Annotated in this window: 58 protein-coding genes, 5 tRNA genes and 1 pseudogene (1 of these 64 running past the window's edge); 26 read left to right on the forward strand and 38 right to left on the reverse strand. The window is 35.4% G+C overall.

Translation table 11 applies throughout. The features are described from left to right. Positions 1-651: pseudogene (locus RM706_RS14970) on the reverse strand (hypothetical protein); the annotation flags it as partial. A gap of 386 nt (positions 652-1037) precedes the next feature. Between RM706_RS14970 and RM706_RS14975 the strand changes: the two are divergent. Beyond that, positions 1038-2624: a peptide chain release factor 3 gene (locus tag RM706_RS14975; RefSeq protein WP_311353020.1), complete on the forward strand. Its 1587-nt coding sequence runs from the start codon at positions 1038-1040 to the stop codon at positions 2622-2624. A 104-nt stretch (positions 2625-2728) separates the two neighbouring features. Next, positions 2729-3166, forward strand: coding sequence for a hypothetical protein (locus RM706_RS14980; RefSeq protein ID WP_311353022.1), 438 nt, complete (start codon positions 2729-2731; stop codon positions 3164-3166). Between the two features lie 48 nt (positions 3167-3214). Here the strand turns inward: RM706_RS14980 and RM706_RS14985 are convergent, their stop codons facing one another. From RM706_RS14985 to RM706_RS15120, 28 genes are all read right to left on the reverse strand, one after another. Continuing rightward, positions 3215-3526 carry a DUF3467 domain-containing protein gene (locus RM706_RS14985; RefSeq protein WP_311353024.1) on the reverse strand — a complete coding sequence of 104 codons (312 nt, stop codon included), beginning with the start codon at positions 3524-3526 and terminating at the stop codon, positions 3215-3217. 56 nt (positions 3527-3582) lie between these two features. Next, positions 3583-7881, reverse strand: coding sequence for a DNA-directed RNA polymerase subunit beta' (gene rpoC, locus RM706_RS14990; protein ID WP_311353026.1), 4299 nt, complete (start codon positions 7879-7881; stop codon positions 3583-3585). Between the two features lie 61 nt (positions 7882-7942). Next, positions 7943-11752, reverse strand: a complete 3810-nt coding sequence (gene rpoB, locus RM706_RS14995) for a DNA-directed RNA polymerase subunit beta (protein WP_311353028.1) — start codon at positions 11750-11752, stop codon at positions 7943-7945. Positions 11753-11881: 129 nt separating this feature from the next. Beyond that, entirely contained in the window at positions 11882-12265 is a 384-nt protein-coding gene (gene rplL / locus RM706_RS15000) for a 50S ribosomal protein L7/L12 (protein ID WP_311353029.1), read from the reverse strand. 54 nt (positions 12266-12319) lie between these two features. Beyond that, the gene (gene rplJ / locus RM706_RS15005; RefSeq protein ID WP_311353031.1) at positions 12320-12835 is read right to left on the reverse strand and encodes a 50S ribosomal protein L10; all 516 of its coding nucleotides are present in this window, start codon (positions 12833-12835) and stop codon (positions 12320-12322) included. 26 nt (positions 12836-12861) lie between these two features. Continuing rightward, positions 12862-13551, reverse strand: a complete 690-nt coding sequence (gene rplA / locus RM706_RS15010; protein WP_311353033.1) for a 50S ribosomal protein L1 — start codon at positions 13549-13551, stop codon at positions 12862-12864. A gap of 19 nt (positions 13552-13570) precedes the next feature. Then, positions 13571-14008: a 50S ribosomal protein L11 gene (gene rplK, locus RM706_RS15015; RefSeq protein WP_311353034.1), complete on the reverse strand. Its 438-nt coding sequence runs from the start codon at positions 14006-14008 to the stop codon at positions 13571-13573. 68 nt (positions 14009-14076) lie between these two features. After that, positions 14077-14628, reverse strand: a complete 552-nt coding sequence (nusG, locus tag RM706_RS15020; protein ID WP_311353036.1) for a transcription termination/antitermination protein NusG — start codon at positions 14626-14628, stop codon at positions 14077-14079. A gap of 4 nt (positions 14629-14632) precedes the next feature. Next, on the reverse strand, positions 14633-14821 hold the full coding sequence (gene secE / locus RM706_RS15025; RefSeq protein WP_311353038.1) for a preprotein translocase subunit SecE: 189 nt from the start codon (positions 14819-14821) through the stop codon (positions 14633-14635). A gap of 20 nt (positions 14822-14841) precedes the next feature. Beyond that, positions 14842-14914: transfer RNA gene (locus RM706_RS15030), tRNA-Trp, on the reverse strand. A 118-nt stretch (positions 14915-15032) separates the two neighbouring features. Then, positions 15033-16220 carry an elongation factor Tu gene (tuf, locus tag RM706_RS15035; RefSeq protein ID WP_311353040.1) on the reverse strand — a complete coding sequence of 396 codons (1188 nt, stop codon included), beginning with the start codon at positions 16218-16220 and terminating at the stop codon, positions 15033-15035. Between the two features lie 47 nt (positions 16221-16267). Further along, positions 16268-16339 (reverse strand) — tRNA-Thr (locus RM706_RS15040). A gap of 80 nt (positions 16340-16419) precedes the next feature. Further along, positions 16420-16492, reverse strand: a tRNA-Gly gene (locus RM706_RS15045). 98 nt (positions 16493-16590) lie between these two features. Beyond that, positions 16591-16672: transfer RNA gene (locus tag RM706_RS15050), tRNA-Tyr, on the reverse strand. A 24-nt stretch (positions 16673-16696) separates the two neighbouring features. Then, positions 16697-16770, reverse strand: a tRNA-Thr gene (locus RM706_RS15055). 101 nt (positions 16771-16871) lie between these two features. Continuing rightward, positions 16872-17174 carry a ribosome hibernation-promoting factor, HPF/YfiA family gene (gene hpf / locus RM706_RS15060; protein ID WP_311353042.1) on the reverse strand — a complete coding sequence of 101 codons (303 nt, stop codon included), beginning with the start codon at positions 17172-17174 and terminating at the stop codon, positions 16872-16874. 54 nt (positions 17175-17228) lie between these two features. Then, positions 17229-18119 carry a tyrosine-type recombinase/integrase gene (locus RM706_RS15065; protein WP_311353044.1) on the reverse strand — a complete coding sequence of 297 codons (891 nt, stop codon included), beginning with the start codon at positions 18117-18119 and terminating at the stop codon, positions 17229-17231. Between the two features lie 126 nt (positions 18120-18245). Continuing rightward, positions 18246-18440 (reverse strand): 30S ribosomal protein S21, encoded by a 195-nt coding sequence (gene rpsU / locus RM706_RS15070; RefSeq protein ID WP_311353046.1) that lies wholly within the window; start codon positions 18438-18440, stop codon positions 18246-18248. Positions 18441-18544: 104 nt separating this feature from the next. Then, positions 18545-19714 carry an acyl-CoA dehydrogenase family protein gene (locus RM706_RS15075; RefSeq protein ID WP_311353048.1) on the reverse strand — a complete coding sequence of 390 codons (1170 nt, stop codon included), beginning with the start codon at positions 19712-19714 and terminating at the stop codon, positions 18545-18547. Between the two features lie 9 nt (positions 19715-19723). Then, positions 19724-20599, reverse strand: coding sequence for a ComEA family DNA-binding protein (locus RM706_RS15080; protein WP_311353050.1), 876 nt, complete (start codon positions 20597-20599; stop codon positions 19724-19726). A gap of 13 nt (positions 20600-20612) precedes the next feature. Continuing rightward, positions 20613-22220, reverse strand: a complete 1608-nt coding sequence (locus tag RM706_RS15085) for an alanine/glycine:cation symporter family protein (RefSeq protein ID WP_311353052.1) — start codon at positions 22218-22220, stop codon at positions 20613-20615. Between the two features lie 87 nt (positions 22221-22307). Next, positions 22308-23315, reverse strand: a complete 1008-nt coding sequence (locus RM706_RS15090; RefSeq protein ID WP_311353054.1) for a potassium channel family protein — start codon at positions 23313-23315, stop codon at positions 22308-22310. Positions 23316-23317: 2 nt separating this feature from the next. Continuing rightward, the gene (locus tag RM706_RS15095) at positions 23318-23545 is read right to left on the reverse strand and encodes a PspC domain-containing protein (RefSeq protein ID WP_311353056.1); all 228 of its coding nucleotides are present in this window, start codon (positions 23543-23545) and stop codon (positions 23318-23320) included. Between the two features lie 8 nt (positions 23546-23553). Next, positions 23554-24837 carry a DUF2851 family protein gene (locus RM706_RS15100; protein ID WP_311353058.1) on the reverse strand — a complete coding sequence of 428 codons (1284 nt, stop codon included), beginning with the start codon at positions 24835-24837 and terminating at the stop codon, positions 23554-23556. Positions 24838-24859: 22 nt separating this feature from the next. After that, positions 24860-25369, reverse strand: a complete 510-nt coding sequence (locus RM706_RS15105; protein WP_311353060.1) for a DinB family protein — start codon at positions 25367-25369, stop codon at positions 24860-24862. Beyond that, positions 25369-25680: a rhodanese-like domain-containing protein gene (locus RM706_RS15110; RefSeq protein ID WP_311353063.1), complete on the reverse strand. Its 312-nt coding sequence runs from the start codon at positions 25678-25680 to the stop codon at positions 25369-25371. Before RM706_RS15110 ends, RM706_RS15105 begins: the two co-directional genes overlap by 1 nt. 77 nt (positions 25681-25757) lie before the next feature. After that, the gene (locus RM706_RS15115; protein ID WP_311353065.1) at positions 25758-26375 is read right to left on the reverse strand and encodes a thioredoxin family protein; all 618 of its coding nucleotides are present in this window, start codon (positions 26373-26375) and stop codon (positions 25758-25760) included. A gap of 3 nt (positions 26376-26378) precedes the next feature. Beyond that, complete coding sequence (locus tag RM706_RS15120) at positions 26379-26918, reverse strand: TlpA disulfide reductase family protein (protein ID WP_311353068.1); 540 nt, start codon at positions 26916-26918, stop codon at positions 26379-26381. 130 nt (positions 26919-27048) lie between these two features. Here RM706_RS15120 and RM706_RS15125 point away from each other — a divergent pair, with 130 nt between their 5' ends. From RM706_RS15125 to trpA, 10 genes are all read left to right on the forward strand, one after another. Next, entirely contained in the window at positions 27049-27495 is a 447-nt protein-coding gene (locus RM706_RS15125; protein ID WP_311353070.1) for a MarR family winged helix-turn-helix transcriptional regulator, read from the forward strand. A 1-nt stretch (position 27496) separates the two neighbouring features. Further along, positions 27497-28129, forward strand: a complete 633-nt coding sequence (locus tag RM706_RS15130; RefSeq protein WP_311353072.1) for an NAD(P)H-dependent oxidoreductase — start codon at positions 27497-27499, stop codon at positions 28127-28129. A gap of 30 nt (positions 28130-28159) precedes the next feature. Continuing rightward, entirely contained in the window at positions 28160-28735 is a 576-nt protein-coding gene (locus RM706_RS15135) for a YceI family protein (RefSeq protein WP_311353074.1), read from the forward strand. Between the two features lie 238 nt (positions 28736-28973). Continuing rightward, positions 28974-30371, forward strand: a complete 1398-nt coding sequence (locus RM706_RS15140) for an anthranilate synthase component I family protein (protein WP_311353076.1) — start codon at positions 28974-28976, stop codon at positions 30369-30371. Between the two features lies 1 nt (position 30372). Then, positions 30373-30939 carry an anthranilate synthase component II gene (locus RM706_RS15145; protein ID WP_311353078.1) on the forward strand — a complete coding sequence of 189 codons (567 nt, stop codon included), beginning with the start codon at positions 30373-30375 and terminating at the stop codon, positions 30937-30939. Beyond that, entirely contained in the window at positions 30936-31931 is a 996-nt protein-coding gene (trpD, locus tag RM706_RS15150; RefSeq protein WP_311353080.1) for an anthranilate phosphoribosyltransferase, read from the forward strand. The genes RM706_RS15145 and trpD overlap by 4 nt, the downstream gene beginning before the upstream one ends. Then, positions 31928-32713: an indole-3-glycerol phosphate synthase TrpC gene (gene trpC / locus RM706_RS15155; protein ID WP_311353082.1), complete on the forward strand. Its 786-nt coding sequence runs from the start codon at positions 31928-31930 to the stop codon at positions 32711-32713. Before trpD ends, trpC begins: the two co-directional genes overlap by 4 nt. Beyond that, positions 32710-33357, forward strand: a complete 648-nt coding sequence (locus RM706_RS15160; RefSeq protein WP_311353084.1) for a phosphoribosylanthranilate isomerase — start codon at positions 32710-32712, stop codon at positions 33355-33357. The genes trpC and RM706_RS15160 overlap by 4 nt, the downstream gene beginning before the upstream one ends. Next, complete coding sequence (trpB, locus tag RM706_RS15165; protein ID WP_311353086.1) at positions 33357-34541, forward strand: tryptophan synthase subunit beta; 1185 nt, start codon at positions 33357-33359, stop codon at positions 34539-34541. The genes RM706_RS15160 and trpB overlap by 1 nt, the downstream gene beginning before the upstream one ends. Before the next feature lie 3 nt (positions 34542-34544). Continuing rightward, complete coding sequence (gene trpA / locus RM706_RS15170; protein ID WP_311353088.1) at positions 34545-35309, forward strand: tryptophan synthase subunit alpha; 765 nt, start codon at positions 34545-34547, stop codon at positions 35307-35309. Between the two features lie 17 nt (positions 35310-35326). Here trpA and RM706_RS15175 read toward each other — a convergent pair whose 3' ends face one another. Further along, positions 35327-36640, reverse strand: coding sequence for a sensor histidine kinase (locus tag RM706_RS15175; protein ID WP_311353089.1), 1314 nt, complete (start codon positions 36638-36640; stop codon positions 35327-35329). Between the two features lie 65 nt (positions 36641-36705). Here RM706_RS15175 and RM706_RS15180 point away from each other — a divergent pair, with 65 nt between their 5' ends. Further along, entirely contained in the window at positions 36706-38205 is a 1500-nt protein-coding gene (locus RM706_RS15180; RefSeq protein ID WP_311353091.1) for a M20/M25/M40 family metallo-hydrolase, read from the forward strand. Between the two features lie 165 nt (positions 38206-38370). Continuing rightward, entirely contained in the window at positions 38371-38796 is a 426-nt protein-coding gene (locus RM706_RS15185; RefSeq protein WP_311353093.1) for a LytR/AlgR family response regulator transcription factor, read from the forward strand. A 9-nt stretch (positions 38797-38805) separates the two neighbouring features. On the opposite strand, the gene RM706_RS15190 is transcribed toward RM706_RS15185, so the two are convergent. From RM706_RS15190 to RM706_RS15215, 6 genes are all read right to left on the reverse strand, one after another. Then, positions 38806-41352, reverse strand: a complete 2547-nt coding sequence (locus RM706_RS15190) for a phosphoenolpyruvate carboxylase (RefSeq protein ID WP_311353095.1) — start codon at positions 41350-41352, stop codon at positions 38806-38808. Between the two features lie 141 nt (positions 41353-41493). Further along, a complete protein-coding gene (locus RM706_RS15195; RefSeq protein WP_311353097.1) occupies positions 41494-42156 on the reverse strand; it encodes a uracil-DNA glycosylase family protein in 663 nt (220 codons plus the stop codon). Between the two features lie 175 nt (positions 42157-42331). After that, positions 42332-42694, reverse strand: a complete 363-nt coding sequence (locus RM706_RS15200; protein ID WP_311353099.1) for a hypothetical protein — start codon at positions 42692-42694, stop codon at positions 42332-42334. Positions 42695-42739: 45 nt separating this feature from the next. Continuing rightward, positions 42740-43501 carry a peroxide stress protein YaaA gene (gene yaaA, locus RM706_RS15205; protein ID WP_311353101.1) on the reverse strand — a complete coding sequence of 254 codons (762 nt, stop codon included), beginning with the start codon at positions 43499-43501 and terminating at the stop codon, positions 42740-42742. A gap of 105 nt (positions 43502-43606) precedes the next feature. Next, on the reverse strand, positions 43607-44632 hold the full coding sequence (locus RM706_RS15210) for an RluA family pseudouridine synthase (protein WP_311353103.1): 1026 nt from the start codon (positions 44630-44632) through the stop codon (positions 43607-43609). Further along, entirely contained in the window at positions 44632-45219 is a 588-nt protein-coding gene (locus RM706_RS15215; RefSeq protein ID WP_311353105.1) for a PASTA domain-containing protein, read from the reverse strand. Before RM706_RS15215 ends, RM706_RS15210 begins: the two co-directional genes overlap by 1 nt. A gap of 74 nt (positions 45220-45293) precedes the next feature. Between RM706_RS15215 and RM706_RS15220 the strand changes: the two genes are divergently transcribed. The 5 genes from RM706_RS15220 to RM706_RS15240 all read left to right on the forward strand — a co-directional run bounded on the left by RM706_RS15220 (position 45294) and on the right by RM706_RS15240 (position 51021). Beyond that, positions 45294-46280 carry a D-alanine--D-alanine ligase gene (locus RM706_RS15220; RefSeq protein ID WP_311353107.1) on the forward strand — a complete coding sequence of 329 codons (987 nt, stop codon included), beginning with the start codon at positions 45294-45296 and terminating at the stop codon, positions 46278-46280. A 23-nt stretch (positions 46281-46303) separates the two neighbouring features. Further along, the gene (gene coaD, locus RM706_RS15225; protein WP_311353109.1) at positions 46304-46759 is read left to right on the forward strand and encodes a pantetheine-phosphate adenylyltransferase; all 456 of its coding nucleotides are present in this window, start codon (positions 46304-46306) and stop codon (positions 46757-46759) included. A 178-nt stretch (positions 46760-46937) separates the two neighbouring features. Further along, positions 46938-48785, forward strand: a complete 1848-nt coding sequence (locus tag RM706_RS15230) for a PAS domain S-box protein (protein ID WP_311353111.1) — start codon at positions 46938-46940, stop codon at positions 48783-48785. Next, positions 48772-49185, forward strand: coding sequence for a response regulator transcription factor (locus RM706_RS15235; protein ID WP_311353113.1), 414 nt, complete (start codon positions 48772-48774; stop codon positions 49183-49185). Before RM706_RS15230 ends, RM706_RS15235 begins: the two co-directional genes overlap by 14 nt. 63 nt (positions 49186-49248) lie before the next feature. Then, positions 49249-51021: a M14 family metallopeptidase gene (locus RM706_RS15240; protein ID WP_311353115.1), complete on the forward strand. Its 1773-nt coding sequence runs from the start codon at positions 49249-49251 to the stop codon at positions 51019-51021. Here RM706_RS15240 and RM706_RS15245 read toward each other — a convergent pair. Next, complete coding sequence (locus RM706_RS15245) at positions 51004-51606, reverse strand: NUDIX hydrolase (RefSeq protein WP_311353117.1); 603 nt, start codon at positions 51604-51606, stop codon at positions 51004-51006. The two genes, RM706_RS15240 and RM706_RS15245, sit on opposite strands and share 18 nt — an antisense overlap. A gap of 7 nt (positions 51607-51613) precedes the next feature. Here RM706_RS15245 and pyrE point away from each other — a divergent pair, with 7 nt between their 5' ends. After that, positions 51614-52255 (forward strand): orotate phosphoribosyltransferase, encoded by a 642-nt coding sequence (pyrE, locus tag RM706_RS15250; protein ID WP_311353119.1) that lies wholly within the window; start codon positions 51614-51616, stop codon positions 52253-52255. 12 nt (positions 52256-52267) lie between these two features. Further along, positions 52268-52663 (forward strand): SRPBCC family protein, encoded by a 396-nt coding sequence (locus RM706_RS15255; RefSeq protein ID WP_311353121.1) that lies wholly within the window; start codon positions 52268-52270, stop codon positions 52661-52663. On the opposite strand, the gene RM706_RS15260 is transcribed toward RM706_RS15255, so the two are convergent. Next, positions 52660-53391, reverse strand: coding sequence for a biotin--[acetyl-CoA-carboxylase] ligase (locus tag RM706_RS15260; RefSeq protein WP_311353123.1), 732 nt, complete (start codon positions 53389-53391; stop codon positions 52660-52662). The two genes, RM706_RS15255 and RM706_RS15260, sit on opposite strands and share 4 nt — an antisense overlap. A gap of 94 nt (positions 53392-53485) precedes the next feature. Between RM706_RS15260 and rsfS the strand changes: the two genes are divergently transcribed. The 5 genes in view from rsfS to RM706_RS15285 are tightly spaced (at most 44 nt apart) and all read left to right on the forward strand, a layout consistent with a single transcriptional unit that may run on beyond the window. Beyond that, positions 53486-53863 (forward strand): ribosome silencing factor, encoded by a 378-nt coding sequence (gene rsfS / locus RM706_RS15265; protein ID WP_311353125.1) that lies wholly within the window; start codon positions 53486-53488, stop codon positions 53861-53863. A gap of 3 nt (positions 53864-53866) precedes the next feature. Continuing rightward, positions 53867-55849 (forward strand): ATP-dependent zinc metalloprotease FtsH, encoded by a 1983-nt coding sequence (gene ftsH, locus RM706_RS15270; protein WP_311353127.1) that lies wholly within the window; start codon positions 53867-53869, stop codon positions 55847-55849. Positions 55850-55893: 44 nt separating this feature from the next. Next, a complete protein-coding gene (locus RM706_RS15275; RefSeq protein ID WP_311353129.1) occupies positions 55894-56502 on the forward strand; it encodes an LUD domain-containing protein in 609 nt (202 codons plus the stop codon). A gap of 4 nt (positions 56503-56506) precedes the next feature. Continuing rightward, the gene (locus tag RM706_RS15280; protein ID WP_311353131.1) at positions 56507-57310 is read left to right on the forward strand and encodes a phosphatidate cytidylyltransferase; all 804 of its coding nucleotides are present in this window, start codon (positions 56507-56509) and stop codon (positions 57308-57310) included. After that, on the forward strand, positions 57300-57671 hold the 5' portion of the coding sequence (locus tag RM706_RS15285) for a phosphatidylserine decarboxylase family protein (protein WP_311353133.1). The gene runs 294 nt beyond the window's last position; 372 of the gene's 666 nt are visible here — the first part of the coding sequence; its start codon is at positions 57300-57302; its stop codon lies beyond the right edge, outside the window. The genes RM706_RS15280 and RM706_RS15285 overlap by 11 nt, the downstream gene beginning before the upstream one ends.

The following is a 57671-nucleotide window of genomic DNA, read 5'->3' on the forward strand; positions in this document are numbered from 1 at the left end:
GCCATCGTCGTCACTGTCGATGTCCAGACTGTCCGCTATGCCATCACCGTCAGTGTCAATAGGTAATATTCCTCCACATGCTCCAGGGCTTTCTTCATAATGGTCATCAAGACCATTACCATCTGAATCTATCCCGCAAGGCGCTTGAAAATTTTCAACCGATTGCGCTTCAATATTATCTATAATTCCATCACTATCAGAGTCGACATCTAAGTAGTCAGGAATATAATCTCCATCTTTATCTATAGGTGTTAAACCGTTACAACTCCCCGGGGTGATTTCGTAAGCATCATCGAGACCATTGCCGTCCACATCTTTACCTGAAGGAACGATATAATTCTTTGAGTCTTGAGCTTCGACATTATCAATAATACCATCATTATCAGAATCAACATCTAAATAGTCAGGTATATAATCTCCGTCTTTATCTCCATTACCTTCCGTAATATCTAAAATTCCATCTCCATCATCATCCATGTCTTCATGATTAGGAATCCCATCGCCATCATTATCGGTATAAATAGTTATATTGTTATTGAATGAAGAAGTAGCTAAAAAAGGAGTGAGCAAGCTAAATACAAAAAACATGAGAATCAACCTATAAGATATGCTCTCTCTAGTTTTTAAAGCTTGTAGCGTAATTTTTTTCATAAATGACAGTTTTCTCTTTTAAACTAATCACTATAACATTACGCAGGTATGTTGTGTAAGGATTTTGGGGCAATCAATACAATTGCAAGATATTCAATTATTCTGCAAGCGATTTATTATGCATAGTTACTTTTTATCAAATTAACTACCTATTTTACTCGACAAACGGTCATCTTTTGATTTTGAATAGATACGATGGATTCTTTAAAAAAGTTGCTCCTTCGCTCAAAAATTAAAAAAAACCATTTAGTAACGAAATATACTTGGATTTTGTAGTTAATATCTTATTTTTTGTCATTTTTATTCATATTATATTAACATATGTGACCCATTCTTTTTTAAGAAGTCACAAAAGAATTTAGCTACTTTTGCCTCAAATTTTTTAAATGAGTTTTGAAAAAGAAATTGCAAGACGAAGAACTTTTGGTATAATATCACACCCTGATGCTGGGAAAACAACCTTAACTGAAAAACTTCTGCTTTTTGGTGGTGCAATACAAGAAGCTGGCGCGGTTAAGAACAACAAAATAAAAAAATCAGCAACCAGCGATTTCATGGAAATTGAAAGACAACGCGGAATTTCAGTAGCCACTTCAGTTCTTGCTTTCATCTACAAAGACAAAAAAATAAATATTTTAGATACTCCCGGGCACAAAGATTTTGCTGAAGATACCTTCCGAACTTTGACGGCCGTAGATAGTGTAATTATTGTTATTGATGTTGCAAAGGGAGTCGAAGATCAAACTGAGAAATTGGTTGAAGTTTGTCGAATGCGAAACATCCCTATGATCGTATTTATTAATAAGCTTGATAGGGAAGGTAAAGATGCCTTTGATTTATTAGATGAAGTTGAGCAAAAACTGGGTTTATCAGTTACCCCGTTAAGCTTTCCAATAGGGATGGGGTATGATTTTAAAGGTATTTACAACATCTACGAAAAAAACATTAACCTTTTCAGTGGCAATAGCAAACAAAACATAGAAGAAACCATATCTTTTGATAATATTGAAAGCCCTGAGCTTGAAAATATAATTGGTGAAAAGGCAGCTCTTGAGTTAAGAGACAATTTAGAGCTGGTTGAGGGCGTTTATCCACCGTTCGATATCCAATCTTATTTAAAAGCTGAGCAGCATCCTGTATTCTTCGGTTCGGCATTGAACAATTTTGGAGTGCGAGAATTGCTTGATTGTTTTATTAATATAGCACCTGCGCCAAAATCAAAAATGTCCGAAGAGCGTCTGGTTGAAGCTGACGAAGAAGACTTTTCAGGTTTTGTATTTAAAATTCATGCCAATATGGATCCTAAGCACAGAGATCGATTGGCATTTATTAAAATTGTTTCTGGAACTTTTGAACGCAACAAGCCATATTTACATGTAAGACACAACAAAAATTTAAAATTTTCTAGTCCCAATGCATTTTTTGCAGAGAAAAAAGAAATCGTAGATATTTCGTATCCAGGCGATATTGTGGGCTTACATGATACTGGTAATTTTAAAATTGGAGACACGCTTACCAATGGAGAAAAACTTCATTATAAGGGGATACCCAGTTTTTCACCTGAACATTTCCGGTACATCAATAATGCCGACCCTATGAAAGCAAAACAGCTTAATAAAGGTATTGACCAATTAATGGATGAGGGAGTGGCCCAGCTATTTACCCTCGAATTAAATGGCAGAAAAATTATTGGTACAGTGGGTGCCTTACAATATGAAGTCATCCAATACCGCCTTGAGCATGAATATGGAGCTAAATGTACCTATGAAAACTTCCCTGTGCATAAAGCCTGTTGGGTTGAAGCTGAGAGTAACAACGAAGAATTCAAAGAATTTAAAAGGATAAAACAAAAGTTTTTGGCCACTGACAAAAGTGGACAACTGGTCTTCTTGGCAGATTCACAATTCTCATTGCAGATGACACAACAAAAATACCCTACGGTCAAACTACATTTCACTTCAGAATTTGAATAGGCAAAACAGGTATAAGGTTTTCTTTATTTCAAAATAGGTAAGGATGATTTTGGTAAAGTCATTTTTTCGTAACTTATTGGCTAATAACCAATAAACTTTATTTTATGACAAACACATCGATAAAGCCACCTATATGGTTTTGGGTGGTAAGTGTTATAGCACTTTTATGGAATTTGATGGGCGTTTTTAATTATCTAGTACAGGCCTATTTACCTATAGAACAACTGGAAGCCATGTCGCAAGCAGAACGAGAGCTTTATGAAGGACAACCTGCTTGGGCTACTGGAGCTTTTGCAATTGCAGTATTTACTGGGACTATTGGCTGTATCGCATTATTAATTCGCAAAAAATGGGCAAGACCTATTCTAGTTTTATCATTGATAAGCTCTATCGCATTATTTTCTTATACACTATTTATAAGTAATACAATCGAGGTATATGGAATTGTTCATGCGATTGTTATGCCTATTCTTGTAATTCTTATAGGAATTTATTTAGTCTTTTTCGCTAAAAAAGGCATTATAAATGGTTGGCTTAAGTAAAATATAATCTTCGGATATAAAAAAGCCCTGACAAATGTCAGGGCTTTTTTATGCTTCTCCCGTAGGTCCAAAATTTAAAGGTATTGGAGGTTGCTCATAGTCCTTTATCGTTCCATGTGCCTTCTCAAATCTCTGTACGTTATCGTTCAATGCCTTTAAAAACTTTTTGGCATGTTGTGGGGTCAACACAATTCTGCTCTTCACTTTTGCCTTTGGTGCTCCAGGCATTAAACTTATAAAATCGACCACAAATTCAGATACCGAGTGATTAATAATGGCCAGGTTGGAATAAATTCCTTCAGCCATTTTTTCATCCAATTCAATATTAATCTGCTTTTGGTTTTGATTCTTTTCTGCCATTATAAAATTGGTTATAAAAATAAAACCCCAACATAAGTGTCAGGGTTTATTATAATTTAGAATTTGAACTCTTCTTTTCGAGCCATTATTTCATCATATTCTTCCTTTGAGCCCACGATAATACTGTCATAGTCCCTCATACCTGTTCCTGCAGGAATCTTATGACCTACAATAACATTTTCTTTCAGTCCTTCTAAAGTATCAACCTTACCACTAACAGCTGCTTCGTTCAATACTTTTGTAGTTTCTTGGAAAGAAGCGGCAGAAATAAATGATTTTGTTTGCAATGAAGCCCTTGTAATACCCTGCAAGATAGGTGTAGCTGTTGCAGCCACGGCATCTCTAGCAGTTACCAAGTTCTTATCAGCCCTTTTGAGCAGTGAGTTCTCATCTCTAAGCTCCCTAGCTGTTATAATTTGGCCTGCTTTCAGGTTTTCAGAATCACCTGGCTCTTCTACCACTTTCTTACCAAAGATTCCGTCATTTTCACGAATGAAATCATCTTTATGGATTAATTGGTTTTCTAAGAAAATTGTATCGCCAGAATCTTGAATTCTAACTTTACGCATCATCTGTCTGACAACAACTTCAAAATGCTTATCATTGATTTTTACACCCTGTAATCGGTACACTTCTTGTACTTCATTCACCAAATATTGCTGAACGGCAGAAGGCCCCTTAATCGCTAAAATATCTTCCGGCGTGATAGAACCATCAGATAACGGCATTCCCGCACGAACGTAATCATTTTCTTGTACCAAAATCTGATTAGAAAGCTTTACAAGATATTTCTTGACTTCACCTAATTTAGATTCGATAATAATCTCTCTATTACCACGCTTTATTTTACCGAAAGATACTACACCATCAATTTCAGAAACAACTGCTGGGTTAGAAGGGTTACGAGCTTCAAACAGCTCAGTTACCCTTGGAAGACCACCAGTAATATCCCCTGCTTTAGCTGATTTTCGAGGAATCTTTACCAAAGTCTTTCCTTCACTAACCTTCTCTCCGTCATCAACCATAATGTGAGAACCAACTGGTAAATTATAAGAACGTAAAGTTTCACCTTTAGCATCTTGAATCAATAGTGTCGGAATCAATTTCTTGTTTCTAGATTCAGAAATTACCTTTTCTTGGAAACCGGTTTGTTCATCAATTTCGACTTGATATGTAATGCCCTGTTCTATATTCTCATAAGCAATCTTACCTGTAAATTCAGAAACGATTACTCCATTATAAGGATCCCAAGAACAAATAACATCACCTTTTTTGATTTTAGCACCATTCTTAATAAACAATTGGGAACCATAAGGAATATTATTTGTGCTTAAGGTGATGCCAGTTTTCTCATCAATAATTTTAATTTCAGATGTTCTAGAGATAACAATGTTAGATTTTTCACCTTCACTATTTTCTCCAACAACGGTTCTTAAATCTTCAATTTCAGCTTTACCTTCAAACTTAGCATCTAATTTACTATCTTCTGAAATGTTACCTGCAATACCACCTACGTGGAATGTACGAAGAGTCAACTGTGTGCCAGGCTCACCGATTGATTGAGCAGCTACAACACCGACTGCTTCTCCCCGTTGTACCATTTTATTAGTAGCTAGATTACGACCGTAACACTTGGCACATATTCCTTTAGGCGCTTCACAAGTAAGTGCAGAGCGAACCTCAATTTTATCAATTGGGGAAGCTTCTATTTTTTTAACTTCAACTTCTGTGATATGCTGTCCCGCAGACACCAACAACTCTTGAGTGATGGGATTGTAAACGTCATGTAAAGAAACTCGACCAACAATTCGTTCGCCTAAAGTTTCTACAATTTCTTCATTCTTTTTCAAGGCCTGAACCTCAATTCCACGAAGCGTTCCACAGTCTTCAATATTGATAATAACGTCTTGTGAAACATCAACCAAACGTCTTGTCAAATACCCTGCATCAGCAGTTTTAAGTGCTGTATCCGCTAGACCTTTACGTGCACCGTGAGTTGAAATGAAATATTCCAAAATCGAAAGTCCTTCTTTAAAGTTAGAAAGAATAGGATTTTCAATAATCTCCCCTCCACCAGCAGTAGACTTTTTAGGTTTAGCCATCAATCCACGCATACCGGTCAATTGGCGAATTTGTTCTTTAGAACCCCTTGCACCAGAATCCAACATCATATATACTGAGTTGAATCCTTGCTGGTCTTCTCTAATTCGCTTCATAGCCAATTCAGTCAGCATCGCATTTGTCGAAGTCCAAACATCAATTACTTGATTGTATCGCTCATTATTTGTGATAAGACCCATATTATAGTTGGCCATAATACCATCTACTTGACCATTGGCATCATCAATCATTTCAATTTTTTCTTTCGGAATGATAATATCCCCTAAACTGAATGACAATCCACCTTTAAAGGCAAATTGATACCCCATGGTTTTAATCTTATCCAAAAACTCAGCAGTTCTCGGAACATCAGTTACCGCCAAAATATCGCCAATAATATTACGAAGTGCTTTTTTATTCAATACTTGATTGATAAAACCAGCTTCTTTTGGTACATGACTATTAAAAATAACCCTACCAACCGTAGTTTCAATAATTTGATTTACGAGTTCTCCTTCTTCATTAAAATCTAACGCTCTAACTTTAATACCAGCATTAAGTTCTACTTTCTTTTCATTAAAAGCAATTTCAACTTCTTCTGCTGAATAAAAAGTTAATCCTTCTCCTACTACAGGAACTTCTTTTGTGGATTTTCGGTGCTTGGTCATATAATAAAGGCCCAAAACCATATCTTGAGAAGGTACTGTAATTGGCGAGCCATTAGCTGGATTCAAAATATTTTGTGAAGCAAGCATTAATAACTGTGCTTCCAAAATAGCCTCAGGGCCCAATGGTAAATGGACTGCCATTTGGTCTCCATCAAAATCTGCGTTAAATGCAGTACAAGCCAATGGGTGTAAGCGAATCGCTTTACCTTCAATCAATTTTGGTTGAAACGCCTGAATGCCTAAACGGTGCAATGTAGGCGCCCTATTCAACAAAACTGGATGTCCTTTCAATACATTTTCAAGAATATCCCAAACAACTGGTTCTTTTCTGTCAATTATCTTTTTGGCTGATTTCACAGTTTTTACAATACCTCTTTCAATCAATTTTCTGATTACAAAAGGTTTGTATAATTCTGCAGCCATATCTTTTGGAAGTCCGCATTCGTAAAGGTTCATTTCTGGACCAACGACGATTACAGAACGTGCAGAATAATCAACACGTTTACCCAATAAGTTTTGACGAAAACGACCTTGTTTTCCTTTCAAAGAATCTGAAAGGGATTTTAATGGCCTGTTTGATTCAGTTTTAACGGCTGATGCTTTTCTGGTATTATCAAAAAGTGAATCTACCGATTCCTGAAGCATCCTTTTTTCATTACGAAGAATCACCTCAGGAGCTTTAATCTCCATTAATCGCTTTAAACGATTGTTTCTGATAATAACTCTACGATATAAATCATTTAAATCTGAAGTAGCAAAACGACCACCATCTAGAGGTACCAATGGACGCAATTCCGGTGGAATTACTGGAACAACCTTCATAATCATCCATTCCGGACGATTTTCACGGTTATCTTGTGATTCACGCAAGGCCTCAACAACTTGAAGTCTTTTTAAAGCTTCTGTTTTACGTTGCTTAGAAGTTTCTGTATTTGCTTTATGTCTTAGCTCATAAGACAATTGTTCCAAATCAATTCTTCCCAATAAATCAATCAAACATTCTGCACCCATCTTAGCGATAAACTTATTTGGGTCAGTATCTTCTAAATATTGATTCTCGGCGGGAATTGATTCCAAAATATTAAGATACTCTTCTTCGGTCAAGAAATCCATTTTATTGATTTCTTCCCCTTCAGCACCTTTTGCGATACCAGGTTGGATAACTACGTAGCGTTCGTAGTAAATTATCATATCCAACTTTTTAGAAGGGAGACCTAATAAATATCCTATTTTGTTCGGAAGTGAACGGAAATACCATATGTGAGCTACAGGTACGACTAAATTAATGTGTCCTACCCTGTCACGACGTACTTTTTTCTCAGTTACCTCAACACCGCATCGGTCACAAACGATACCACGATAACGGATACGCTTGTACTTACCACAAGCACATTCATAATCCTTTACAGGGCCAAAAATTCGTTCACAGAACAATCCGTCACGCTCTGGCTTATGTGTTCTATAGTTAATGGTTTCTGGTTTTAAAACCTCACCCCTTGACTCTGCCAAAATAGATTCTGGAGAAGCCAATCCGATTGAAATTTTATTAAACCTTTTTGGTGCGTTATTATCTTTTATTCTAGCCATAATGCTATAAAGATGAAAATGTTAAAAATGTTCTTTTATAAATAGTCTTTCGACCATACTACTACTCTTCCAATCTAATATCTAAGCCCAAACCTTTAAGTTCATGCATCAATACGTTGAAAGATTCTGGCAATCCAGGTTCTGGCATTGTTTCGCCCTTTACAATGGACTCATAAGTCTTGGCTCTACCGATTACGTCATCTGACTTAACAGTTAAAATCTCGCGAAGGGTGGATGAAGCACCATAAGCTTCAAGAGCCCAAACTTCCATCTCTCCAAAACGCTGACCACCAAACTGTGCTTTACCACCCAATGGTTGCTGTGTAATCAAAGAATACGGACCAATTGAACGTGCATGCATCTTATCATCAACCATATGACCTAGCTTCAACATATAGATAATACCAACAGTTGCTGCTTGATCAAATCGTTCTCCTGTTCCTCCATCATAAAGATGTGTATGTCCAAATCTTGGTACTCCAGCTTCATCAGTCAATGCATTGATTTGCTCTAATGTAGCACCATCAAAAATTGGCGTTCCGTATTTACGACCTAACTTTTCGCCTGCCCAACCAAGAACAGTTTCATAAATCTGACCAATGTTCATACGAGATGGCACACCAAGTGGATTCAATACAATGTCAACTGGGGTTCCATCTTCCAAGAAAGGCATGTCCTCTTGACGAACTATACGAGCTACAATACCTTTATTACCATGACGACCTGCCATTTTATCACCAACCTTCAACTTACGTTTCTTAGCGATATAAACTTTGGCCAATTTCATAATACCAGCAGGTAATTCATCACCAACTGAAATTGTGAATTTATCCCTTCTCAAGTTACCTTGTAGGTCATTCAACTTAATCTTATAGTTATGGAGCAAGTCAGCAACTTGCCCATTGGTCTTGTCATCAGTAGTCCAGCTACCAGTAACCAAGTGGGCAAAATCATCAACTGCATTAAGCATTTTGATAGTATATTTTTTGCCCTTTGGAAGTACTTCTTCACCCAAATCGTTTAAAACACCTTGTGAAGTTTTTCCATTAATCATGGTGAATAGTTTTTCAACTAAAACATCCTTAAGTTGTTGGAACTTCACTTCGTATTCCAATTCTAATTTAGAGATAGCTTCTTTATCTTCAGAACGCTTACGCTTATCTTTAATAGAACGTGAAAACAACTTCTTATCAATAACAACACCTCTTAATGAAGGTGATGCCTTTAGAGAAGCATCTTTTACATCACCAGCCTTGTCACCAAAGATTGCACGAAGTAATTTCTCTTCAGGAGTAGGATCAGATTCCCCTTTCGGTGTGATCTTACCAATCAGTATATCTCCTGGTTTTACTTCAGCACCAATACGAATCATTCCATTTTCATCCAAGTCCTTTGTAGCCTCTTCTGAAACATTAGGAATATCATTGGTCAGCTCTTCAGCACCTAATTTAGTGTCACGAACTTCTAATGCGTATTCGTCAATATGGATTGATGTAAAGATGTCTTCACGAACAACTTTTTCAGAAATCACGATAGCATCCTCAAAATTATACCCTTTCCAAGGCATAAAGGCTACTTTTAAATTTCTACCAAGCGCCAGTTCACCTTTTTCGGTAGCATATCCTTCACAAAGTACCTGACCCTTTTTAACCTTATCACCTTTCTTAACGATTGGCTTTAAGTTAATACTGGTACCTTGATTTGTTTTACGAAACTTAATGAGGTTATACGACTTGTGGTCTTCTTCAAAGCTAACGAGCTTTTCTTCAGCTGACCTTGTATATTTCACAGTAATTTTTTGAGAGTCAACATAATCAATAACTCCATCTTCCTCCGCATTTATCAATACCCTGGAATCAGTAGCTACTTGACGCTCTAAACCTGTACCAACGATTGGTGATTGCGGACGTAACAACGGTACGGCTTGACGCATCATGTTTGAGCCCATCAATGCACGGTTCGCATCATCATGCTCCAAGAAAGGAATTAGAGATGCAGAAATAGACGCAATTTGGTTGGGAGCAACATCCGTATAGTTTATTTCGGATGGATCGACAACCGGGAAATCTCCCTCTTCACGTGCAATTACCTTATCGTTAATTATGGTACCGTCTTCTTTTAAAGGAATGTTCGCTTGAGCGATTTTCATACCTTCTTCTTCCTCAGCACTTAGATAACCAAAGTTTTTGGTGTCCACTTTTCCGTTTTCAACCTTACGATAAGGAGTTTCCAAGAATCCCATCGGGTTAACCTTGGCAAAAACCGAAAGTGATGAAATCAAACCAATATTTGGTCCTTCTGGTGTTTCAATCGGACATAAACGCCCATAATGTGTATAATGAACGTCTCGAACTTCAAAGCCCGCTCTTTCTCTTGAAAGACCACCAGGACCTAATGCTGACAACCTTCTCTTATGTGTGATTTCAGCCAATGGATTTGTTTGATCCATGAACTGAGATAGCTGGTTTGTTCCAAAAAATGAGTTAATTACAGAAGACAGTGTCTTCGCATTAATCAAATCAATAGGTGTGAACACTTCATTATCACGAACATTCATACGTTCACGAATGGTGCGCGCCATACGAGCCAAACCAACACCAAATTGAGAAGACAATTGTTCACCAACAGTTCTTACACGGCGGTTAGACAAGTGATCGATATCATCGATTTCTGCTTTTGAGTTAATCAACTCAATCAAGTATTTGATTATTGTTATAATATCTTCTTTGGTTAAGACCTGCTTATCCATTCCAATATCTAACTGCAATTTCTTATTCATTCTATAACGACCTACTTCGCCTAAGTTATAGCGTTGGTCAGAAAAGAATAATTTATCTATAATACCACGAGCAGTCTCTTCATCTGGCGGCTCTGCATTACGTAGTTGACGATAAATATGCTCGACAGCTTCTTTTTCAGAGTTTGTTGGATCTTTTTGAAGGGTATTGTGAATAATGGCATAATCAGATTGTGCATTGTTCTCTTTATGTAAAAGAACAGTTTTTACGTCAGCATCAATAATCTGATCGATATGCTCTTTTTCAAGAATAGTGTCACGATCAAGAATTATCTCATTTCTTTCAATAGAGACTACTTCACCAGTATCTTCATCAACAAAATCTTCATGCCAAGTGTTCAAAACCCTTGCGGCTAATTTGCGCCCCATGACTTTTTTAAGTCCTGCTTTAGAAACTTTAACCTCTTCAGACAGGTCAAAAATTTCTAAAATATCTTTATCTCGTTCAAATCCAATAGCTCTGAACAATGTAGTAACAGGCAATTTTTTCTTTCTATCAATATAGGCATACATTACTCCATTGATATCAGTTGCAAATTCAATCCAGGACCCTTTGAAAGGAATTACCCTTGCTGAATATAATTTAGTCCCATTTGCATGGAACGACTGTCCGAAAAATACACCTGGAGATCTGTGTAATTGAGATACAACAACTCTTTCCGCTCCATTGATAACGAAAGTACCACTAGGAGTCATATATGGAATTGTACCCAAATACACATCTTGTACGATGGTTTCGAAATCTTCGTGCTCAGGATCGGTACAGTAAAGTTTTAAACGCGCCTTTAATGGAACGCTATAGGTAAGACCACGCTCAATACATTCTTGAATGGAATAACGTGGGGGATCTATAAAATAATCCAAAAACTCAAGTACGAATTGGTTTCTGGTATCTGTTATTGGAAAGTTTTCCATGAAGGTATTGTACAAACCTTCGTTGCCTCTTTCGTCAGATTTTGTTTCAAGTTGAAAAAAGTCTTGAAATGATTTAATCTGAATGTCCAAGAAATCCGGGTATTCCGGTATGTTCTTAGCGGATGCAAAATTTACTCTTTCAGTCTTATTTGTGAACATCTATGGACAAATTTTGATAGTGAATTCTCTAAAGGATATACGTGCGCCATCACACGTTGCTATAAAAACAGGCTAAGGTCCAACCGCTTTTACGGAAAGACCTTAACCATATTATCTATGTAAAAGCTATTACTTAAGCTCAACTTCTGCTCCTGCTTCTTCCAAAGATTTTTTGATACCTTCTGCTTCATCTTTAGAAACAGCTTCTTTAACAGCTTTTGGTGCGCTATCAACAATCTCTTTAGCATCTTTCAAACCAAGACCTGTCAATTCTTTTACCAATTTAACTACTGCTAATTTAGAACCACCAGCTGCCGTCAAGATTACATCAAACTCTGATTTCTCTTCAGCGGCTTCTTCACCACCACCAGCAGCTCCACCGCCAGCAGCAACTGCTACAGCTGCTGCAGCAGGCTCAATACCATACTCTTCTTTTAAAATATCAGCTAATTCATTTACCTCTTTTACGGTAAGGTTGACCAACTGTTCTGCAAAATCTTTTAAATCTGCCATTTTTCTATCGTTTAAATAAAATTTTTAAAATATAATTGTTTAAGTGCGTGCGTACTATCTTTCAGATAAAGTTTTAATAATACCGGCCAATTTACCGCCACCTGATTTAAGCCCAGAAATAACATTCTTGGCTGGTGATTGCAACAATCCGATAATATCTCCGATAACCTCTTCCTTAGACTTAATATTTACCAAAGAATCAAGGTTTTCATCACCAATATAAATTGCCTCTTCAATAAAGGCACCTTTTAATAAAGGCTTATCTGACTTTTTTCTAAAGTTCTTGATAAGTTTAGCTGGACCGTTTCCTGTTTCAGAAAACATCAAAGAGGTATTCCCCTTTAATACTTCAGGAAGTTCTCCAAAATCCTTATCAGAAGCTTCCATTGCCTTTGCAAGCAATGTATTTTTGACAACTGCAAGTTTAATATTGGCTTTGAAACATGCTCTTCTCAAATTAGAAGTGCTCAATGCATCCAACCCAGAAATATCCGCAAGATATATATTAGGGTTATCAGCCAACTGTGCAGTCAAATCTTCAATTACGGTTCCTTTTTCTTCTCTTGTCATTGTTATAATTTTGAACTACCCAGTAATTAAACTGCTTTAGGATCTAATGGTACACTTGGGCTCATGGTACTTGACATAAAAATACTTTTCATGTAAACCCCTTTTGCTGCAGCTGGCTTCAACTTGTTCAAAGTCTCTAAAAGCTCTTTAGCATTACCTGCTATCTTATCAGCAGAAAATGAGGATTTACCAATTGCTGCATGTACGATTCCGGTTTTGTCAACTTTGAAATCTATTTTACCAGCCTTAACATCAGATACTGCTTTAGCAACATCCATGGTAACTGTACCTGTTTTTGGATTGGGCATCAAACCTCTAGGTCCTAATACTCTACCTAATGGCCCTAATTTACCCATAACGCTTGGCATGGTAACAATTACATCAACATCAGTCCAACCGCCTTTTATTTTATCCAAATATTCATCTAACCCTACATAGTCAGCACCTGCTTCTTTAGCTTCACTTTCTTTGTCTGGTGTCACCAACGCTAAAACTTTTACATCTTTACCCGTTCCGTGTGGCAGTGTCACTACTCCACGAACCATTTGATTGGCCTTTCTTGGATCTACGCCCAAACGAACCGCCAAATCAATAGATGCATCAAATTTTACATTGGTTATTTCTTTCACTAAAGCAGAAGCCTCATCCACAGAATACAACTTGTTTCTGTCAATTTTAGCTTGTGCTTCTTTTTGCTTTTTAGTCAATCTTGCCATTTGAAATTGCTTTTAGATTTTAAAAAGGTCTTTTTCCAGCAACCTTTAATCCCATTGATCTAGCAGTACCTGCAACCATACTCATTGCTGATTCTACTGTAAAAGCATTCAAATCGATCATTTTATCTTCGGCGATTTGCTTTACTTGATCCCAGGAAACAGATCCATTCTTTACTCTGTTAGGTTCACCCGATCCTTTTTTAATCTTTGCTGCTTCCAACAATTGAACTGCCGCCGGAGGTGTTTTTACAACAAACTCGAAAGATTTGTCTTTGTATACCGTGATAACAACAGGCAATACTTTGCCTTGTTTGTCCTGCGTACGAGCATTAAATTGCTTACAGAACTCCATGATGTTAACACCGGCAGCACCTAAGGCGGGTCCAACCGGTGGCGACGGATTCGCAGCACCTCCCCTAACTTGTAATTTAACTACCTTATCTACTTCTTTTGCCATTGTTTTTGTTTAAAATGAAAATGTGTTAATTGGAAGCAACACAATTTCTATATATGTAACAGCTCTTACTATACTTTTTCTACTTGCATATAACTTAACTCTAATGGTGTTTTTCTTCCGAAAATCTTAACCATCACTTCAAGCTTACGCTTTTCTTCATTGATTTTTTCAACAGTTCCATTAAATCCGTTGAAAGGACCATCAATAACCTTTATGGTTTCCCCTATTACAAAAGGAATAGAGATATTATCTGTATTTACAGCAAGTTCATCGACCTTGCCTAGCATCCTATTCACTTCTGCCTTCCGCAATGGTACTGGATCACCACCTTTAACCTCACCTAAAAAACCAATAACATTAGTAATTGAACGAATTATGTGCACCATCTCACCGCCTAAATTGGCTTTTATCATGATATAACCCGGAAAATAGGTTCGCTCTTTATTGATTTTTTTACCGTTTCTGATTTGAACCACCTTCTCAGTTGGCACAAGAACATCTTCTAAATAATCAGCAAAGCCATGTCTTTCGACCTCGCTTTGAATATAACCTTTGATTTTATTCTCTTGGCCACTTACAGCTCTAACAACATACCATTTCTTCTCTAATACCTCAGACATCAGCTTATCCTATTAAATTATCAAAGTATAACTGAATCAATTTACTAAAGACTGAATCAACACCCCATGTCGCCAATGCAAACAAAATTGAGAATACAGCAACAATGACCATAAGGTTGGATGCTCGCTCCCTGCTCAACCAGGTCACGTTGTTTTTTAATTCTTCCCAAGATTCTTTAACGTATGTCAACATAAAACTAAATTTTACTCTTGCACGGGCGGAGAGGCTCGAACTCCCGACACCTGGTTTTGGAGACCAGTGCTCTACCAACTGAGCTACGCCCGTAAATATGGCGTTACACTACCCCAATCTCAGGGATGAGCTACACCCGTTTCTATTTACACCGAAAGGTATTCCGCAAAGCGGAACACCCTTTTAGCGTAAACTATGATTATAAATGCAATTAATCTGTAATCTCAGTAACCTGACCAGCACCTACAGTTCTACCACCTTCACGGATAGCGAAACGAAGACCTACACTTAATGCGATTGGCTGAATCAACTCAACATCGATAGTTAAGTTATCACCTGGCATTACCATCTCAACACCACTTGGCAAACCAATGTTACCAGTGACGTCTGTAGTTCTTACATAGAACTGTGGACGATAGTTATTATGGAATGGTGTGTGACGACCACCTTCTTCTTTTTTCAAGACATAAACCTCAGCTTTGAATTTAGCATGAGGCTTAACTGAACCTGGCTTACAAATAACCATACCTCTTTTGATATCAGTCTTCTCAATACCTCTTAAAAGGATACCTACGTTATCACCAGCTTCACCTCGATCCAAAATCTTACGGAACATCTCTACACCAGTAACGGTAGAAGTCAATTTCTCTGCACCCATACCAATAATATCAACAGCATCACCAGTATTCGCAACACCAGTTTCAATACGACCGGTTGCAACAGTACCACGACCAGTAATCGTGAATACATCTTCAACTGGCATCAAGAAATCTTTATCAACATCTCTTTTAGGAAGCTCGATCCACTCGTCAACAGCTGCCATTAATTCCATTACAGTGTCAACCCATTTTTGCTCACCATTCAATGCTCCTAGAGCAGAACCAGCAATTACAGGTCCATTATCACCATCATATTCGTAGAAAGAAAGTAATTCTCTGATTTCCATCTCAACAAGCTCTAAAAGCTCTTCATCATCCACCATGTCAACCTTATTCATGAAAACAACCATTCTAGGAATACCAACTTGGCGACCTAAAAGAATGTGCTCACGAGTTTGTGGCATAGGACCATCAGTAGCAGCAACAACAAGTATAGCACCGTCCATTTGAGCAGCACCAGTTACCATGTTTTTAACATAATCAGCGTGACCAGGACAGTCAACATGAGCGTAGTGACGGTTAGCCGTCGCATACTCAACGTGAGATGTGTTAATTGTAATACCTCTTTCTTTTTCTTCAGGAGCATTATCAATTGAGTCAAAGCTTCTAAGCTCAGACAAACCTGCATTAGCTAATACTGTTGTAATAGCTGCAGTCAATGTAGTTTTACCGTGATCCACGTGTCCAATGGTACCAATATTTAAGTGCGGTTTGGAACGATCGAAAGTTTCCTTTGCCATTTTAAATGATTTTAATCTTAGTTTATATTAGTGTACAAATCGTTTTGAGCCAATGACGAGATTTGAACTCGTGACCTCTTCCTTACCAAGGAAACGCTCTACCCCTGAGCTACACCGGCGTAAAGTGTTGAACCAACTACTTTAACATAGTTCTCCCATAATATGGAAGAGATTTTCGTTTTCACGAAAATGACTTTAGAGCGGGAGACCGGGTTCGAACCGGCGACATTCAGCTTGGAAGGCTGACGCTCTACCAACTGAGCTACTCCCGCAATTTTTATTAAATTCAATATTTCAAAACTCAAATTCTAAATAATTCATTTAAAAAATGAATTATGCCTTTACAACACAAATGCTCCACTTCATTCTGTGGGGAGAGCAGGATTCGAACCTGCGAAGACATAGTCAGCAGATTTACAGTCTGCCCTCGTTGGCCGCTTGAGTATCTCCCCTTTACTTGATTTTCAGTGCTTTAGAGCCGATGGAGGGACTCGAACCCACGACCTGCTGATTACAAATCAGCTGCTCTAGCCAGCTGAGCTACATCGGCGTTTCACCTACTTTTTAGCACAAAAAAAGCCCGTCATTTCTAACGGACTGCAAATGTATATATTTATTTTTTTAATCAAAACAAATTGTGAAAAATTTTAATCAGACATGTGCCCTCATTTTTTCTTTCTTTTTTACCAATTGACGCTCTAAAGAACTGCAAGCAGAATCAACAGCAGCTTCAAATGATTTACATTGTTTTTTTACTATAAACTGATCTCTAGGCACGTGCACCTTAATCTCTACAATTTTATTTTCTTTTTCACTGGTATTTTCAACCTTTAGATATACGTCTGAACTAATTACTTTGTCGTAGAACGTTTCTAATTTATCCATTCGGTTTTGAATAAAACCGATAAGTTTTCCATCAGCAACAAAATTTACAGATTGTGCATTTACCTTCATATGCTAAGTTTTTTGGTTTGCTCTAAGCAAACGGGTTAAACAATACAAAGAATTCTATTCTTTGTTTCTAGGGTGGGCAGTTAGATGTACTTTCTTCAGTTCGGCAATATTGTTATGCGTGTATACTTGTGTGGATGCCAAACTTGAGTGACCCAATAACTCTTTCACAGCATTTAAATCAGCCCCTTTATTCAATAAGTGAGTCGCAAAGGTATGCCTAAGTATATGCGGACTCTTTTTTATCTTAGGGGAAACCATACTAAAGTACTTATTTATAACCCTATAAACAAGTGTTTCGTATATTTTATAACCTGTTTTTGTCAAAAAAAGAAATGGTTGATTTTCATTCAAACTTATGCTCGACCTATACCATAAGTAACTAGTAAAAAGTTCGGACAATGATGGTAAGATTGGAATAATACGCTCTTTATTTCGCTTACCCAATACTTTCAAAGTAGTTTTCGTTCCATTAAAATCATCGACTTTTAAATTGATAAGTTCTGCCCTTCTCATACCTGTTGCATACAACAACTCAATAATCAATTTATCACGTATCCCCTCAAAATCATTTTCAAACGGAATTTGCATAAGCACTTTTTCCATTTCTAATTCAGAAAAAGGAATTTCCAGTTTCTTTTGTGTTTTAAGTGCTTTATGTTTTAGAAGAGGGCTCTTGGATAATTGACCTATTTTTTGGAGAAACTTATAATAACCCTTTAAAGAAGCAATCTTTCTATTTATTGTTCGATTAGAAATTCCTTTATCCACCAAGTCAACAATCCAACTTCTGATTAAAGTATAATCAACATTATCAATCATCATAGTATCGTAGTTGGAAGAGCAAAACGAAGTGAATTCTAAAATATCTTTTTGGTAGGCATTGACTGTATGATGCGAATAATTTTTTTCTATGGACAAATAAGAAGTAAAAGCTTCTAAAGACATATTGTAAAGTTACAAAGTTCTTAAGTATAAGATTACCGTGATTTTTTAAAGAGCTTGGAATTTAAAACAAAAAAAATCCTGTCCATAAATGAACAGGATTAATATTTTATTATGAATCTTCGGACCTTAAATTTCCTCTTGATCCCTAAGGCCCTGAATATACTGTGCCTTTTGAATTTCTGCTCTGCGTTGAACCGAAGGTTTTGTAAACTGTTGACGCTTGCGTAATTGACGCATTGTGCCGGTCTTATCAAACTTTCTTTTAAAACGCTTCAAAGCCCTATCGATATTTTCTCCTTCTTTTACTGGTATTATTAACATTGGCTACAACCTCCTTTCTTTATGATTATATCCGATATGAATCGGGCTGCAAATATACAAATGAATCCTTTTCAAAAAAGACTTATTTGAATTTATTTTATTTTCTATTGATTGGGTGACTTATATTCTTTCTTGTCAATAATAATCTTGGCCACAATTTCTTTTAAAATTTCGGAGGTTCCACCACCAATAGGTCCTAATCGACTATCACGCAGCAAACGTGCCATTGGATAATCTTCGACATAACCATAACCCCCAAGAAATTGTAAACAATTATAAATGACTGCATCTGCCATTTCAGTTGATTTCAATTTTGATATTGTGGCTTCTTTAACGGCGTATTCCCCTTTATCAAGTTTGTTTACAACACCATAGTTATAGTGTTTACAAAGGTCCATATCAGCATATAAATCAACCAAACGGTGTCGTAAAGCCTGAAATTGATTGATTGACTTACCAAATGCTTCTCTTTCTGACATATATTGCAGCGCATAGTCTAATGCATATTCTGCTCTAGCGTGAGCATTAATGGCCATAACCAAACGCTCAAGGGCAAAGGCTTCCATAATAAATGTAAAGCCAGTACCTTCGCCGCCCATTAGGTTTTCAGTTGGCACTTTGACATTATCAAACGCTAACTCAGCAGTATCAGACGCTCTCCACCCTAATTTATTCAATTTATTTGCAGTTATTCCATCACTATTCAAGTCTACAATAAAAAGGCTAATTCCTTTATTACCAGCTTTTGGGTCTGTTTTCGCAGCAAGAATGACGTAATCACCATAAACTCCATTAGTAATAAAGGTTTTTGAACCATTGATGATATAGCAATTTTCTTGTTTGATAGCAGTAGTTCGCATACTTGCAACGTCACTTCCTCCAAAAGGTTCTGTGACTCCTAAACATCCTATTTTATCTCCATTTACACTGGGAATTAAGTATGCTCTCTTTTGTGATGGGTTGGCATTTTTATTTAAATGGGTCATTGCTAAATAAACATGGGCCCATATGGCCGCTGCAAAACCGCCAGAATTTATCTTCTGTAATTCTTCTAATAAAATAACGGTATAAAAAAGGTCTAGTCCAAGTCCTTCTTCAGATTCCGGCGTCGCTAACCCAAAATACCCCATAGCAGCAAGTTTTTTCCAAATGAAACGTTCAATGGTACCAGTATTTTCCCATTTATCAATATGGGGTACAACTTCTTTTTGCAAAAAATCTTTAAGGCTATCTCTAAAAAGTTGATGTTCTTGGGTGAAGTACACGCTATTCATAACAATTTTTTAAAGAGACAAATATAGGGTTATTCTATCTAGTTTTTCTTTAGGAAATCCATCGATTTCCAGTAATTGATCAAAGGAATTGATACGCCCATTAAACTCCCTCTGTTCCACTATTCTGTTTGCAACTTTATATGGAATGTAAACTAGTTTTGCTATTTCTGCTGTAGATGCAGTATTGATATTAATTTTAGTAATTATAGGTTGATTTAAAATTTGAAATCGCTTTAGTACTCTATCAGCCACTTCTTTTTCAAGACCATAAACGTCATATAGCTGCTCATTGATTATAAACCCTCCAAGTCTATCCCTGAATTTTATTATACGGGCAGAAAGTTTATCACCTATGCCATAAATAGTCTTAAGTTCTTGAGCTGTTAACGAGTTTAAATCTTTTATAACCTTCTGAGTAGATGGAACAATTTTATTTGGAAAGGTATTGGTTTTGTTCGCTACAGACGGTTTACTTTTGTCAATCCATTCTGGAAATTTGAAGTACGGAGATATAACGTTCAATAGCGAATCAGAAACCTTGGTGGCTTCTTGAAATTGCTTTGCAGAATTCACATAACTTTCTGTTTTTCGAAAAGTATGCAATCTGTCTATTTCTGCAGGCGACATGCCTAAAGTATAACCTTTGTAATCTGTTATAAAGTTTGGGTTAAAAGGATAGATTTTAAAGCCAGAATCTTTTGAGACAACTATTTTAAGGCTGTCTATCTTAGCTTGCTCAGCTTCATTTAAAATTACCTTGGTATTTTTATTAGAAAAAGGTTGTGATTTTACAAAAAAATAAATTCCTTGAAAAAGAATAATAAGAAGTAATAAAAAGAGAATCCCACTTCGTTCTTGTTTATTGAACTTGAAGTGGGATTTCATATAATATCAAAATTTAGTTAGCCGCCTTTATGGCATCCAAATACCTTTTTAGTTGCTTTTTAACTTCTGGAAACAAAAAGTAAAGCCCTATCATATTTGGGAATACCATGGCAAAAATCATTGCATCCGAAAATGCCCAAATAGAATCCATACTCGCTGCCGCTCCAATAATCACAAATACGCAGAATAAAAATTTATACGTCAAGTCCATAGCCTTACCTCTACCAAACAAGAATTTCCAAGATTGTAATCCATAATATGACCAGGAAATCATAGTTGAAACTGCAAATAATACTACTGCTATAGTTAAGAATATCTTAGAATAAGGAATGTATTCGGCAAACGCTTTCGATGTTATACCGGCACCTTCAAATGCTTCTCCGCCAATAAATACTACTCCCGAACCATCACCTCCATATTCAAAGAAACCTCCAAAATTGAAAATTACAATAACCAAAGCCGTCATAGTACAAATAACCACAGTATCAATAAAAGGTTCTAATAAAGCAACCAATCCTTCGGAAGCTGAATACTTTGTTTTGACCGCAGAGTGTGCAATTGAGGCTGAACCAGCGCCAGCTTCATTTGAAAATGCAGCTCTTCTAAACCCTACCAATAACACACCTATTACACCACCAACCCCCATAGCTGTAGGATTAAAAGCTTCAGAGACAATTAGACCAATGGCGTCATCAATAAGTGAAAAATTGCTGAAAATTATATATAAACAACATAAAATATAAATCAAAGCCATGAATGGAACTACTTTTTCAGTAACAGAAGCAATTCTTTTTATTCCACCTATTATAATAACCCCTACAACAATAGCCAAAACAACTCCAACAATAGCGCCAGCAGCAGTACTATTCCAACCAAATAATTCTTTTATTACAATTGTAGCTTGGTTCGACTGTGCGGCATTACCACCTCCAAAAGAACCCCCAATACAAAAAATAGCAAACAAAGCTGCTGCAATTTTGCCCAAAGTTTTAAATCCTCTTGATTTTAGCCCCTTACTAATGTAATACATAGGTCCACCATATACGGTTCCGTCTTCCCCTACATCACGATATTGAACACCTAGGGTACATTCAACAAATTTTGTGGACATCCCTATCAAACCGCATACAATCATCCAAAACGTTGCTCCCGGACCACCCAATGCAATCGCCAGAGCGACACCTGCAATATTTCCATTACCAACGGTACCAGAAACTGCGGTAGCTAAGGCCTGAAAATGGCTTACCTCCCCTTCTTCGCTTTCATCACGTATAGTATCCGGTAAATCACCATCTACAATATTTACCTCCGCTTTTTCAACCCCATGACCTTCTGCACCTTCTAGATCATCATACTTTCCTCGGACTACATTAATAGCAGTCCAAAAATATCTGATGTTAGGAAAACCGAAATAAAGCGTAAAAAACAATGCACTCCCTACCAACAAAATAAGTACAAAGGGAGTCCCAGCAATTTCAAAAAATATAACACTTTCAAAAAACGAAGATACTGGTTGAAAGGCTTGGTCAATCTTTTGGTCAAGTCCCAATTCTTCAGTTTCCTGAGCGGAAGATAGCAATGGAAACAGCATAGTGAGAATTGCAAGAAGTTTATACTTCATAATTATGTTATTTGGTTACGTTAATTTGATGTAAAGCTGACAATATCCTAAAAAAATTCAATGGAATCAAATTTATTAATTGTTAAACTAGTCCAACTGAAACATCTGGTTCAACTTATCAATCTGCTCTGGCCTACCCAAAACAATAACTTTCCCTTTAGATTCTAACTCAAGGTCAGCCTCAGGGTTTATGATATAACGTCCATTTGGGGTTATATACCCAATAATGGTACAACCTGTCTTTCGTCTAAGGTCTAAATCTCTTATGGAATTACAGTTCAATTGACCTTGAAAGTCTTCAATTTCAACTTCCTCTAAATTCGTGGTATGCTCTCCTTCTACCGATAATTTATCCATAAAGGTCACTAAATCTGGCATAACAACTAATGAAGCCATGTGATCACCGCCTATTTTATCTGGCATAATGACTTTATTGGCTCCAGCAAATTCTAATTTTTTTACGGATGTTACTTGTGATGCTCTACTAATAACGAATAGGTTTTCGTTCAGCTGTCGGGCCGAGAGCACGACAAAAAGATTGACAGCATCATCAGGTAAAGCTGCTACTAAATATTGTGCCCTTTTAATTCCTGCTTCTAACAAAACCTCATCCTCATTTACATCTCCCTCAACAAAAAGCACCTCATCCTCATGTGATTCAATCAATTCTTTATCCTTTTCAATAACCACAAATGGTTTATTATAGGCTTTTAATTTTTCTGCTGCCTGTTTACCATTTCTCCCATATCCACAAACCACTACATGGTTTGATAAGCTTTTAATTTTATTTTTCACTTTCTTTTTCTTTAGAAGCTGCAGTGAATTTCTACTTAAGATATATTCTGATATGACCGAAATGGCAAAACCGAAAATAAAAACACTACTTACAATTAAAAATACGGTAAAAATTTGTGCATTTGCATCCAATGGACGCACTTCTGCAAAACCTACCGTCGTTATGGTTATAATCGTCATATAAACCGATTCGACCCATGAGAAATCGGCTATTAGACGATATCCCAAAACACCAACAAAAAATACCAAGAGCATTAAAGTTAATGCAATTGCAATTTTTGAACGAAATAGTTTATACATAACTATAAATCAAATACAGAAGTTCGTTTGGTATACACCAAATCTTTTATTTTCAACCAAAAAGCAATAAAAAGATATAACGCAAATCCGAAACCAAGAGTAGCAAACGTGAGGTAAATAAAAGTAGTTCTTACTACTCTTGCACGAATACCCAAACGCTCCGCTATTCTTCTACAAACCTCAAACCCTCTTTTTTGAAAATAATATAAGATGTCGTAAATCCAGCGCATGTTCAAAATTAGCTAATTCGATTTAAAAGACTTGCACCTACTGCACATTTCAAACATTGGTTCTTACTGCAGTATTCGTTATACAATTGAATCTTTGACTGACTTTGAAGTGCATTCTTTGTTTTCTTGCCTACTTTATCGAAATTGTTAATAATAGTATTCTTCTCAGGTTTCAAAACTGTAATCAAACTAACCAATTCATCATTAACATCTTTTCCATGTTTTTTGGCATAGCAAAATTTTAAGGGGATTATGGTATTTATAAGTAGTAGATCAATAAAGTCTTTTGATAAAGATTTTGAGCTGGAGCTCGATTCTTTTCCGAATGTGAAATGGTTATGCCAATACGAACTTGCTGATATCTTAAAAAAAGTCTGAATCTTTACTAAAGTATCAGCGTTCATTAGATCCCTAAACAAATTTTGCTGTGAACCATATAAATTTGCAATTTGAGATAGCCGAATTGTAGGAAAATTGTGCGGTCGCAATCTAAAAAATTCAGGTTTTTGAATTTGGGTGCCTGAAAGTTTAAACTTCTTGCTCTGAAAATCAAATTCCCTTTTAAGCTCAGAAAAATAATTATCGGTTATCTCTTCTTTATCGAACAATCCACCCATTCCAAACAAAACACTTTCAAGAGCTCTCACATCATTTTGAAGCTTACGGACTACTGAAAAATCTAAAGCCTTTGCAATTGATAAAAATGAATCTCCATTTACTTTTAATCCGAAATTCTTGAGCAACAAGGTAAATAACACCTTTTCCCAATCATTTTTTGAATCTTTAAGTAAATCAAAAATAAGCTTAGACTTTTGCTCTAATCTTTCAAAATACAGTCGTTGGAGCAAGTTGTCAAGAATAAAATCATCAACGTCTGCAAAATCATTTTCGCAGTTAACAAATTTGTGATTGCTATTTTTAAATAGCTTTTGATAAGAATCTAAAAGATTAGGAGTGACAACGTTTTTAAGTTCTAAAGTTGGTATTTCAGTCTTATCTTTTCTGAAAACCAAAACGTCATCTTCCCAGACCACATGAAGAATAACGTTATCATAGTTACTATCGGTTTCATGACCATGGGCATACCAATCAGAAGCTTTAATGTGCATTTCTACATTGCCTGCCCATAGTTGCCCTTCAACTTCAACTTTGGCGTTGAAAAAATCAGGACCTGAACCATGGTTATGTATTCCATAATTCCAAATTACCAGAGGTTCGCCTTTTGTCGTTTTAAGCTGTTTGGGTTGAACTTTATGGGTGTTCCATATAAAATGAAGTAAATCTTCACGCATTTGACTAAAATAGGAAAATTGATCACCAATTACCTGCGTAACTTAAATCATCATTTGAAACTTGGCTTAAATAAGCTCTCTTAATCTTATTGATTTGACGAATATGAAGGTAATCATGAGCCAACCAATTCTCTAAAAATGTTCTAGCAGAGAGCTCTCCTAAATCAGGATGCAAAATCTTATTGTTCCAAGAAGCATTTTTTAGACCTTTTAACCATGCGATAGAATTACTTCGTTCTTCTAAAAATTGTCGCGTAACCTTTTGAAAGTCTTTATTTAAATAATCATGCTCTAAAGGCCATGTTTTTGGACTAATAGGTTTTAGCAGGGCATTAGGTGCCTCCAAAGCATGTCTTACTCTTGCTCTAAAATCATAAACTTCCTCGTCTCGCAAATGGCAAGTGACCTCAAGCAAACACCATGAATCAGGTGACGGTCTAAACAAATGAGTTTCTTTTGTTACAGCAACTAAAAGAGTCTCAAATACTTTTTTATGTTGCTCCAATTCGGCTATGATGAAATCAGAAAACATTAAGGTTCAACCACCTCACCTTCCCAATTCATAAAACCACTTTCTAAATTATAGGCATTTTCTATACCAATACTGTTTAAAATAGCACAGGCTTGTCCGCTACGATTTCCAGAACGGCAATAGACGTAATAGTTTTTAGAAGTATCTAATTTCTGAATCTCATCCATAAAGCCCTGTCCTAAATAGATATCAATATTAGCTGAATTAGCTATATAGCCCTCTTCTACTTCTTCGGGTGTTCTAACATCTAGAACAAAAGCATTATCATCATTCTTTAATTGTTCCGCCCACTCTTCTTGAGTCAAATCCATCTTTTTTATCAAATTAAGTTTTTCAAAAATAAAAGTCCGAAGCAAAACTCCGGACCTAAAACTATTAATTTTTCTGATTATGCCTTTATACCGCATCCTATGGCCTTTGTCAAGGTCACTTCAATCTCTGTACCAGATAGCATTGCATCTACTGCATCTTCAACATATTTATCTTCCACTTGCGAAGCATCTTGATAGTTATCATCAATGGCACCAATGTAGCGCACCATATTGCCTGTCTCATTTTTTTCTAACAGAAAAACATGTGGTGTGCGTTGTGCTCCATATTGCGGATATACCTCTTGCCCATCGTCCAATAAATAAGGAAATGAAAATTCTTTTTCCTTGGCGCGAACCCTCATGGCATCAAAACTATCGCCAGGCTGGATATCAGGGTTATTAGGATTTATTGCAATAACAGGAACCCCAAGGGATTTATATTTAGCATCTAAAGCAATAATACGGTCTTCATAAGCCACCGAATAAGGGCAAGTGTTACATGTGAAAATTACTAAGAAGCCCTTCGCAGTATTAAAATCTAAAAGCGAAACCATTTCGCCATCAATGTTTTTTAAAGAGAAGTCTGCAGCAATATCCCCAATACCATATCCAGTGGCAGCAGGATAATCATTTACGCCAAATGATGAAAAAACAGTTAGTAGTAAAGCAAAACCAATTGATTTAAGTGTTTTCATTTTCTAATTGATAAATTTATTAAGTTCATTATTCAATTCCTCATAAGTAAACCCATGAGGGTAAAACGTTCTCCTATCTTTATTATAAATTAAGGTTGCAGGAATTCCCCCTTGCCAATCGGTATCAATTTTTGGAATCCAATCGTTCATTTTTGGGTCGTCTAAAATAACTACCTCTCCTTTTAAATCATTTTTCTTCACAAATGGTACTAATCTTTTCTCCCACATTGAGGGCATATCTAAACTTACCAAAATCATTTCAACACCGCTTGCTTTTTGTTCTTGATATGTTCTTTCAAAATAAGGCATCTCTTCGATGCATGGTTTACACCAGGTAGCCCAAAAATTTATGATATATGTTTTATCACCTTCTTTTTTCAATAAAGGCTCTAAACCGTCAAAGTCATAAATTGGAAAAGGAATATTAGAATTTGGAACTTCGACTTTAGTTTCTGTCAATAACTCTTCGGTGTTTTCTTTTTCCTTTTTAGAGCCGCAGGCAACAAAAAGCATTAAAAGGGTGAAAACTGATAAATACTTCATTTACATGGTATTGAAATCTAAAATTAGTCAATCCTACATTGCTTATAATTTTTTAACAAAAATTTATCGATTTCATATAGAAAAGAATGAAAAACAAATATACATTTGTATATACAATTGTTGTAATGACATGAATGTAGAAGAAATCATAAAAACGAATAAGACAATTCCATTGCAGACAAGGACGATTATTCACTTGTCTCTTGTAAGCAATAAGCTAAGTGAAGCTATGGGAAATGCCTTAAAGCCATTTGAAGTTTCACTACAACAATTTAATGTGCTAAGAATCTTAAAAGGTCAAAAAGGTACTGCTGCGAATTTATCCACTTTGAATGAACGTATGGTCTCTAGAATGAGCAATACTACAAGACTTGTTGATAAATTGATTTTAAAAGGATTTGTAAACAGATGTGTTTGTGAAACCAATCGTCGTAAAGTTGAAATTTTTATAACTAAAGAAGGAGAAAAAGTTCTGGACCAAATGAGTGACGTTATAAAAACCGCAGAGACTATTGCCGTTCAGAATTTTACCGAATTTGAATTGAAAGAATTAAATCAGTTACTAGATAAATTTTAGAATGAATAACATATTAGAAAATAGAACCTGGCGTTATGCCACTAAAAAATTTGACAGCACTAAGAAGGTTTCAGACAAAGATTTGGAACTGTTGCTTGAAGCAACCCGTTTAAGTTCATCATCTTATGGACTTCAACCGTATCATGTTTTTATAATAACAGATCAGGCCATAAAAGAAAAACTAAAACCAGTTTCATGGGGCCAATCTCAAATCACCGATGCTTCACATCTTATAATCTTTGCAAACCAGACCAATTTTGGTGGGGAACTGGTAGACGATTATTTGAACAACTTGTCAAAAGTTAGAAACGTACCATTAGAAAATCTAAAAGGGTACTCCGATTTTGCAAAATCAAAAATAGTTGATTTACCTGAAGAAGTTAAAACCAATTGGACCGCAAAACAAGTCTACATTGCTCTGGGCAACTTAATGCAAGCCGCCGCAGAACTTAAAATTGACACTTGTCCAATGGAAGGTTTTGAGCCAGAAAAATATAATGAAATTTTAGGGCTTATAGAAAAAGGATTGAATGCAAGTGTTGCGTTACCAATAGGATATCGCTCTGATGAAGATGAAACCCAACATTACGCAAAGGTTCGTAAATCAAAAGAAGAATTATTTACTTATATATAAATCAATAAACACAAATTCAATTTTAAAATCATGAAAAAGAACATTTTAAGTTTAGCCCTAACCTTAGTATTCTGTTCAACTGTAATCGCTGGACCCATTGACGGAGAAAAAAAAGAAGTAAAAACTGATGCAAGCACAGTAACTTGGAAAGCATACAAAGTAACCGGCTCACATACAGGAACCATTGCGCTTAAATCTGGTGCATTAGAATTTGACGAAGGCAAACTCACTGGTGGTGAGTTTACAGTAGATATGACCACTATTAACGTAACTGATTTAGAAGGTGACTATAAAGCAAAATTAGATGGACATTTAAATTCTGATGATTTCTTTTCAACAGCTTCTAACCCAACTTCTACATTAGTTTTCACCAAAGTTGAAGCTTCTGGAAAAAACTCATACAAAGTAACCGGAGACTTAACCATAAAAGGTATTAATAAGCCTGTGACTTTTGATGTTTCTGTTTATGGAAGCAAAGCTACTGCGACACTGAAAGTTGATAGAGCACAGTACAATGTAAAATATGGTTCAGGAAGTTTCTTTGAAAATTTAGGAGACAAAACCATTTATGACGAATTTGATTTAGTAGTTGACTTAGAATTCTAATTCATTCATAATCTTTGGAAGAGAAAAGAAAAATATCCTGTCAATTGGCAGGATATTTTTTTTATCACATTTCTTTGTTTGATAGTTTCAAATTGATTTCTATATTTGAACCAATGAAAATAATAAATAACACATGGTGGTGGAATAATTTACGACTTAAATCGTGAACTAGTCCCTATTGAAAAATATATAAAGGCTTGTCATCACGACAAGCCTTTTTTAATTTATAGCATTAATTATGGCTTTTAAACTTAAAACACATTACAAAAAAATTCTAGCGGATACCATCACACCTGTTAGTGTTTATCTAAAAATCAGGGATAAGTTCCCGAACAGTATTCTTTTAGAGAGTAGTGATTACCATGCGAATGATAATAGTTTTTCCTATGTCTGCTGCAACCCAATCGCATCAATCAAGGTTGAAGATGAAGTTATTACCAAAGAGTTTCCTGATGGAAGTCAAACAGAAATTAAAATTACTAAAGACATTGAGGTTACCCAAGAGATTGATTCTTTTGCCAAACAATTCTCCGTTGAGAATCAAGATTTTAAATTCATCACTAATGGCCTATTCGGGTTTATGGCTTACGATGCTGTGCGCTATTATGAGGATATAGCGTTGTCAAAAAAAGAGAATTCTATTGAGATTCCTGACATCTATTATGCAGTTTACCAGAACATCATAGCAATAAATCATTTTAAAAATGAGGCCTATCTTTTTGCCCATTGTTTTGAAAGTGAAAACAACATATCACAATTAGAACAGGTATTAAAAGTTCGAAGTTTCGCGTCCTATAATTTTTCAAAAGAAGGTGATGTCAAAACTAATTTAGAAGATGAGGCTTATAAAGAACATGTTGCATTGGCGAAAAAACATTGTCAACGGGGCGATGTTTTTCAATTAGTACTTTCTAGAAGATTTTCTCAAGGTTTTAAGGGTGATGAATTTAATGTATATCGAGCTTTAAGGTCTATAAATCCTTCACCATACTTATTCTTTTTCGATTACGGCGATTTCAAAATTTTTGGAAGTTCTCCAGAGGCGCAGTTGATTGTTAAAGGCGGTAAAGCAGAGATTCACCCTATTGCAGGAACCTATAAACGTACTGGAAATGATGAAAAAGACGCAGAACTGGCTAAACAGTTGGCTCAAGATGACAAAGAAAATAGCGAACATGTAATGTTGGTAGATTTAGCTCGAAACGACCTCAGTAGAAATGGAAACCTTGTCAATGTAGAAACGTATAGAGAAGTTCAATATTTTTCTCATGTAATCCACTTGGTTTCCAAAGTTACGGGTATTAAAAAACCTGATATTTCTACTCTAAAGATTGTAGCAGATACCTTCCCCGCAGGGACTTTAAGCGGAGCTCCAAAACATATGGCGATGCAATTGATTGAAAAATATGAAAAAACAAGTCGTGGATATTATGGTGGAGCCATTGGTTTTATGGATTTCAAAGGAAACTTTAATCATGCCATAATGATTCGTACTTTTTTGAGTAAAAATCATGAACTTCATTTTCAAGCAGGTGCAGGACTGGTCGCTGCCTCCGATGCCAATGATGAGCTTCAAGAAACTTACAACAAACTAGGAGCCTTAAATAAAGCCTTAGAAATTGCTGAAACTATTTAAAATGGGCAGAAAGATATTAATGATAGACAATTACGATAGTTTCACCTTTAATTTGGTTCACTATTTAGAGGATTTGGATTGCGAAGTTATTGTAAAGCGAAACGACCAATTGAGTTTGAAGGAAGTTCACTCCTATAAAGAAATTGTTTTATCACCAGGCCCAGGAATTCCTGATGAAGCTGGTCTATTAAAACCAATTATTGAGAAGTATGGTTCTAAAAAGCGAATTCTTGGAGTATGTTTAGGGCAACAAGCTATCGCAGAAGTCTACGGAGGCACTTTAGTGAATTTAGATCAAGTATATCATGGGGTCGCCACGACTATCAAAATTACAGAAGCTGATTATATTTTTGAAGGACTACCAAAGGAGCTTGAGGTTGGCAGATATCATTCTTGGGTAGTAAACACCGATTTACCGAATAATTTAGAAGCAACGTCTTTTGATGAAAATGGACAAATAATGTCATTAAAACATAAAGAATTTGATGTGCGTGCCGTTCAATTCCACCCTGAATCTGTTTTAACGCCACACGGAAAACAAATCTTAAAAAATTGGTTGAACAAATGAAAGAAATATTAAATAGACTTATCAATCATGACATCCTCGAAAAAGAAGATGCCAAACAAATTTTGGTCAATATTGCAAAAGGTGATTATAATGCTAGTCAAATTGCGGCTTTTTTGACGGTTTACATGATGCGAAGCATCACCATCGAAGAACTAGAAGGTTTCCGTGATGCTCTGCTAGAATTATGTTTGGCAATTGATTTATCAGCATACAATCCAATTGATTTATGTGGTACAGGTGGCGATGGTAAAGACACCTTTAATATTTCTACGCTTGCATCTTTTGTGACTGCCGGTGCTGGAATTAAAGTCACCAAACATGGTAATTATGGAGTTTCTTCAAAATGTGGAAGTAGCAATGTCATGGAGTTTTTAGGAATTAAATTCAGTAATGAAGCTGACTTTCTAAAAAAATCTATTGATGAAGCTGGTATTTGTGTATTACACGCACCCTTGTTTCATCCAGCTATGAAAAATGTTGCGCCTATCAGAAAAGAATTAGCGGTAAAGACCTTTTTCAATATGCTGGGTCCAATGGTAAATCCGGCTTTTCCTAAGAATCAGATGGTAGGTGTTTTTAATTTGGAACTGGCAAGAATGTATGGATACCTATATCAAAATACAGATAAGAATTTTACAGTACTTCATGCACTTGACGGATATGATGAAATCAGTTTAACAGGAAATACCAAAACAATTTCTAATGGTTCAGAAGGAATAATTACACCTTCTGATTTTGGACTAGGGACAATAACTGCAGAAGAAATTGTTGGCGGTAATGATATTGCCGATTCTGCCCAAATCTTTTTAGACATATTAAACGGACGAGGTTCAGAAGCTCAAAACAATGTAGTTTGTGCCAATGCGGGCGTTGCCATCGCAACAGTTAATGGAAGTACACCAAAGCAAGGTTTTGAAAAAGCTAAAGAATCTTTGCTAAGCGGAAGTGGATTGAAAGCATTAAAAGAGTTACAAGCAATAAGCGCCCAATGAATATTCTAGACAAAATAATTGCTGATAAACGAAAAGAGGTTAAACTTAAAAAAAGTTTAGTCCCTACTTCTCAATTGGAGCAATCTGTTCTTTTCGATAGAAAAGCACAATCGCTATCTAATGTTTTACGAAATAGCAAAACAGGTATCATTGCCGAACACAAACGTCGTTCACCATCAAAGCATACTATTAATCAAAATACTAATGTGGGTCAAGTCGCCCATGGCTATGAAAACGCAGGTGTTTCTGGTATGAGTATTTTAACAGATATCAAATACTTTGGGGGATCATTGGAAGATTTGATTTTGGCTAGGGCTTCTGTTGAAATGCCGTTGCTTAGAAAAGAATTCATCATAGATGAATATCAAATTATAGAAGCAAAGGCACATGGGGCCGATGTTATTTTACTAATAGCCGCCGTGTTATCTAAAACAGAAATAAAAGCATTATCAGAGTTGGCAAAAAACTTGGGATTGGATGTCTTATTAGAGGTACATAATGAGAAAGAATTACATAAATCTATCATGCCCAGTTTAGATATGCTGGGCGTCAACAACCGCAACCTCAAAACCTTTGAAGTTAACTTAAATATAAGTAAGAAGTTATCAGAAGTAATTCCTGATCAATTTGTAAAAGTATCTGAAAGTGGAATCAGTTCAATTGACGCTATTAAAGGCTTAAAAGAATATGGTTATCAAGGTTTTCTAATTGGTGAGAATTTTATGAAGACGGAAAACCCCGGGAAGGCTGCAAAAGAGTTTATCACTAAACTAGAAGTATGAAACTAAAAGTGTGTGGAATGAAATATAATCCTGAAGAAGTGGCAGCAATGCAACCTGATTATTTGGGCTTTATATTTTGGGAGTCATCATCACGGTTTTTTGATGGGGAAATTCCAACACTACCAGTTGAAATTAATAAGATTGGTGTATTTGTCGATGCAAGCATTGATACTATTTTAGAAAAAATAAAAAAATATAAGTTAAATGCAGTGCAGTTGCATGGAAAAGAATCACCTAAGTATTGCAAAAGTCTCCGCTATTCGTATAATACCCTAAAACAAGACCAGATTTTCGATTTGAAAATCATTAAAGTATTCTCGATCAAAGATGAATTTGACTTTTCGATTTTACAACCCTACGAAGAAATATGTGATTACTTTTTATTTGACACCAAAGGAAAATTACCAGGCGGTAACGGATATACTTTTGATTGGTCAGTTTTAAAAAACTATCCTTCGACCAAACCCTATTTTTTGAGTGGGGGTATCGGATTGGATAATTCAAAGCAAATTGAAGAATTTCTAGGTAGACCAGAATCAAAATACTGTTATGCTATTGATGTCAATAGCATGTTTGAAGAGGCGCCTGGACTAAAGAATATTGAGGATTTAAAAGAGTTTAAAAAGAAATTAACCGACAACTAATGAAATATCACGCTGACGAAAAAGGATATTATGGAGAATTTGGAGGAGCATTCATCCCAGAAATGCTCTATCCAAATGTGGAAGAATTGCGCCAAAAGTATTTGGATATCATGTATGAGAAATCTTTCCAAAAAGAATTCCATCGACTACTAAAAGACTATGTGGGTAGACCATCACCGCTCTATTTCGCGCAACGTTTATCAGAAAAATACAATTGTAAGGTTTATTTAAAACGAGAAGATTTAAATCATACCGGTGCTCATAAAGTAAACAATACCATAGGTCAGATTTTGTTGGCCAAGAGGCTGGGAAAAACTAGAATAATTGCCGAAACTGGCGCGGGACAACATGGCGTTGCGACTGCAACAGTTTGTGCCCTTATGGGTATAGAATGTATTGTATACATGGGTGAAATCGATATCACTCGTCAAGCACCAAATGTAGCACGTATGAAAATGTTGGGCGCAGAGGTTCGACCCGCACTATCAGGAAGTAGAACATTAAAGGATGCTACAAACGAGGCTATTCGCGATTGGATCAACAATCCTGTAGATACGCATTATATTATTGGTTCTGCCATTGGCCCTCACCCCTACCCTGATATGGTAACCAGGTTTCAATCGGTCATATCGGAAGAAATTAAATGGCAACTAAAGGAGAAAGAAGGTCGTGAAAACCCGGACTATGTTGTGGCCTGTATAGGTGGAGGAAGCAACGCGGCAGGAACATACCATCATTTTTTAGACGAAGCTGAAGTAGGTATCATCGCTGTCGAAGCTGCAGGTAAAGGTGTCGATACTGATGAAAGTGCTGCGACTTCGGCCTTGGGTAAGGTGGGTATTATTCACGGATGTAAAACTATGTTGATGCAAACAGATGATGGACAGATAACAGAACCGTATTCCATTTCTGCAGGATTGGATTATCCAGGGGTAGGCCCCATGCATTCACATTTATACAAATCTGGTCGAGCAGAATTTTATTCCGCTACCGATGATGAAGCAATGACCGCAGGATTGGAATTGTCACAATTGGAAGGTATTATCCCTGCAATTGAAACTGGTCATGCTTTTGCCATTTTTGAGCATAAAAAGTTTGAGCCTAAAGACATCGTCGTGATTAGCTTATCTGGACGAGGAGATAAAGATTTACAAACCTATATTGATTACTTTAAGCTGGCTTAAACCATGAATAGAATAAACCAAAAAATGCTGGAGGATAAAAAACTCCTTTCTATATATTTTACTGCTGGCTACCCTGCTTTAAACCACACGGCAAAAATCATTCAAGATTTAGAAAAAAGTGGTGTAGACATGATTGAAATTGGATTGCCTTTTAGCGATCCATTAGCAGATGGCCCGACCATTCAAAAAAGTTCAACCGCTGCATTAAAAAATGGGATGACCACTCAAACCCTTTTTGCACAATTAAAAGACATACGTAAATCCGTTTCTATTCCACTGATTGTGATGGGTTACTTTAACCCCATGCTTCAATATGGGGTAGAAGCATTTTGTAAAAAGTGTTCAGACATTGGTGTTGATGGTATTATAATGCCTGACCTTCCGTTAGATGTTTATCAAGATGATTACGAAACCATCTTTAAAAAACATAGTTTATTAAATATATTTTTAATTACGCCGCAAACAAGCGAATCTCGTATTCGTCAAATAGATGATGCTTCTGAAGGATTTATTTATATGGTAAGTTCAGCAAGTGTAACGGGTTCAAAATCTGGTTTTGGAAAGGAACAAGAGGCTTACTTTGATCGGATTGCTTCTATGAATCTCGCAAACCCACAAATAGTTGGTTTTGGCATCAAAGATGCAGAAACCTTTCAACAAGCTACTAGAACTGCAAAAGGAGCTATAATCGGTTCTGCATTTATTAAACATTTAACAACCTCCGGCAACAGTAACATAAGTGATTTTATAAAAAAGATTAGAAATTAAGTTGGTCATTTCATCATTTATATAACTCCCTTGGTCTTAACGGGAAGCGCTGTTTTATATATTTTCAAAATAGCTTCAACTCCATCTTTGAGGCCTTTTAAGTGCAGTTCCCCGTTATTTTTAGCAAGCATTTGCTTTACAATTGAAAGCCCCTTGCCAGAACCTCTTTCGTTAGAAGTACCTAACGTACTCTCGACATGCTCTCCGCGATTAACGAGGTTAAGCTTTTTAAGATCAACGGCATTTGCCTTGTTTTTGATTGAAAAAGAATAATAATCATTATGCTCGGCAGCTTTAACAACAATTTTCTCATCAGAGGGTGAGAACTTAATTGCATTGGTCAAAAGATTTCGCATAACAGTCTCAAAAACTTGTTTTGAATAAAACAACTTAAAGTCACTTGACAGCCCATTTGAAACTATTAGTTTTTTATAATTTAATTTCTCAGAAAATTGCTCCTTTAACTCCTCTACAACAGCTCTTATATCAAGGTGCATATAACTTTTAATAGTATCATCAGTTTGCATTGCCCAATCAAGAAGGCCTTCTAACATAACATATGTCTTATCAACTGACTTTTTAAGTAAATCAAGATTATTGTTTATATCTACCCTTGACTTTGAATTCTTTGTAATCTCAGCAAGAATTGAAATTTGATGAATGGGAGTCTTCAAATCATGCGCGATAATTTGAACAATTTCTTTTCTAAAACTAGTAAGTTCTTGCAATTCTATATTTTGCTTTAGACTAAGTTCGTTCTGCTCCCGTAAATCTTGCCTCATCAAAATTACTTTTTCGAAAACAAAATAGCTAATAGCCCCAACCGAAGAAATTAAAATGAATGCTAAGATAAATTTACCTAAAGCCATTTGTGGTACTAATAAAATACATGCAGTGATATATAGCGTATTATAAATAATAACCACCAGTTGATGATATGGTTTTTCAAATACAGCAAGCAATAAACCCATTACAAACACAATCATCTCTACCCTTAGAAAATATCCTTCAAAATTTGAACCTGAATCTTCTACCCTGAATGGCAGATAAATTGTTGAAGAAAGAATATTTATATATACGAGAACCAAAAACATCAAACTTGTCGACACCCAATTAACCTTCCAAATAATTGCGGTAAGTAAGACCGTACAGAATACAAACAAGTGTTTTAGCGAATATTTATTAAACCCTCCAATACCATATTCGGTAAAAAAATTAGTTGCTAACCCTGCTAATACTAAAAGAATCAAGATGTGAAAAATAACACTTGTACTACGTATAGGAACAAGCACTTGTTTATCTTTAGAAATTGAATTTAGGTAGGTCTCCATTTGGGGTTTTATTTAATTTCAAACGAATAACGATGTATTTTCTTACATTTTAATTTAACTTTTAGATGAAACACACTTTTGCCATACTTTTTGTTTTTTTAAGCCTTCATACTTTTAGCCAAATAAACGATTCTACCATAATAAAATCTCAAGTCGCCAAGGCTATTACTGAGCTTAGAGATTTTGTAGCGATACCGAATGACGCTCTGAATGGCGATGACATTGATGATAACATTTTTTGGTTAAAGAAAAAGTTTAGTGAACGTGGATTCAATACTACAGAATTAGAAACTGAAAATCACCCTTTATTTTTTGCTGCCCTACCTCTAGAAGATGACAAACCAACCATACTATTTTATATGCATTTTGATGGGCAATCTGTTGATGCGAGTAAATGGGATCAACCAAGCCCATATAATATTGTCTTAAAAGAACCCTCTGGAGATGATTGGGAAACACATCCATTTGATGATATGCTCGAAGATATTCCTTATGATTGGCGTTTGTTTGGTCGCTCAACTTCAGATGACAAAGGTCCTATAGTAATGTTCTTAAATGCTATTGACTTACTTAAAAAAGAAAGTACGGAAATGCCTTTTAACGTTAAGGTGATTTTAGATAGCGAAGAAGAAAAAGGAAGTAAACCTTTACCAAAAGCAGTTAAACAATATCGTGAATTATTAGAGGCTGACTTTCTACTCATAACTGATGGTCCAATGCATTCATCTGGCAAGCCGACTGTAGTTTACGGTTGTCGCGGTATAACGACACTTTCGCTAACCACTTATGGTCCTATAAAACCTCAGCATAGTGGTCATTATAGTAATTACGCCCCTAATCCCGGCTTTCAGTTAGCACAACTATTAGCTTCTATGAAAGATAAGGATGGTAAAGTTCTAATACCTGGCTATTATGACGGTATTCAAATTGATGATGCAATCCAAGAAGTATTAAAAAGTGTTCCGGATAACGATAATGAGATTGCAAATAAGTTAGCGTTTAAAACCGCGGAAAAAGTAGGCTCTTTTTATCAAGAAGCTTTGCAATACCCTAGTTTAAATATCCGTGGATTAGGTTCTGGTTGGATTGGTAAGGAAGCCCGAACGATAGTTCCTGAAAGTGCTACTGCGGAACTAGATTTACGATTGGTACCAGAATCGGATGGCAATCGATTAAAAAAACTAGTTAAAGAACATATTGCTAAACAGGGCTTTCAAATACTTAATCATATACCCTCAAAAGAAGAACGTCTTAAGTATGAGAGAATAGTAACCGTAAAAGAAGGTAGTGTTACCGACGCTTTCAGAACTGATTTAAACAATTCGTATGGGAATTTTTTGGTGAACACCATGTTAGAAAACTTTAATGAAGAGATCATTCAAATCAGAATCATGGGCGGCACTGTGCCAATTGCACCTTTTATTAACGAGTTAAAAATTCCAGCTTTTATAGTACCAATGGTGAATCATGATAATAATCAACATAGTCCCAATGAAAATTTAAAGATTGGGCAACTAGCATACGGCATACGAGCATTTTATGGATTGCTATCCTCTAAACCTTAATCAAAAGGATTGTTTAAAATGCCCATAACTTCGATAAAAGTATTTTAAGGCTTTTAAAACTTATTAAAAACTGAGTTTTAACGGATAACATATGCTGTGTAACCATATTTCATGGCGTTAAGAAGTTATTGACATAATTTTACTAAACCAAATCTAACCTACCACATGAAATACTCTACTATAGTTATTGACGATTCGTCAATTCAGCGTTTAGCAACTTCCTTTTTGGTCAAAAACCACACAAAACTAGAGTTGATTGGTTCTTATGCGAACCCTTATGAAGGAATCAAAGCCATTTATGATTATAAAGTCGATATCGTCTTTCTAGATGTATTAATGGATCAAGTTGATGCTTTTGAACTATTAGACAGTATTGAAATTAATGCTGCTATCATAATGAACTCTACATGGTCTCATTTTGCACAACCAGCATTTGAATATGGTATTAATGACTTTTTGATCAAGCCTATGCCAAAAAAACGGTTTGAACAAGCAGTTGATAAAATTATCAAGCAAATACAGCTCGAAAGAGAAATACAGAAACAAAGTTCTACATTCTTATTTTCTGAACTTCTATCAAATTTTAACTAAGGTAAAATATTAAGCAGAGTTTCTGCTTGCGTTGATGTTACCGTATAAAGATCTAGTTACAATTTTTTCGTAAAGTTCTTTATAAGTTGAATTCTTTGTGATTTCGTAAAGTGCATTTTGTTGAATTACTAACAACGGCAATACAATCTTCTCTCGAATCTTAACAGATTCCCTAGAAACCGCCTCATCTTCCATCAAAATTTTATGCCCAGATATTTGTAATAACATCTTCTCAGACAATTGACATTCTTGATCTAGTATATTCCAAAAGTCACCGTACTCTTCGTCTTCTTTCATATAACTGGTCAGGTCGAAATTCGTTTTTGCCAATGACATCATACTGTTATGCATCAATGCCCTAAAAAAAGGAACTTCTTTATAAAGCTTTTTAACTTCATTTAATCGTCCATTATCTTTTAATTTTTGTATGGCTGTGCCCAACCCAAAATATCCAGGTACATTTTGCTTCAACTGACTCCATGAACCCACAAAAGAAATGGCTCTTAAGTCAGATAACGTCAATTGCTTCTTGTTTCCTCTTTTACCTGGACGGCTACCAATATTTGCATTAGAATAATATTTAAGAGTACTACGTTGCTCTAAATAAGGCATAAACTTTTCATGCTGTTTTAAAGAATCATACTTGGCAAAACTTATCTCAGATAATTCTTCAATCAGTTCACGTTCAGAAGCAGATATGGTATATTCTTTTCCAAATAAATTGTTACTTAGACCAGCGGTTAATAATTGTTCTGCATTATGAACAAATTGTGCTTTAGTGCCATAAGTACTTGTAATAGTTTGTCCTTGTATGGTCAACTGAATCTCATGATTGGCAACATCTTTAGTTTGTGCAGCATAAAAACGGTGTGTTTTTCCTCCACCTCTAGCCGGTGGTCCTCCCCTACCATCAAAAAACTTCGCTTTGATGCCATTTTTACGGCACACTTTACTCAAGGTTTCTTTTGTTTTTAAAATAGACCAGTTTGCTTTCAGATAACCTCCATCTTTTGTGCCATCGGAAAACCCTAACATTATGGTGTGCGAATCTTTTCTGCGTTCTAAATGAGAGCGATATTGGGGTGTGTCAAAAAGAGTTTGCATTACTTCTTTTGAAGCATCCATACCTTTCATCGTTTCAAAAAGTGGTACAATATCAAATGTGATATCTTCTTCTTTCCATCCACACCATCTAAACAATCCGAATACAAAAAGCACCGAAAAAATATCTTCAGAATTACTTATAATATAACGATTACAACCATCTTCACCATTTTTGGCCTGAATAGTTTTTAATTGCTGAATATTAGTTATGGTATCTTTGACAATATCAATATCAAAATCTGATGGACTTAATTTGATTTCTTTCATCAACAACCAATCAGACAATTCTTTCTCACTTAATTCACCTAAACTTTTCTTTATTGCTCCTTTTTGTTTTAAAATGGTTTCAATAGCTAAATAATGCTTACTGTGGTCTTGACGGATATCTAAAGTTGCAAAATGCGTTTTAAAAATATGCACCTTATCAATTAGTTGATTCAAATCATCTAAATACAAAGAGTGGTAATGAGCTACTAACAATTTTTTAACCTCTTCTAATTTTTCAATAATTTCTGAATAGCTAACCAAAAAATTCTCTTGAAACATTGCCTTATAGAGTTTAACGTTCAATGCGTTCAAAGGATCTTGTAATGCTTTGAACGTTAGTTTTTTTCGCAATACTTTTAAGTCATTGTAGTAACACTTCATCAAAGTAAGACGAAGTTCATCAGCAACTTCATTGGTTATGCTTGCTGTTACGAATGGGTTGCCATCTCTATCACCACCTGGCCAAAAACCCAGCTTTATAATGTCATAATTGTTAAAATCAGTGGTGTGCGCATTTCTTTTAACATATTGAAAAAGTTCGCCCACAGCTTGATAATAGGTATTACGAAGAATGTAAATAATATTTTTTGCCTCATCTAGAGGAGTTGGTTTTTTAGCATTTATCAATGATGTTAATCCCAACTGTTGCAGGGTCAAGTCAATATCATCAATTCGGTTCTCATCAATCAAAGCACGTAATTCAGCAATAATATCTAAAACCGAAGGTGTGTAAAATTGTGTTGGGTGCGCTGTAAGTACAATTCTTGCACTGAAAGTGCTGAGCTTAGCGGAAATTTTATCCCAATCTTTGTTCTGATCTACCAATCTAAAGTAATCTTTAATTGTAAGTGAGTTCGTATATTCTTGCAATTTCGGAAAGGCAGCATCTTCAACACTATCGTATAAAACCACCTGACGTTCAACATATTGAATAATGCGAAACATAAAATCTAAGCGTTCTTTTTCCTTCTTAAAATCAGTATAGTTAGAGAAAAAACCCTCAAGAATATCTTGTGGCTTTTTACCCGCTTGCAAACCTTTCTCACATTGTTCAAAAAGCAATGGCACCAACATTCCAACATTTTCCATATTGGTGTACGGTAAACTCAAGAATAAGCTATTGTAGATATTAAACTTATTGGTAACTGATTTTTTAAACTCTGTTATACGCTTTGATTGTTGCATTTGAATAATTTACATTAATACCGACCAATAAAATTTTAAGCAAATTCAAAGGTCGTCATAGAATACCAAATCTAAAATTAAATTTTCGTCAAATCACATATTTATCACTGTTTCATCAAAACATAACACCTTAAAGTTCTATTATATAAAATGTTCTCTATATTGAAGTACTCTAAAGTTAAAAGTGTTGAAATTTGGATTCTTATCTTTTAAATCTTTATATAATCTTAAACTGCCAACCGCTCTGTTAGCCGCTCCTGAAGGAGCTATCAAAGAAACTGTTTTAATGGTCCTTTTTGTTTTAGGATGCTCAAATTGATGTATGCGAGGCACCACATTTGACACCACATTGTAACCGACACTACTTACTTTTAAATGCTTTCTGAAAAAATATTCAGGTCCGTTCTTGCTGTTCCCTCCTGTAAAAAGCAATGTTTCAATAGAAGGAAAATCTTCTAAATATTTTAAAATATTTCGAAGTCGTACATTTGCCATTCCTAAATCGGAAGCATCGATTTTTTGCCGTTCAGCACTATCCACAATATCACAAATTCCTATTTTATGGGTTTTTAAAAAAGCCTTTCGCTCATGAATCGCTTTATTATTAGTGGCAAATGTTAGGTTCAACTTAAAAATTTCATTCAATATTGGCCAAAGTTGCCCATCCCGACTTCCATAGCAAAAATTGACATCACCTTCTTTTAAATCGCCAGTCGAAAAACGCGGAGGTGGTAGCGTACCAACTATTACTTTTCTGACACCTTCAAAGAGAAAAGGTGGATAAGGATGTTTATGTAAAAACATTCTTCAAAGTTAAACCATAAATAGGTTTTAAAAAGATGGTCTTTTTGAACCACTAAGGAACAATTACCATGGTTTGAAAAACAAGAGGTTTCAGACCAAGTATGTGAAAACTACAAATGAAGTTTAAGAACTAAGAAAGAAACGTATTAAAAATAAAGTCTGCCCCTAAAAAAATCTAATCAATCTTAAAGTTCAGTACTATCTCACCTTCATCAGAAATAGTTATTTCATAGGTATACAAGCCTATTGGTAGTAAGTCAAGTTCTAGTTCATCAGGTGTGAAATTAAAATCTGCCGAATCTGTGCTTATAGAAAATGGCATTGCCTCGAAAGCCTCGTCATAGCTTAGGTATTCTGAAAAACCATCGGCTGGCACATTTTCATAAAATAAGCTGTCTGCAATTACTTCGACCAAGTTAAAATTGAGATTGCTATTATTAAATATTCTGATACTTGCTAAGGTCAGTTCATCATCTCTATCGGTACATGCAAATACCAATATTGTGACTAAACATAAAGCTAAAACTATTTTTTTCATATCTCACGCGCTTTAATTAAAGAACGCCATGTGATAAGATTTATTCTATCGAATAAAAACAGGCTGATTTTCTTTTAAGGTATGTTCTTTACTGTAGATATAATCATCATAGTTGAAACCCTTAATATCATCTAAAGATTGGGCATTTGTATCTAAAATATAACGTGCCATAGATCCTCTCGCCTTTTTAGCAAAAAAACTGATAATCTTAAGCTTATCGTTCTTCCAGTCTTTGAAAACTGGCGTAATCACAGGTACTTTAAGTTGCTTCCCATCAATTGCTCCAAAATATTCATTACTTGCTAAATTGACAAAAAGCTCATTATCTTCAAGCTCTCCATTTAAATGAGCGGTAAGATCTTTTTTCCAGAACTCATGAAGGTTCTTTTTACGACCAACCCTTAGCTGTGTGCCCATTTCTAAACGGTATGGTTGAATAAGGTCAAGTGGTTTCAAGATTCCGTATAACCCTGATAGGATACGAAGCTTATCTTGTAGGTTATCTAGCTTATCTTCTGAAATAGAATATGCATCTAAACCTTGATAAACATCACCATTAAAAGCATAAACGGCAGGGCGTGCATTCTCTGGTGTAAAAGGAATTGAAAAATCTTGGTTCCGTTGCCAATTCAATTGAGCCAAATTATCAGAAATTGACATTAATTTTGAAAGCGCTTTTGGTTTCTTTTTTACCAAAACTTTATTGAGCTTTTCAGACTGCTTCAAAAATTGAGGTTGACTATAGCTATCTGTCGGTAGTTTGGTTTCAAAATCGAGTGACTTAGCTGGGGAAATAACAATTTTCATTCTCAGTTCATTTTAATCAAATGTAAAACCAAATTCTCAAAACTTAGAGAATTTTTAAATGGACTTATCAATCAAAGAATTGACAAAATTGATAAGTAAAAAACATTAAGTAGCTTGTTTTGAATAATTACGCCACTTTTCAATGCAGTTCACCATATCTTGCGGTAACTCAGAATTGAATCGCATAAACTCTTTAGTAGTTGGATGCTCAAAACCTAATGTTTTGGCATGAAGTGCCTGCCTGGGCAGAACTTTAAAAGCATTGTCTACAAACTGCTTGTATTTTGTAAATGTAGTTCCCTTTAAAATCTTATCGCCACCATACCGTTCATCATTAAACAAGGTATGTCCAATATACTTCATATGCACTCTTATCTGATGTGTACGCCCAGTTTCCAATTTACAAGAAACCAAAGTAACATACCCTAAACGTTCCAAAATTTTATAATGGGTAACAGCCTCTTTACCTTCATCACCATCTGGGAAAACAGTCATTTGCAGTCTGTTTTTAGGATGTCTTGCTATATTACCTTCAATAGTTCCAGAATCATTTTCAATATTGCCCCAGACCAAGGCCACATATTCTCGCTCGCTTGTTTTCTCGAAAAACTGCTTAGCCAAATGTGTCATGGCAGCTTCGGTTTTAGCGACCACGAGTAGACCAGAAGTATCCTTATCTATGCGATGTACTAAACCCGGGCGGTTTGAACTGTTATTAGGTAAGTTTTCAAAATGAAAAGTAAGCGCATTAATTAATGTGCCAGAATAATTACCATGACCCGGGTGGACGACCATTCCTGCCGGTTTATTAACAACAAGAAACGCATCATCTTCGTAAACAATATCTAAAGGAATATCTTCCGGTACAAGCAAAAACTCATAGGGAGGATGCTCAAATAGAACTTTTACCTCATCACCAGCCTTAACTTTGTAATTCTGTTTTACAGTGGCATCGTTAACCCAAATATTACCATCTTTTGCCGCTTTTTGAATTTTACTTCGGGTAGCATTCTCAATAAAATTCATTAAAAATTTGTCTACGCGTAGAGGCTCCTGTCCTTTTGAAGCAATAAATTTAAAATGTTCAAATAAATCATCTTGTGACAATTCTGAATTTTCCGTACCGCTCATTAGTCAGATTGGGCTTGAATACGCGCACTGTTCGGAATAGTTCCGTTGCCGCAAATAAGTTCTACTTTTGAAGTTTTAGGTAATTTGTCACCAGGTTTTACATATTTTCCCTTGTGCTTCATCTGGTAAACCATGTCTTTACCTAATTCATCAACATAAGTCACACGCTGAACATCTAATCCGACAGCACGTAGCATAGAAGTGGCATTCCGTTGGGTCACTTGAATGATATTTGGTACAGTAACTTTCTTATATCCAGATGGATTTACCGTAAAATAAATCTTTCTATTGTCTTTAACTTTTGTGCCAGCAGTGGGGTTCTGATCTAGAATAGAAAACCTTGGATATTCTGGATTATAATTGGTAGAGTCCAAAACCTCATACCTGAGTCCAACATCTTCTGCTGTCTTACGCATTTCTTGCACAGACATTTTTGAAAAATCAGGAACTTCAACAAATTCTCCGTGATTGGTAGTTCCTTTTAACCATTGCAAAGTGATAAAGCATATTAAAATGACCGCAAGTAGTGCCAAGCCCAATTGTATTAAAAAAGTTTTACTCCTTAAAAAATTGAAAAAGTCTTTCATGAAAATTTGTTATGCTAGCAAATATAGAAAAACAGCCCTTTTTTATTTACTTTGGCACAAGCATAATGCAAAAGATGAAGAAAAATATTGCCATTATTATGGGCGGCTATTCTAGCGAATACGCCATTTCGATTAAAAGCGGTTCAGTGGTTGACAAACATTTAAGCTCAGAAAGGTTCAAAACCTTTTCTATTGTTATAAATAAAGAATCGTGGTATTATAAAGATAAAGAGGGAATTAATCATGAAGTTGACAAGAATGATTTTAGCATTTTTTTAGGCAATCAAAAAATAACCTTTGATTGTATTTTCAATGCAATACATGGTACACCAGGGGAAGATGGATTGCTACAGGCCTATTTTGAATTATTGAGAATTCCGCAAACATCTTGTAATCATTATCAAGCAGCACTTACCTTCAATAAGCGTGATTTATTGAGCGTTTTAAAGCCCTATGGAATCAAGTGCGCTACCTCTTATTTTTTAAATCTTGGTGACGAAATCAATGAACAAAAGATTATAGAAAAAGTTGGGCTTCCATGCTTTGTAAAGGCAAATAGAGCAGGTAGCAGTTTCGGAATATCAAAGGTATATCAGGCTGAAGAGCTAGATGCGGCCATAAAACAAGCTTTTTTGGAAGATGATGAAATCATTATAGAATCCTTTTTAGATGGTACAGAAATTTCTGTTGGAGTTATAACTTATAAAGGCAAAGTTACTGTGCTGCCCATAACAGAAATAGTTAGTGAAAATGATTTTTTTGATTATGAAGCCAAGTACCAAGGAAAATCTCAAGAAATTACTCCTGCTAGAATAACCCAAAACCAAAGAGAAAATGCAGAAAGAACAGCCAAGAAAGTCTATCAAGTATTGAAAATGAGCGGTTATAGCAGAAGTGAGTTTATTTTTATTGGTGATGATCCTTACATGCTTGAAATAAACACTACACCCGGTTTGACTGAGGAGAGTATTTTACCTCAACAAGCGCAAATAGCTGGAATATCTTTACCGGAACTATTTGAAAGTGCCATTGAAGAAGCGCTTAAAAATAATAATGTGTAATTTTAAGCAAATCAACTTTACCTATGAGAAAGGCAATTTTTCCGGGGTCTTTTGATCCCTTGACTTTAGGCCATTACGATATTATTAAAAGGGGTATCACTCTTTTTGACGAACTTATCATAGCCATAGGAATTAATGCAGATAAAAAATATATGTTTTCTTTAGAAGAGCGCCAGAATTTTATAGTGGATGCCTTCAATAATGAACCAAAAATTAAGGTATTGACTTATGAAGGCTTAACTGTTGATTTTTGCCAGAAAGTAGGAGCTGACTTTATTTTAAGAGGATTAAGAAATCCTGCAGATTTTGAATTCGAAAAAGCTATTGCACACACCAATCGCAAACTTTCTGAGATAGAAACTGTTTTTTTACTAACATCATCTGGAAAGTCATATATAAGCTCTTCCATTGTGCGCGATGTTATAAGAAACGGTGGTGATTATACAGGTCTAGTTCCAGACACCGTTAAGGCTCCTTGACAGCCCTACTGATAAACCGATTGTCTTTATTAATCTACCAGCCGGCCATCGGGTCTAAAGAATAATCCAAAACAACATCTTTTCATTACTTCACAACAAAATTTATATTTTGTAGTTTTATACTTATATTTTTGTAAGAAATTACATATTTAAGAATCCCAAATCTTAAACCTACATTTTGAAAACTGATACGTTAACCACACACAGCTTTTTAATAAAGCAATTACCGACCGCAACTGCATTTATCGACACTAATTTTAAGCTAATTTATGCTTCTGATAAATGGATTGAATATTTTAATCTAGAATATCATGCTAGCATAGATAAATACCTATTTGACTTATTTGTTGAATACGATGAAGAATGGGAAAATTGTTTGAAAAATTGCTTCAAAGGAAGTACGGAACAAGGTTTACAAAGCAAAAAAAACGACATTGGAGAAGAAAAATGGTTTGAGTGGTCAAATGTTCCATGGTACGATGAGCAAGAAAATATTATCGGTGTTATTATTAAGACTGAAGATGTCACCAGCCGCATAACAAGCGAGCTAAAACTTGAAAAACTCGAAGATCTTTTCAAAGAACAAGCGGAAATATCAAAAGTTGGCACCTGGGAGTATAATCTAATTACTGAAGAGATAATATGGTCAGATATGACCAAAAAAATACATGAAGTATCAAAAAATTATAAACCAAATATTGAAACGGCGATAAATTTTTATAAACAAGGTCATAGTCGTAATACCGTCGCAATGTTAGTTCATAATGGTATTAAAAAAGGCGAGTCATGGAATACAAAATCTCAAATCATTACAAAAAAAGGAAAAGTGAAATGGGTAATTTCAGCTGGTAAGCCTTTATATAAAAATGGAAAAATAACACGCTTAATTGGTACTTTTCAAGATATTTCAAAAGAGGTTCAAGCTGAAATAAAAACAAAAGAAAGTGAACAGTTACTAAGAACTTTAATCGATAATTTACCTCTTAACGTGTACATTAAAGACACCGAATCTAAAAAAATACTAGTAAACAAAGCAGAGTGCGATTATTTGGGTAAATCGCACCCTAAAGAACTTATTGGCAAGTCAGATGCGGATATTTATAATAAGGATATTGCAAGTATTTCAAGAGATGAAGATCTGCACGTTATGAAAACCAAAAAGCCTATTTTGGCGAAACGCACAGTTAATATCAAAAAAGATGGTAAATCAACTTCATTTTTGACCTCAAAAATCCCTTGGTTAGATATCAATAATCAGAGTCAGGGTATCATTGGTATTAGTATAGATATCACTGATTTAATTCAAAAAGAAGATCAATTAAGAGATTTAATTAACGTCACGGCAATCCAAAATAAAAAACTAATCAACTTTGCCCATATTGTTTCCCATAATCTAAGATCACATACCGCCAACTTTTCAATGCTCTTAGATTTTTTAATAAATGAAAAGGAAGAAGATGAGAAAACACGTATTATGGACATGTTATCTCATGCATCAGATAACCTTATGGATACGCTCGAAAACTTAAATGAGGTAGTTGATATTAGTACCAACGTAAATCTTGAAAAGAAACCTATCGGACTTAATGAACAGATTACTAAGGTAGAACAAAGTTTGGCAGCCTTTTTACATAAAAATCAGGCTAAAATAACGAATCATATAGCAAATGATATAAATGTAAAGGCTATACCCGCTTATATGGAAAGTATCATCTTAAATCTAATGACAAATGCTGTTAAGTATAGGCATGCGGATAGAGACCCTCACATAATACTTTCTGCACGTATACTCGAAGATAGAACAACAATTTTCAGTATTCAAGATAATGGTCTCGGAATTGACCTCAAAAAATATGGGAAAAAATTGTTCGGCATGTACAAGACTTTTCATAACAATACTGATGCCAGGGGCATTGGTCTTTATTTAGTTAAAAATCAGATCGAAGCAATGGGAGGGAATATTGTTGCCACAAGCGAAGTAGACAAAGGTTCAACCTTCAGCGTTTATTTTAATGACAAAGATTAATTCAATATACATAATTGATGATGATGCCATTACTCTTTTTGGCATTAAAAAACTCCTGCGTAGAACTGTGGAGTGCAATAACATGTACGAATTTAAAAATGGGAAACTAGCACTTAATGCTATAATGCACCAAATAGAGCTAGGGCAAAGCATACCAGATGTTATTTTTTTGGATATTAATATGCCTATAATGGATGGATGGGAATTTTTAAATGAATTTCTTAAGCTACCTATTGACAAGAAAATTATAATCAATATTGTTACTTCATCAATTGACCCTTGTGATAAAAGAAGATGGATGGAGTATAAAGCCATTACAAAACACTATCTTGAATTTAAAAACAAACCTATCTTTTCGATTGATCTAGAAGACATTAAACGTATATATTTAGCATCTTAAATTTATTATTTCGCTATTTTTGAATGGTTTTTACTACACAATTTAAAACTTTCAAAGGCGACCATGCGGACTTTTTTAACTCTATTTACGTTACTTTTTCTTATTTCATGTGAAACAACCACAAACGAAGAGACCACTAGTTTTAAAACAGTTTTTGAAACTTCTGACGGATTGGAAACGGCCACCTATGATGAGGTTATTCAGTTTTACTTACAATTGGCAAAAAATTACCCTGAAATTAATGTACAGACCATCGGTAGCACAGATAGTGGGTATCCATTACATTTGGTGACTTTTAATTCGGAAGGAGATTTCAATTACCAAAAACTTGCCAATGACAAAACAATAGTCCTGGTCAACAATGGTATACATCCGGGAGAAAGTGATGGTATTGATGCAACCATGATGCTGTATCGAGACCTGGTTGAAAGGAAAATTAAACATCCAAATAATGTTGTTCTGGTGACCATACCTGTTTATAATGTTGGAGGCATGTTAAATAGAAATTCAACTACTAGAGCTAATCAAAACGGCCCGAAATCTTACGGTTTTCGCGGAAATGCCCAAAATTATGATTTAAATAGAGATTTTATAAAAGCAGACACGAAAAACGCGCAAAGTTTTATTGAAATTTTCCACCTGACAAAACCCGATATTTTTATTGACAATCATGTCAGCAACGGAGCCGATTATCAATATACATTGACACATCTATTTACTCAACATAACAAACTAGGTGGTGATTTGGGGCAATATCTGCATACTGAATTCATGCCCAAACTTGAGCAGAAACTTCAAGAATCTAATTGGGATATTACGCCATATGTCAATGTTTTTAATAGACCCCCCGAAACTGGTTTTACACAGTTTATGGACTCACCCAGATATTCAACGGGCTATGCTGCACTTTGGAATACGCTGGGCATGATGGTAGAAACCCATATGTTAAAACCTTATAAACCTAGAGTAGAAGGTGCCTACGAGCTAATGAAACAAATGATTTCAATAGCTGAAAATAATCATGAAAAAATTAAAGAGTTAAGAAATAAGTCCATTGAAAATTATTCGACCGCTTCTACCTATCACCTAAATTGGGAAGTAGACACTACTCAGACCACTACATTACAATTCAAAGGTTTTGAGGTAGATACTTTGATTAGTGAAATCACAAATCTACCTAGACTTAAATATGATAAGAATCGTCCCTTTATCAAAAAAGTTAAATATTCTAATTACTATGTTCCCAAGGATACAATTGAGGTTCCAGCTGCCTATATTATTAAAAAAGGATGGCAAAAAGTCATTGATCGTTTAGACTTCAACCATATTGATTACTTTGAATTGGACAAAGATACCACACTCTATCTCGAATCATATAAAATAAAGGATTACAAGACGAGAAATTCCGCTTACGAAGGTCACTATCTACATTACAATACTCAAATAGGTACTAGTGTGCAAAAAATTCAGTTGCAAAAAGGAGATTATGTAGTCCCTGCCAATCAAGAAGGGCTTCGATACCTATTGGAAACCTTAGAGCCTCAAGCACCAGATTCTTTCTTTAATTGGAACTTTTTCGATACCGTTTTACAGCAAAAAGAAGGATTTTCACCTTACGTTTTTGAAGATATTGCCCTAGAGATTTTAAAGCAAAATCAATCATTAAGGGATAGTTTTTTGGCTAAAAAGCAAAGTGATCAACAATTTTCAGAAAATTGGTATGCCCAATTAGATTGGATTTATAAACATTCTCCATACTACGAAAGCGCCCATTTGCAATACCCTGTATATCGAATTAAAAAAAGAAGTTCTGCTGAATCAATTCTCAAAAATTGACTTGTCCTCAAAGAGCAGTCTTATATTTAGATAAGAGTTTTCAAGCGCTTTCTTGATTTTTTTCGGTCCTTTCCACTTTACCTTAGTAATACCTTCATTTTCCTGAGCCACCAATGGTCCATCATAAGAAGTCACCATAGAAAACCAATAAACTTTTTTTAAGCGATACTCTCCATTTCTTTTAAAGATATGATAAGTGGTCTTTAAGTACTTATCAATATGAAGCCCTTTAACACCCGTTTCCTCCTCCACTTCTCTAATTGCGGCTTTTTCAATAGATTCACCTTTGTCAAGTTTTCCCTTTGGCAAATCCCACTTATCATTTCTATAAATAAATAAAACCTTTCCTTCTTCATTTTTGACCAGACCCCCCGCCGCAACTACAATAGGAATTTTACTACTGAACTTTTCAAGAATTTTATCGCTTGGGTCATAAATATATGCCTTTTTCAAAAGCTTTTTAGATAATGAAGTAATGGCATAATTAATGGCATCATCATCCATTAAAAATACATTACCAACGGTATTCTCTGGCTTCTCATTTGTTAAGATCAAGGGTGACTCATTAACAAAAACTTTATACATTTGCGCAATGATTTTAGACAAGAACAGCGCCAATAAAACTGCGGAGCTATTGCTGCAAATTAATGCAATAAAGTTGAATCCTGAAAATCCATTTACATGGGCGTCTGGGTGGAAATCTCCAATTTACTGCGATAATAGAATTATCTTATCCTATCCAGCCATTAGAAACTTTATACGAGAAGAAATGGCAAAACAGGTGGAAACTCTTTATGGAAAACCAGATATTATTGCTGGTGTAGCCACCGGCGCTATTGGAATTGGAGTTTTAGTAGCAGAAGCTATGGGTCTTCCTTTTATTTATGTCAGACCTGAACCTAAGTCGCATGGCAGAAAAAATCAAATTGAAGGACAGTTCAAATCTGGTCAAAACGTAGTCGTTATTGAAGATTTAATAAGTACTGGAAAAAGCAGTTTAAATGCAGTCAATGCACTACTAGATGTTGGTGCTGATATAAAAGGAATGCTTGCTATTTTCACATATGGTTTTGATATTGCTCAGCAAAACTTTAAAAATGCGAATGTAAAATTGAATACCTTAAGCGATTATGAACACCTTATAAATCAGGCATCAACAACAAATTACATAAAAGAAGAACTAGTACAAACCCTATTGCAATGGCGAGAAGCTCCAGAGCAATGGAACCAATAATATACCTATCACATGCATATTGAAGTAGCCAAAAAGAGTTTACAAAAAAATAACCAAGAAGTATATAACTTTCTGATTGACATCAAAAACTTTGAAATTTTAATGCCCGAAAACATTGATAAGTTTGAAGTTTTAGATGCAAATACTTTTAAATTCGCTTTGAGCGGAATGCCAGAAATAATACTTCGATTAAAAGAACAGCATCCGTATGAAAAGATTGTTCTAGGTGCTGCAAGCGATAAGTTGCCATTTACTTTAACTGTTAACATAATTGCAACTAGTGAAAATGAAAGTGAAGTTGGTTTGAGTTTTGAGGGAGAATTTAATGCAATGATGGCAATGATGATTAAGAGCCCTATTACCAATTTTATGGAAACCCTATCAAAAAATATGGATAAAATTGCTTAGTACAACAATTTGACCTCTTTTACTGCAAACTTCTTTAGCTGTTTATCTTCAGTTTGTATGACCAGTTTTCCATCATCAGAAAGTCCCTTTATTATACCTATAAACATGATATCACTTTTACCTATAAAGGTCGAAGGCTTATCTTTTCTAAATAGAACCTCTTCATAAGCAACTTTAAGGCTTTTAATTTCAGGAGTTTCTAACACACCTAGGCGAATCTTCAATTTTGTAATGATTCGCTTCATCAATATTTCTAAATCCAAAGTCTTTCCCAAAAGTAATTGTAATGAACTTACATTTTGCAATCCACTAAATCGAATTTGATTGACATTTAAGCCAATTCCTATGATTGATTTACTTACTTTATTTCCTTGTAAAATGTTTTCAATCAATATTCCACATATTTTATGATTTCCTGACATAATGTCGTTTGGCCATTTTACTCTTAAATCTGGTACTGACAACTCTTTTAAAGCATCAGCTAGAGCAAGTGAAACTGCGCAATTTAAGTAGACCTGATCAATAGCTTTAAAATTTTCAAATATTTTCAAGACGCTGAATGTTAGATTTTTACCCTCTTCAGAAATCCATTTCGCACCCGTTTGCCCTCGCCCATGGGTTTGCTTTTGGGTAATCGTCACGGTATAATCCTTTAAATGGTTCTGTAGTGCCAGTTGTTTTAAATAATGATTTGTAGATGTCGTGGCATCAAGTTTGATTAATTGCATTGAAGCGCTTTAAAGAAGACATTGAATGTAATGTTAAAAACGCAACGCGACAAAACAAAAAAGTAATAACTTTGTAGAAATCTAAAATTTTTGAATGCATAAGAGCAAAGCTGGAGCAGATGAACTAATTGCCTTAATATTATCGGGGATAGAGGAAGTAAAAGGAGTTGATATCAATTTACTTGATTTAAGGGAAATAGAGAATACCGTTTGTGACTACTTTATCATCTGCAATGGTACATCAAACACTCATGTAAACGCAATTGTGTCTTCTGTACAAAAAACCGTAAGCAAAGCAATTAAGGACAAACCTTGGCATTTAGAAGGCTCAGATAACGCAGAATGGGTCTTAATGGATTATGTAAATGTTGTTGTGCATGTATTTCAAAAACACATTAGAGAATTCTACGATATTGAGGGGCTTTGGGGAGATGCCAAAGTTACCATGGTTGCAAGCAGCTATAACAATTAAAAAATGGCAAAAGAAAACAATTCAAGTACCCCCAAGAAACCACGTTTTAGTTCATGGTGGATTTATGGTGTGATTATCGCATTGATCTTAGGATTTCAGTTTTTGGGCAGTAGTAGTTTTTCGAGTACAAAAAAGACTACTACTTCTGAACTTCAAGAATATTTAAGAAACGGAGATATCGCCAAAATATTGATTATCAGAAATGCAGGGCAAGCAAAAGTATTTTTGACCAATGAGGCATTACAAAAAAGTGTTCACAAAGATGTTTCCGAAAAACCTTTAATCCCTTCTACCGGAGTTCTACCTCAGTACATTTTGGATTATGGAGATCTTCAAAATTTTGAGAATGAAATAAAGAATATCAAAAAAGACAATAATCTAGATACTATTGTTGATTTTGATACGGAGAACAATGTGCTTGGTGATTTGTTACTATCGCTTTTACCTTTTGCACTTATCATTGGTATTTGGATATATCTGATGAGGAGAATGTCAGGTGGTGCTGGAGGTGGTGCAGGTGGCCAAATATTCAATATCGGAAAATCAAAAGCTAAGCTATTCGACGAAAAAACCGATACAAGAACATCATTCAAAGATGTCGCTGGTTTAGAGGGTGCTAAAGAAGAAGTTCAAGAGATAGTAGAATTCTTAAAAAACCCTGATAAATATACTTCGCTCGGTGGTAAAATTCCTAAAGGTGCATTACTTGTAGGGCCCCCAGGAACAGGTAAAACTTTATTGGCCAAAGCCGTAGCCGGTGAGGCAAAAGTACCTTTCTTCTCACTTTCAGGTTCTGATTTTGTGGAAATGTTTGTTGGTGTTGGAGCCTCGAGGGTACGTGACTTATTTAAACAAGCAAAAGACAAATCGCCAGCAATTATATTCATTGATGAAATTGATGCCATTGGTCGTGCTAGGGGAAAGAACAATTTTACAGGGTCAAATGACGAGCGTGAAAATACGTTAAACCAATTGTTGACCGAGATGGATGGTTTTGGCACTAATACCAATGTAATTGTTTTAGCAGCTACTAACCGCGCGGACGTTTTGGACAAGGCTCTAATGCGTGCTGGTCGTTTTGATAGACAGATTTATGTTGACCTACCAGATATTAGAGAGCGCAAAGAAATTTTTGAAGTTCACTTAAGACCAATTAAAACTTCAGAGACTTTGGATTTAGATTTTCTTGCCAAACAAACCCCTGGTTTCTCAGGAGCAGATATTGCAAATGTTTGTAATGAAGCGGCCTTGATTGCTGCAAGAAAAGAAAAGAAAGCGGTCAATAAACAAGACTTTTTAGATGCCGTTGACAGAATTGTGGGAGGTCTTGAAAAGAAAAACAAAATTATCACCCAAGGCGAAAAAGAGACTATTGCCTATCATGAGGCTGGGCATGCAACGGTAAGTTGGATGTTGGAACATGCTGCTCCATTGGTAAAAGTCACCATTGTACCTCGCGGACAATCACTTGGTGCTGCTTGGTATTTGCCTGAAGAACGTTTAATTGTTAGACCAGATCAAATGTTAGATGAAATGTGTGCCACTATGGGTGGTAGAGCTGCTGAAAAGGTCATGTTCAATAAGATTTCTACGGGAGCATTGAGCGATCTCGAAAAGGTGACCAAACAGGCTAGAGCCATGGTTACTATTTACGGATTGAACGAAGAGCTAGGGAATATTACTTATTATGATTCTTCTGGTCAAAACGAGTATGGTTTCTCTAAACCGTATAGTGAAGACACAGCTCAAAAAATAGATAAAGAAATCTCAAAAATTATTGAAGAGCAGTATCAAAGAGCAATTACCTTACTGGATAAGAATAAAGATAAACTTACATCTTTGGCAGAACGTCTTCTAGAAAAAGAGGTTATTTTCAAAGATGATTTAGAGAAAATCTTTGGGAAAAGACCATTCGAAAAAGATATTCAGGAAGCAGAAGCTGTTGTGACTGCTGCTTCTGAAGAAGGAAAAGACGAAGATAAATAGTTTTTTTCTCGGTATATTCTCAATCCATAAGGATTTAAATTTATATGGGTGTTTTTGACAAACTTTTCGGAGGAGGTAAAAAGGTTTCTAAGGAAACTGCAGAAACCCGTGGCGAACATATGCCCGATTTGAAAATACCCATTGATGAAAAATTTACCATCTACTTCAAGAAAAATGGAGGCAAATTTATTTATTGCGAAGATTTCACCGAAGTTTTAAATGCGTTGCAGAATATCATTTCTGAGAACAATTGGCAATCAAAACTCTTTTATACTCTTGATAAAAGAATTAATGAACGGTTTTCAACCGAGAAGTTAGGTTTCACTGACAATATCAATGAAAGTGAGATATTTTTTACCACATGTGAACATCTAGTTGCACACAATGGCTCAATTTTAGTATGCTCTAACCAAATAAAAGAAAAAAAGTTAAATGAATTACCTTCAAATCTGATTGTTTTTGCTACAACCAGCCAACTAGTGGATTCAATTAGCGAAGCCTTAAAAATCATAAAAAAGAAATATCTCAAGAAAATTCCTGATAATATTACGACTTTGAAACACTTTGAACTAACTCAAGAAAATAAAAATGATTTCCTTTCCTACGGTAGTGCCTCAAAAAATGTATATCTTTTGCTGTTAGAAGACTACTAACTCAATGAAAGAACTTTTAAGGCGGTTACTCACCGGAATTGTTTATGTTGTACTATTGCTATCAACTGCATACTTAAATTCCGATGCATTTGATTTTTTGTTCATGGCTTTTGGTTTAGGCTGTCTTTACGAATATAGGCGCATCGTTGGCATAAAAGGATATTACATTTTTATAGCCTATTTGGCGCTCTGGTGGGCTTATATTTACCTTATTCCTACCGAAACACCGCGACTTGTTTTATTAGGTGTGACTTTGTTAATTAATATTGCCTTGCTGCGTTATCTTTTTGTGCAGCAAAAAAAATACTTCTCTACTTTTGAGCTCTACCTTATAGGGATTTTCTATATCTCTGGTGGGTTCATATTCCTGACCATGATACCTTACAATGAAAATGGGTTTGCCAAATTTTTGATTATGGGAATCTTTGTTTTGATTTGGGTAAGCGATAGTTTTGCTTATTTGGTTGGCAAGTCCATTGGACGAACAAAATTGTTTCCTTCAGTTTCTCCCAAAAAAACCGTTGAGGGTTCATTAGGAGGTCTTATTTTTGCAATGCTTGCGGGTTATATATTATCGAAATACGAAACGAGTATTAATACAAACCAATGGCTAACTTTAGCCTTCATTATAGTGTTAACTGGTGCTTTGGGTGATTTATTACAATCTAAATTTAAAAGAGCTGCAGGGGTAAAAGACAGTGGTGCTATTTTACCGGGCCATGGCGGTATTTGGGATAGATTGGATAGCTTAATATTTGCTGCACCTTTTGCTTACTTGACACTTAAACTATTTTTTTATGTTTCATAAAGAAGGACAAAAAATTATCCTTACGGCTTTTTTTCTAGCGGTAGTTGTTATTTTGACAACACAAATTTTCGTTGAGTTGGATTGGTTACGAATTGTATTACAATTAACAATGCTAGTTGTTTTGATTTTGATACTTCAATTTTTTAGAAACCCTAAAAGATTAGTTACCCCAAATTTTGATGAAATCCTTGCTCCAGTTGATGGTAAGGTGGTTGTTATAGAAGAAGTGGAAGAAACGGAATACTTTAAGGAAAAGAGACGCCAAGTATCCATTTTCATGTCCCCTTTGAATGTCCATGTGACGCGTTACGCCGCCAGCGGTACTATAACTTTTTCAAAATACCATCCTGGAAAGTACTTA

Origin of the sequence: Croceitalea rosinachiae (assembly GCF_031846445.1) — a bacterium.
In the GTDB taxonomy this organism is placed as follows: domain Bacteria; phylum Bacteroidota; class Bacteroidia; order Flavobacteriales; family Flavobacteriaceae; genus Croceitalea; species Croceitalea rosinachiae.

What these genes read in the sequence shown, in the direction of transcription:
- rsfS (WP_311353125.1), top strand. Translation starts at nt 53,486, where the DNA reads ATGCATAAGAGCAAAGCTGGAGCAGATGAACTAATTGCCTTAATATTA.
- RM706_RS15130 (WP_311353072.1), top strand. Translation starts at nt 27,497, where the DNA reads ATGAATAACATATTAGAAAATAGAACCTGGCGTTATGCCACTAAAAAA.
- RM706_RS15210 (WP_311353103.1), bottom strand. Translation starts at nt 44,632, where the DNA reads ATGAGCGGTACGGAAAATTCAGAATTGTCACAAGATGATTTATTTGAA.
- RM706_RS14975 (WP_311353020.1), top strand. Translation starts at nt 1,038, where the DNA reads ATGAGTTTTGAAAAAGAAATTGCAAGACGAAGAACTTTTGGTATAATA.
- rplK (WP_311353034.1), bottom strand. Translation starts at nt 14,008, where the DNA reads ATGGCAAAAGAAGTAGATAAGGTAGTTAAATTACAAGTTAGGGGAGGT.
- rpoC (WP_311353026.1), bottom strand. Translation starts at nt 7,881, where the DNA reads ATGGCTAGAATAAAAGATAATAACGCACCAAAAAGGTTTAATAAAATT.
- RM706_RS15140 (WP_311353076.1), top strand. Translation starts at nt 28,974, where the DNA reads ATGGCTTTTAAACTTAAAACACATTACAAAAAAATTCTAGCGGATACC.
- RM706_RS15215 (WP_311353105.1), bottom strand. Translation starts at nt 45,219, where the DNA reads ATGAAAGACTTTTTCAATTTTTTAAGGAGTAAAACTTTTTTAATACAA.
- RM706_RS15145 (WP_311353078.1), top strand. Translation starts at nt 30,373, where the DNA reads ATGGGCAGAAAGATATTAATGATAGACAATTACGATAGTTTCACCTTT.
- trpA (WP_311353088.1), top strand. Translation starts at nt 34,545, where the DNA reads ATGAATAGAATAAACCAAAAAATGCTGGAGGATAAAAAACTCCTTTCT.
- rpoB (WP_311353028.1), bottom strand. Translation starts at nt 11,752, where the DNA reads ATGTTCACAAATAAGACTGAAAGAGTAAATTTTGCATCCGCTAAGAAC.
- nusG (WP_311353036.1), bottom strand. Translation starts at nt 14,628, where the DNA reads ATGTCTGAGGTATTAGAGAAGAAATGGTATGTTGTTAGAGCTGTAAGT.
- rpsU (WP_311353046.1), bottom strand. Translation starts at nt 18,440, where the DNA reads ATGTTAATAATACCAGTAAAAGAAGGAGAAAATATCGATAGGGCTTTG.
- RM706_RS15200 (WP_311353099.1), bottom strand. Translation starts at nt 42,694, where the DNA reads ATGAAAAAAATAGTTTTAGCTTTATGTTTAGTCACAATATTGGTATTT.
- RM706_RS15125 (WP_311353070.1), top strand. Translation starts at nt 27,049, where the DNA reads ATGAATGTAGAAGAAATCATAAAAACGAATAAGACAATTCCATTGCAG.
- RM706_RS15100 (WP_311353058.1), bottom strand. Translation starts at nt 24,837, where the DNA reads ATGCGTGAAGATTTACTTCATTTTATATGGAACACCCATAAAGTTCAA.
- RM706_RS15160 (WP_311353084.1), top strand. Translation starts at nt 32,710, where the DNA reads ATGAAACTAAAAGTGTGTGGAATGAAATATAATCCTGAAGAAGTGGCA.
- hpf (WP_311353042.1), bottom strand. Translation starts at nt 17,174, where the DNA reads ATGAAGGTAAATGCACAATCTGTAAATTTTGTTGCTGATGGAAAACTT.
- RM706_RS14985 (WP_311353024.1), bottom strand. Translation starts at nt 3,526, where the DNA reads ATGGCAGAAAAGAATCAAAACCAAAAGCAGATTAATATTGAATTGGAT.
- RM706_RS15185 (WP_311353093.1), top strand. Translation starts at nt 38,371, where the DNA reads ATGAAATACTCTACTATAGTTATTGACGATTCGTCAATTCAGCGTTTA.
- RM706_RS15175 (WP_311353089.1), bottom strand. Translation starts at nt 36,640, where the DNA reads ATGGAGACCTACCTAAATTCAATTTCTAAAGATAAACAAGTGCTTGTT.
- RM706_RS15090 (WP_311353054.1), bottom strand. Translation starts at nt 23,315, where the DNA reads ATGTATAAACTATTTCGTTCAAAAATTGCAATTGCATTAACTTTAATG.
- trpB (WP_311353086.1), top strand. Translation starts at nt 33,357, where the DNA reads ATGAAATATCACGCTGACGAAAAAGGATATTATGGAGAATTTGGAGGA.
- RM706_RS15065 (WP_311353044.1), bottom strand. Translation starts at nt 18,119, where the DNA reads ATGTCTTTAGAAGCTTTTACTTCTTATTTGTCCATAGAAAAAAATTAT.
- secE (WP_311353038.1), bottom strand. Translation starts at nt 14,821, where the DNA reads ATGTTGACATACGTTAAAGAATCTTGGGAAGAATTAAAAAACAACGTG.
- trpC (WP_311353082.1), top strand. Translation starts at nt 31,928, where the DNA reads ATGAATATTCTAGACAAAATAATTGCTGATAAACGAAAAGAGGTTAAA.
- RM706_RS15235 (WP_311353113.1), top strand. Translation starts at nt 48,772, where the DNA reads ATGACAAAGATTAATTCAATATACATAATTGATGATGATGCCATTACT.
- RM706_RS15190 (WP_311353095.1), bottom strand. Translation starts at nt 41,352, where the DNA reads ATGCAACAATCAAAGCGTATAACAGAGTTTAAAAAATCAGTTACCAAT.
- RM706_RS15115 (WP_311353065.1), bottom strand. Translation starts at nt 26,375, where the DNA reads ATGAAAACACTTAAATCAATTGGTTTTGCTTTACTACTAACTGTTTTT.
- RM706_RS14980 (WP_311353022.1), top strand. Translation starts at nt 2,729, where the DNA reads ATGACAAACACATCGATAAAGCCACCTATATGGTTTTGGGTGGTAAGT.
- RM706_RS15120 (WP_311353068.1), bottom strand. Translation starts at nt 26,918, where the DNA reads ATGAAGTATTTATCAGTTTTCACCCTTTTAATGCTTTTTGTTGCCTGC.
- RM706_RS15275 (WP_311353129.1), top strand. Translation starts at nt 55,894, where the DNA reads ATGGGTGTTTTTGACAAACTTTTCGGAGGAGGTAAAAAGGTTTCTAAG.
- RM706_RS15075 (WP_311353048.1), bottom strand. Translation starts at nt 19,714, where the DNA reads ATGAATAGCGTGTACTTCACCCAAGAACATCAACTTTTTAGAGATAGC.
- RM706_RS15080 (WP_311353050.1), bottom strand. Translation starts at nt 20,599, where the DNA reads ATGAAATCCCACTTCAAGTTCAATAAACAAGAACGAAGTGGGATTCTC.
- RM706_RS15240 (WP_311353115.1), top strand. Translation starts at nt 49,249, where the DNA reads ATGCGGACTTTTTTAACTCTATTTACGTTACTTTTTCTTATTTCATGT.
- RM706_RS15180 (WP_311353091.1), top strand. Translation starts at nt 36,706, where the DNA reads ATGAAACACACTTTTGCCATACTTTTTGTTTTTTTAAGCCTTCATACT.
- RM706_RS15260 (WP_311353123.1), bottom strand. Translation starts at nt 53,391, where the DNA reads ATGCAATTAATCAAACTTGATGCCACGACATCTACAAATCATTATTTA.
- RM706_RS15220 (WP_311353107.1), top strand. Translation starts at nt 45,294, where the DNA reads ATGAAGAAAAATATTGCCATTATTATGGGCGGCTATTCTAGCGAATAC.
- rplA (WP_311353033.1), bottom strand. Translation starts at nt 13,551, where the DNA reads ATGGCAAGATTGACTAAAAAGCAAAAAGAAGCACAAGCTAAAATTGAC.
- tuf (WP_311353040.1), bottom strand. Translation starts at nt 16,220, where the DNA reads ATGGCAAAGGAAACTTTCGATCGTTCCAAACCGCACTTAAATATTGGT.
- rplL (WP_311353029.1), bottom strand. Translation starts at nt 12,265, where the DNA reads ATGGCAGATTTAAAAGATTTTGCAGAACAGTTGGTCAACCTTACCGTA.
- RM706_RS15255 (WP_311353121.1), top strand. Translation starts at nt 52,268, where the DNA reads ATGCATATTGAAGTAGCCAAAAAGAGTTTACAAAAAAATAACCAAGAA.
- RM706_RS15105 (WP_311353060.1), bottom strand. Translation starts at nt 25,369, where the DNA reads ATGTTTTCTGATTTCATCATAGCCGAATTGGAGCAACATAAAAAAGTA.
- RM706_RS15110 (WP_311353063.1), bottom strand. Translation starts at nt 25,680, where the DNA reads ATGGATTTGACTCAAGAAGAGTGGGCGGAACAATTAAAGAATGATGAT.
- RM706_RS15195 (WP_311353097.1), bottom strand. Translation starts at nt 42,156, where the DNA reads ATGTTTTTACATAAACATCCTTATCCACCTTTTCTCTTTGAAGGTGTC.
- RM706_RS15095 (WP_311353056.1), bottom strand. Translation starts at nt 23,545, where the DNA reads ATGCGCTGGATTTACGACATCTTATATTATTTTCAAAAAAGAGGGTTT.
- coaD (WP_311353109.1), top strand. Translation starts at nt 46,304, where the DNA reads ATGAGAAAGGCAATTTTTCCGGGGTCTTTTGATCCCTTGACTTTAGGC.
- pyrE (WP_311353119.1), top strand. Translation starts at nt 51,614, where the DNA reads ATGATTTTAGACAAGAACAGCGCCAATAAAACTGCGGAGCTATTGCTG.
- yaaA (WP_311353101.1), bottom strand. Translation starts at nt 43,501, where the DNA reads ATGAAAATTGTTATTTCCCCAGCTAAGTCACTCGATTTTGAAACCAAA.
- rplJ (WP_311353031.1), bottom strand. Translation starts at nt 12,835, where the DNA reads ATGACAAGAGAAGAAAAAGGAACCGTAATTGAAGATTTGACTGCACAG.
- RM706_RS15135 (WP_311353074.1), top strand. Translation starts at nt 28,160, where the DNA reads ATGAAAAAGAACATTTTAAGTTTAGCCCTAACCTTAGTATTCTGTTCA.
- RM706_RS15245 (WP_311353117.1), bottom strand. Translation starts at nt 51,606, where the DNA reads ATGTATAAAGTTTTTGTTAATGAGTCACCCTTGATCTTAACAAATGAG.
- RM706_RS15280 (WP_311353131.1), top strand. Translation starts at nt 56,507, where the DNA reads ATGAAAGAACTTTTAAGGCGGTTACTCACCGGAATTGTTTATGTTGTA.
- ftsH (WP_311353127.1), top strand. Translation starts at nt 53,867, where the DNA reads ATGGCAAAAGAAAACAATTCAAGTACCCCCAAGAAACCACGTTTTAGT.
- RM706_RS15085 (WP_311353052.1), bottom strand. Translation starts at nt 22,220, where the DNA reads ATGAAGTATAAACTTCTTGCAATTCTCACTATGCTGTTTCCATTGCTA.
- trpD (WP_311353080.1), top strand. Translation starts at nt 30,936, where the DNA reads ATGAAAGAAATATTAAATAGACTTATCAATCATGACATCCTCGAAAAA.